We start from the raw sequence: 46,332 nt of genomic DNA, 5'->3' as shown, positions 1-46,332 counted from the left end.
GCCCAGGCGTGGATATGTGTTTTCCCTATTGGTGTGGCGGCCCCCCCCGCCCCCGGCTTAACTGGGGGGGGGGGGGCGGCCGAGGATGTCACCAGGTGACCGGGAGCGCGTGGACGCCGTAGATGTTCATGTCGGTCTTGAGTTTCACCTCGTCGGCGGGGATCGCGAGCTTCAGGCTCGGGAAACGCCGCAGCAGTCCGGCGAAACCCGCGCGCATTTCGATGCGGGCCAGTTGCTGGCCGAGGCACTGGTGGACGCCGTGGCCGAAGGACAGGTGACCGCGGGCCTTGCGATGGAGGTCGAGAGTGTCGGGGTTTTCAAAGCGCCGGGGGTCGCGGTTGGCGGCCAGCAACGAGACGACGACGGTCGATCCCTCGGGGATGGTTTCCCCGCCGAGTTCGAGGTCTTCGGTGGCGTAGCGGTAGAAGATGTCCGCAATGGACAGATAGCGCAGGAGTTCCTCGACGGCGTCGGGCATCAGGTCCGGGTCGGCGCGCAGTTCTGCTTGCTGCTCGGGGTGTTCCAGCAGCGCGAAGGTGCCCAGCGCCAGCATGTTGGCGGTGGTTTCGTGGCCGGCGAGCAGCAGCAGGAAGGCCATGCCGGTCAGTTCCTCGACGCTGAGGTCCTCGTCGCGGGCCAGATCGGAGAGGATGTCGTCGACCGGGTCGGCACGCTTGCTCGTGACCAGCTCGGCGAGGTAGGTGTTCAGCGCGACGAGCGCGGTCATCTTCTCTTCGAGGGTCTGGTCCTTGACCAGGAACTGGGCGGAGTTGGCCTGGAAGGTCTCCCGGTCGGCGTAGGGGACACCGAGCAGCTCGCAGATCACCAGCGACGGCACCGGCAGCGCGAACTCCTTGACCAGGTCGATCGGCGGAGTGAGATTCGCGACGTGGTCCAGCTGCCGTTCGGCGATCTCGACGATCTGTGCTTCGAGCTGCTTCATGCGCCGGACGGTGAAGGCGCCGGTGAGCTTGCGCCGCAGCCGCGTGTGGTCCGGCGGGTCCATGGCGACGAACACGCCCGGCATCGTCGGCGACGGTTCGGTCGGAGCGGGCATACCGGGCGTCTCGAACGGCACGCGGACGACGCCGATGTCCTGACGGGAGCTGAACCGCGTGTCGGCCATCAGCCGGCGGACCTCGTCGTAGCCGGTGACGAGCCAGCCCTCGTGGCCGTCCGGGAAGATCAGCGGGCTGACCGGGCGGGCCTCGCGCAGCCGGGTGATCTCGCGGGGCGGGTCGAACGGGCCCGCGTCGCGCTCCATCGGGAGACCGTGCGGGATGTCGACTGTCTGGCTCATCGGATTTCCTTTCGTGGCGGTGTTGTGACCACAGTCGCCGAGCGGACTGACACCTGCCTGACACGCCCCTGACACCGGTCGAGCCGGGCCAGCGGCCGGAGCCCCGGACGTCGCCCATGGCAAAATCGGCCGGGTGCAGATCGGGATACTGGGGCCATTCGAAGTACGCGCGGACGACGGCGGTGCGGCCGACGTGCCGGGCGCCCGGCTGCGCGGGCTGCTGGCCGCCCTCGCGCTCGACCCGGGCAGGGTGGTCCCGAAGGCGACGCTCGTCGACTGGATCTGGGGCGAACAGCCGCCCGCCGACGCGGCGAATGCCTTGCAGCGCTTGGTTTCCCGGCTAAGGAAAGCGCTACCGGACGGGGTCGTCGACGGGCAGCCGGACGGCTACCGGCTGCGGGTGGAGCCCGACGCCGTCGATGCCGTGCGGTTCGAACGGCTCATCGGCAGGGCCCGCAAGGACGAGGACCCCCGGCTGCTGCGCGAGGCCCTCGCCCTGTGGCGTGGTGCGGCCATGCAGGACGTCGGCCTGCAGGAGAGCGCGGCGTTCGACGCCGCGGTCACCCGGCTCGAAGGGCTGCGCCTGGCGGCCATGGAGGACCGGTTCGACGCGGAGATCGAGCTCGGCCGTGGTGCCGATCTGGTCACGGAACTGACCGATCTGGTGGCCGCGCATCCGGTGCGGGAACGGCTGGTCGCCGCGCTGATGCGGGCTCTCGTCGCGACGGGTCGCGACACCGATGCGCTGCGTGTTTACGAGCGACTGAGGGAAACCCTGGCCGACGAGCTGGGTGTCGACCCCGCACCGGAACTGTCCGCACTGCACGTCGCGCTGCTGCGGGGCGAGCTGGGGCGGCGGGAGGAGACTCCGAAGACCAACCTGCGTGCCGAGCTGACCAGCTTTGTCGGCAAGGACACCGACGTCGCCGCGGTCCGCGAACTCCTCGCCGGGCATCGGCTCGTCACCCTGATCGGGCCGGGCGGCTCGGGGAAGACCCGGCTGGCCACCGAAACCGCGCGCACGCTGCTCAGGGACCTGCCGGACGGCGCCTGGCTGGTCGAGCTCGCGCCCATCAGCGCCGAGGGAGACGTCGCATCGGCGGTACTGGCCGCGCTCAGGCTGCGGGACGCACTGCTCGGCGAGGCGCCGGACACGGAGCCGGTGGAGCGGGTCGCCGCCGCGGTGCGCGACCGGGACATGGTGCTGATCCTGGACAACTGCGAGCACGTGATCGAGTCCGCCGCGACGTTCGCCCATCGGGTGCTCGGGGAATGCCGCCGGCTGCGGATCCTCGCGACGAGCCGGGAGCCCCTCGGCATCACCGGTGAGGCATTGTGGCAGGTCGCGCCTCTGGCCCTGCCGGCGGAAGACGCCGATCCCGCCGAGATCGAGTCCGCTCCGGCCGTCCGGTTGCTGCGAGACCGGGCCGGTGCGGTACGCAAGGACGTCGCCACCGACGTCCGCATGCTGGCGCGTGTCTGCCGGGCACTGGACGGGATGCCGCTGGCGATCGAACTCGCCGCGGCCCGGCTGCGCACCATGTCCCTCGATCAGCTCGCCCACCGGCTCGACGACCGGTTCCGGCTGCTGACCGGGGGCAGCCGGACCGCGCTGCCGCGGCACCGGACGTTGCGCGCGGTGATCGACTGGAGCTGGGAGCTGCTCACCGACGCCGAACGCGTGATCCTGCGCAGGCTGTCGGTGTTCTCCGGCGGGGCGAGCCTGGAGACGGCCGAGCGGGTCTGCGGGAAGAATGCCGACGTGCTCGAACTGCTGACCACGCTGACCGAGAAATCGCTGGTGGTCACCGAAGGCGAGGAAGCGCCGCGCTACCGGATGCTCGGCACGATCAAGGAGTACGCCGAGCAGCGGCTGGCGGAGGCGGGGGAAGCGGACGCGACGCGCCATGCGCATCTCGCGTACTTCACCGAACTCGCCGAAACCGCGGAGCCGCGGCTTCGCCGTGCCGATCAGCTGGAATGGCTCGCCGTGCTCGAGGCCGAGCACGACAACATCGCCGCCGCGATGCGGGGTGCGCTCGCCGCCGGGGAGGCGGACGGGGCGATGCGGCTCGCCGCCGCCGCGGGCTGGTACTGGTGGCTCGGCGGGCACAAGGCCGAGGGCAACGAGCTGATCATGGCGGCCGTCGCGTTGCCCGGCGAGGTGGCCGACGAGATCCGGGCCGTGGTGTACGCCTTCGTCTCCATGTTCGTGGTTTCCGGGCGGAGCGACCAGAACGAGGCGGCGGAGTGGATCCACAAGGTCTACGAAATCAGCAGGCGGATTCCGGGCGGGTATCACCCGGCGCTGGGAGTTGTGCCCGCGCTGGAACGCATGGTGCGGGCGCCGGAGGACTTCCTGTCCGCGTGGGAACCCGTGCTGGACGACGAGGACCCGTGGGTGCGTGCCCTCGCCCGGCTGCACCTCGGCAAGACGCGGATCACGCTCGGCCACGAGGGACCTGAGGCGGAGGCGTACCTCGAAACGGCGTTGGCCGAGTTCCGCGCGCTCGGTGATCGGTGGGGGATTTCGTTCGCACTGAGCGAACTGGCGCCCCGGGTCGCGATGCGGGGCGATTTCGCCGGTGCGTGCGAGTACTACGAACACGCGATCACGGTCGTCACCGAGGTCGGCGCCATCGAGGACGTCGTGCCGCTGCGCTCGCGGCAGGCGCAGTTGTCCTGGTTACTGGGGGATCTGGAAGCGAGCGCGGCCGCCATGGCGGCCGCGCAGCGGTACGCGGAACGGGTCGCCTGGCCGGAGGCACTGGTCGAGCTGGCACTGGCGAAGGCCGAGCTCGCGCGGTGCGGCGGCGACGCCGAGCAGGCGAGGCGGCAACTCGACGTCGCGACGGCTTTACTGGGCGACAACGCCGAGCGGGCGCAGGTCCGCGCTGTGACCCAGGACCTGCTCGGCTACCTCGCCGAGGATCTCGGCAAGGCCAGGGAGCATCGGGTCGCGGCCTTCCAGGCGGCCGCGGAAGGCGGGCACGCACCGCTGATCGCCGGTGTCCTCGTCGGGATCGCGGACCTGGCACTGCGTCGCGAAGAGTACGAACAGGCGGCGCGGCTGCTCGCGGCGAGCACCGCGGTGCGGGGGCTGCCGGATCGTTCCCAGCCGGACGCGGCCCGGATCGAGCGGGCCGCGCGGGAACGCCTCGGGGACACGCGGTTCGCCGAGGTGACGCAGGAGGGTGCGAAAGCGGACTGGCACAAGCTGGCCGAGGCCGTGCTCGCTCGCTGAACCAGGGAGAACGCCGTGTCAGAGCCCGTGTCAGGGCAGGGACAGGGCGGTGTCAGGGCGGCTGGGCAAAGTCGCTGCCATGACAAGTTCAGCGATTACGACCTCGGGGCTCAAGAAGGCCTACAAGGACAAAGTCGTACTCGACGGCATCGATCTGGATGTGCGTGCGGGGACGATCTTCTCGTTGCTCGGCCCGAACGGAGCGGGCAAGACCACGACCGTGAACGTGCTGACCACGTTGCTCAAAATGGACAGTGGGACGGCGCGCGTCGCCGGCTACGACGTCGCGACCGAGACCAGGAAGGTCCGTTCGGCCATCGGCGTCACCGGTCAGTTCGCCTCGGTGGACGAGCTGCTGACCGGCCGCGAAAACCTGCGGTTGATGACGGATCTGCACCGCCTCAAGGGAAGTGAGGGCCAGAACGTCGTCGAGCACCTGCTGCGGCGGTTCGATCTGGAGGAGTCGGCCGACAAGCGCGCGTCGACGTATTCCGGTGGGATGCGCCGCAAGCTCGACCTGGCGATGACACTGGTCGGCAGGCCGCGGATCATCTTCCTCGACGAGCCGACCACCGGTCTGGACCCGCGCAGCCGCCGTACGATGTGGACGATCGTCCGTGAGCTGGCGGCCGACGGCATCACCATCTTCCTCACCACCCAGTACCTCGAAGAAGCCGACCAGCTCGCCGATCAGATCGCCGTGCTGGACCAGGGCAAGCTGGTCGCCGCGGGCACCCCGGGGCAGCTGAAGCGCCAGATCCCCGGCGGCCACGTGCAGCTGCGGTTCGCGAGCACCACGCACCTGGACGCCGCGGCCCGGGTGCTGACCGGCTCCACGCCCGACGCGGAGAGCCTCGTCCTGCGGGTGCCCAGCGACGGCGGCAACAAGTCGCTGCGCTCCCTGCTGGACCGGCTCGACGAGTACGCCATCGAGGTCGAGGAGTTCACCGTGCGGATGCCGGACCTCGACGACGTTTTCCTTTCCCTCACCGGTCATTCGAGCACCGAGACCCAGACGGAGGCCCTCCGATGAGCAGCGCTTCGGCGATCATGCTTCGCCGCAACTTCAAGCACACCCTGCGCAACCCGGTCGCGGTGTTCAACGCGATCCTGATGCCGATCATCATGATGCTGATGTTCGTGTACGTCCTCGGCGACGCGTTCAACGTCGGTGGCGGCGACTACATCGACTACGCCACGCCTGGCATGCTCATGATGGCCATCGCCTACGGCCTGTCCGCCACCGCGGTCGCGGTCAACTCCGACATGACCACCGGCATCATCAACCGCTTCAAGGTGATGGACGTCTCCCGCGGCGCCGTCCTGACCGGGCACGTGGTCGCCACCATGGTGCGCACCACGTTCGCGCTGGCCGCCATCCTCGGGGTGGCCTTCCTGTTCGGTTTCAGCCCGTCCGCGTCCTTCGCGCAGTGGCTCGCCGCCGTCGGCGTGCTCCTGCTGGTGGTCCTCGCGGTCAGCTGGCTCACCGTCGCCTCCGGCCTGGCAGCGAAGACGCAGGAGTCCGCGGGTTTCGCCACCGTGCCGCTGATCATGCTGCCGTTCTTCAGCAGCGCGATCGTCCCCGCCGACAAGATGGGCCCCGGCATCCGGGAATTCGCGAAGTACCAGCCCTTCACTTCGATCATCGAATCCCTGCGCGGGTTCTTCACCGGCGTCCCGAACATCGGCCAGACCCTGGCCGCGATCGCCTGGTCGCTCGGCATCGCCGTCGCCGGCTACCTCTGGGCCCGCTCGAAGTTCGGCAAGCGCGCCTGACCCGTACTGTGGGCGGTGGGAAAACGCTTGCCCGCCAACCGGTTCCCGGCACCCGGGGCGAGCACGGAGACACCGCCCGAGGCGGTCGAAAGGAGTGAAGGCGCATGCGTGCGGTAAGGATCACGGACGGCCGGTTCGCCCTCGACGAGGTGGCCGAGCCGGTCGCCGCGGGGGACCGGGTGGTCGTCCGGATCCACGCGGCCGGGCTGAACGCGGCGGATCTGCAGCAGGCGCGGGGCACCTACCCGGCCCCGGCAGGCTGGCCCGCGGACATTCCCGGGCTGGAGATCGCCGGGGTGATCGAGGAGACCGGCCCGGAGGTCTCCGGCTGGGGCCAGGGGGACCGGGTGATGGCGGTGGTGGGCGGTGGCGGGCACGCCGAGCGGCTCGCGGTTCCCGCGGGTCTGCTGCTGCCCGTCCCGGACACGGTCGACGACGTCCACGCGGCCGGGTTCCCCGAGGCGTTCAGCACCGCATGGGACGGGCTGGTCGACCAGGCCGGGGTGCGGCTCGGCGAGCGGGTGCTGGTCACCGGTGCCGCGGGCGGGGTCGGCACCGCGATGGTGCAGGTCGCCGCGCTTGCCGGGGCCGAGGTCGTCGCGAGCGTGCGTCGCGCGGAGCTGCACGACGGGGTTCGCGAGCTGGCGCCGGGGGTGACGGTCGTGACTCCGGACCAGGAGGAGGAGAACGGCCCGTACGACATCGTCGCCGAACTGGTCGGCGGCCCGGACTGTCTGCGGCGCGTGGAGTGGCTCAAGCCGTACGGCCGGATCCTCGTCATCGGTGTCGGCGCGGGGGAGGAGGCGTCGTTGCGGTTGTTCGACCTGATGCGGCGTCGCGGCCGGGTGCTCGGCTCGACCATCCGTGCCAGGAGCACGAACGAGAAGACCACGCTCGCGAACCGGGTGCGCGAAGGGCTTTTCGGTGCCCTCACGGCGAAACGGCTCACGATCCCGATCGACGGCGTCTACCCGTTGGAGCGGGCGCTCGACGCCTACGACCGGCTGGGTTCGCCGGGCAAGCTCGGCAAGGTCGTCCTGCGGATGGTGTGACGCGTTCACGGTTGCTTCGGCGTGTTCGGCGGTGTCGCGCGAAAGTCCACAGTGGACGTTTTGCTAGGCGATGATGCCCTGCACCGCGTCCGGGCAGAAGGTCATCCCGACCTCGAGTGCGGTCGTCACCAGGAAGTTCGCCTTGCTGTTGCGGATCTTCGCGGCGATCTTGGCGCTCAGCCCGGTGTGGAGTGCGTCGCAGAGCTTGCCCGAGATGGCGCTCAGGACGGCGGATCGCTGAGGGTTCGGCGGGAGACGCGGCACGGACATCGCGTTGATGGCCCGCTGGTTGGTCGTCGTGTAGTGCACGAAGACCTGGTTCGTCCAGTCCAGCGCTTGCGGTATGGCGCCGGGGCAGGTCTGTGCCAGCACCCCGAGCAGCTGGTTCAGCGCGGGCAGGGTGGCCAGGCCAGCGCCGGGTATCCGGGCGAGCAGGAAGTCGGTGGAGCCCGCGACGTCCACCCGGCACCAGGCGGTGGTGAACGTCTGCAGATCGCTCGCGGTGACGGGCCAGCGCGGGTTCACCGCACGGAGCTGGGCGACCAGGGCGGCCGGTGAAGGGGCCCATTGCCGCAGTTGTGTGAGCATCATGTCGTACTGCGGGCGCGGGATGACCGTGATGTCGGCGTCCCTGCCCTGCTGGGCATCGGCGATCAGGGCGGACACCCAGGCGTCCTGTGCGGTGGGCACCGGTGGCCGTGGTGGTACGGGATCGGGCGAGGGGATGCAACCGGCGGCGAGCAGCACGGTCAGCACCGCGCTCACGATGACGTTCCTGCGCATCGATCACCAGCTCCTCGGGAGACGGGCCGCATGCCGCGCGGTCCGCCCCTAGGTCGAAGGTTCGCGATGGCTCGTTACCTCCCGCTATCGAATCGTGATTCCGTTAATCCGTTTCGACCGCGAGATTCGTTGTGTAGCAACGGCAAATGACGTCGTGTGGATTCCACATCGGACAGTCGCGAACGAGGACGAGCTATGCGCCGGTGAGGTTGCCGATGATCAGGGCGAGCGTGAAGTCGAACCGGTCGTGTCCGGTACCGGAGGTCAGTTCGGCCGCGTGCCGTCGCGTGTGCGGGAAGTGGTCGGCGGGCAGCGCGGTGAACCGGTCGATCAGCTCGTCGCGGCTGAGGACCCAGCTGTCGTCGTGGTGTTGTCGCCGTTGCTGGAGGAGTGAGCGCTCCAAGGCGTAGGCACTGACGTAGAGGGTGAGCGCGTCGAGCGCCCATGCCGCCGTCTGCGGTTCGACACCTCCGGCGAGGAGGATCGCCAGGATTCCTTCGCCGACCCGCAGTGTTTCGAGATGGGTGGGGACCATCGCCAGCGCGGCGCGGGGGATGCCCGGGTATTTCAGGTACAGGTCGCGCAGCTGGGCGTAGACGTCGAGGAGCTGCTGCCGCCACGAATCGGGATCGGGTTCGGGTAGTTCGATCTCGGCGCAGAGCCGGGCGACGAGCAGTTCGTCGAGATCCTCCTTGTTGACGATGTGCGCGTACAACGAGGACGGCCCGGTGTCGAGCACGGCGGCGACCCGGCGGATCGTCAGCGCGTCGTAACCCTCGGTGGCGATGACCCGCAGCGCGGCGTCGGTGATCCGGTCGGCCGTGATGGGCGCCTTCCGCGGGGCTTGCGGTGTGGAACCCGCGGCGGGCTGGGCGTGGCGGGCCGCGCGCCGGGCGCGGCGCTGTCCGGGGTCGGCGGGCATGACGGTCACTCTAGCTCGACACGAACTTAGTTCGCCAGCTCATCTCGCCGAACCGATCACACCCTCGGTGTGCCGGGGGCGTGATCGGCTCGGCGGTCGCGTGTTCGAGACGGGATCAGTCCTTGCTCAGCAACAGGAACACGCTGGGGCCGAAGAAGGTCCTGGCGAGCATCTGCTGGCTGGCGACCTCGGCCGCCACATGAACCCGGTGCGACAGCACCTTTTTCAGGGCACTACTGCGCAGGTTGGACACCGAGAGCACGCGTTCGGTCCGCAGGCCCGCCCTGGTCAGCTGCTCGATGACCGTGTGTGGATTGTGGTTGACGAAGGCGATCTCGTCGGCGTGCCGGTTCTCCGGTGACCGGATGTCCACGGGCAGATGCGGGATCCGTCGCCCCTTCAGCAGATAACGCACCCGGTTGCGGGCGTGCGCCAGGTTGGCCACTTCGATCACGGCGGTGCCGCCGGGCCGCAGCACCCTGGCGATTTCGGCGAACTCGGTGCTGGGCTCGGGAAGGTGGTGCATCACCCGGATCATCGTGAGCAGGTCGAGTGAATCGTCGTCGAACGCCAGCGCGTCGGCCTGCGTCTGACGGTGCTCGATGCGGGGATGGTCTGCCAGGAAGCTCGCGGCGATGTCGAGTTGCCTGCTGCTGGGCTCGGCCAGGGTCACGCGGTCGGCGAACTCCTGCAACAGCACGCACAACCTGCCGTAGCCACCGCCGACGTCGGCGGCGTGCGCGAAACGCCTGCCGTGCAACAGCCGGCGGATCGCGGCCTGTTCGGCCGCGTTCTCGTAGTCACGGCCATCCCAGTAACGCAGATAGTCGTGCGCCGGAGCGTCGTAGAAATCGGCTCGCTTGCTCACGTTTTTCCCCCTTTTTCTCGATTTCTCTTCTCGTGGTGAGACCGTTATTTGGCGGAATGGACCGGGCCGACATAGGTCCCGGGGTGGGTCGCGCCGTCCTGCTTGGCGAGGCCCACGCTGTCGACCCAGGCCAGGGTCTGGGTGTTGGTGCTGTTGGGCGGGGTCACGGTCATGGTGGTGGCGTGCCAGCCGGAATCGGTGCTCCCTGAACCGCCGCCGGTGATGGGGGCCGCGGTGGAGTAGGTGAGGTCGGCGGTGGCGTGCTCGCCGTGGCCGAGCAGCACCGGGGTGACATCCGCGTTGGTGCGGGCCAGGTCCCAGGTGGAGCCGTCCGCGCCGTCGAGCCGGACGCCGGGGAAGCCCCGCACGACGCAGGGTGCGCTGCCCTGGTTGGTCAGCAGGAGCTGGAACCGCATCTGCGTGGTGGTGCCGGGGACCAGGTCCGGCGTCTTGTCCGTCACCTTCAGGTTCGCGCAGTTGGGGTGACTTCCGCCGCTGCCGTCGGCGGCCGGGGTGCTCTTCGCGGCCGAGCCCTGGCCGGTCCCGGCGTTCGGCGCCGCGCCGACGCCACCGCCGTTGCCGCTCTGTGGAGCCGGAGCCGGAGCGGAGTTGCCCGGCTGTCCGGTCGAGCACGCCCCCAGCGCACCCACCGCCGCCACCGTGGCGACAGTCATCGTGCCGCGCCGGAGCGCCTTCGTGGTGATCCCCATTTCAGTCCCCTTGATGAGTGCTCGGGTATTCGCGGTGTCGTTGGCGAACTCGCCAGCAAAGATGTCCGAGGAGGCCATGAGGTGCTGTCGCTGTGATCTGGATCACCTCAGGGCAACGTCGTATTGTTGTTCGCCGGTCGTGGTTGATTTTTCGCACGGTGACGGCTCGTCCGCGCAGCGACTGCCCTTTCGGGTAGATCGGCCGAGCGTGGAAAGGCAGCCCGCGATCGGCGCCGGCCGAACGGTCGAGGCGGCCCCGGACGATCGAGCAAACAGTTCTGGCCGAAAGGGCCTGTCTCCGGTCCACTGCGGACGGTCCCGCACCGGCTCCGGGTAATGGTGGAACCGGCACAGTGCCCGGACCGGCGAGAAAGAGGCATAAACCATGCGCGGCAGGGAATCGGACACCGGCCATCGTCCGTCCATTGTGGATCGGCGTCGGCTGCTCTTCGGTATCCTCCCCGCCGCCGCCCTGCTGGCCGCCGGCTGTGCCCGGTCGGAGGCAGGGGAACGGGACGACGAGCCGCCACTCGCGCTGGTCTACGGTGGACCGCAGGGCTGCCCCGCCTGCGCGCCGGCGATCGCCACCCTGCTGCGCCAGGCGCCGCGGCCGTTCCGGGTCGAGTACGTGGGACCCGGCACCGAGAACCCGCTGACCGGTGCCGCTCTGGCCGAAGCGCAGCTGTACGTCCAGCCCGGCGGCGGCGCCGACCTCGACGGAACCTGGCGGCATCTGCGCGATTCCGCCGGGCTGATCCGCGACTGGGTGCGCGACGGCGGCAACTACCTGGGTCTGTGCTTCGGTGCCTATCTGGCCGGGCGCGAGCCGGGCTTCGACCTGCTGCCCGGGGACACTCGCGGGTACACCGACACTCCTGGCGCCTCGGTCCCCGACGGTCGCGACACCGTGGTCAGGGTGGACTGGCAGGGCAAGCCGCGGCACATGTACTTCCAGGACGGTCCCGCCGTCCTGCTGGACAAGGGTGCCGACGCCACCGTCCTCGCGACCTACCCCAACGGAACGGCCGCTGTCGTCGTCGCGCCGTACGGCAAGGGCCGGGTCGGGGTCAGCGGCCCCCATCCGGAAGCCGACGCATCCTGGTACGCGGAAAAGGGGCTCGGCAATCCCGACGGCGTCCAGTTCGACCTGGCCTACGAATTGATCGAGGCGACCGCCGGACGACGGTGAGCCCCGGCGAAGGCTTTCCGGCCGGATGGCGCCTGGTTGCGGAATGTCCGCTTCCCGGCCCTGTTGGTCAGTAACCATCTCGTATTGTGCGGTATCAGGTTTTCAGCGGTCGACCCCGGTTGACAGGTTCACGATCGGCGCATCGGCCACGGGTGACAAATTTGCCGGTTCGCCCTGAGCGGGCCGGGATTTTCCTTGCACAGCAAGCTCTTCGAATGTGTTAATTCCCTGTGGCATACCGGTAACGCACACGCGCCCCGCCGAGGTGAATCGGTGGAAGGGTAGCAATTCTCGTGTGGTTTTTCCCAGGTGCGTGCGATCTGTTGGAGAGTGACCTGTGAAACACAGAAAACGTAGTCGAAGACTGGCCACTGGGGGCATTGCCGTACTGAGCACGGCGGCCATGGTGGTCCTGGGCCTCGCGGTCGGTTCGGGCACCAGTAGCGCCGCCCAGGGCGAGCTCACGCAGAACTACTCCTGTCCGTTCCCCTTGATCGGCAACCAGAACGTCTCGGTGGCCGTCAAGACCACCCAGCCTTCGACGATCGAGACGGGAAAACTGACTCCCGCCATCGAGATCACCGCGGTGTCCAACGCGGGCAAGACCGCGACCGACGGCCTTCGTCTCGTCGGTGCCGAGACCATCAAGGGCACCGCGAGGGCGACCTCGACCGTGACGATGCCCGGTACCCAGGGCGCGATGACGGTGAAGGTCGACGCCGACGTGCCCAACCAGCCGATTCCGGCGAAGGGCAACGATCTCGTCGTCAACGCCACCGGCAGCGCGCCGGCGCTCCGGTTCGACCAGCCGGGCACCGCGACGCTCGCGGTGAACGGTCTCCAGCTGGAGATGACCCCGCTCAAGGCCGACGGCACCCCGACCAACCTCGGCACCTTCACCGCGGACTGCACCCCGGCGCCGGGGCAGGACACCGTCCTGCAGACCTACACGGTGACCGGGCCCGCCGTCACTCCCGAAACCGTTGTGGGTACTGGTAACCATCCACCGCTGCACCAGGTCTACAGCTGCCCGTTCCCGTTGATCGGCAACCAGGACGTCTCGATCGACATCAACGCCAAGCTGCCGGACACGATCCCGGTGGGCCAGTTCACGCCCAAGATCGACATCACGGCCGTGTCCAACGCGGGCAAGACGGCGACCGAGGGCCTGCGGCTCGTCGGCGCCGAATCCATCAAGGGCTCGGCACTGGCCACGTCGCTGGTCTCCAGCCCGCAGGGTCATCTCGCGGTCGGCGTACCGACGGCGATCCCGCAGCAGCCCATTCCGGCCACCGGCAACGACCTCGTCGTCAACGCGAGCGGTGCCGCGCCGGCGTTGCGGTTCGACCAGCCGGGGACCGCGACGCTGTCGGTGCACGACCTGGTGCTCACCATGACTCCGTTGACCGCCTCCGGCGCGGAGACCGGCCTCGGCACGTTCGTCGCGGACTGCACGCCCGCGAACGGGCAGAACACCGTGCTGCAGACCTTCACGATCACGCCCGCGGCCGACACCACCCCGCCTTCGGCCCCTGGCGCCGTGACCGTCGGTGAAACCACCCAGAACAGCGTCGCGCTGTCCTGGGGCGCCGCCACCGACAACGTCGGCGTGACCGGCTACGACGTCTACCAGGGCGCCACTCTCGTCAAGTCCGTGACCGGAACCTCGGCCACGATCGACGGTCTCACTGCGGACACGGACTACAGCTTCACCGTCAAGGCCAAGGACGCGGCGGGGAACCTCTCGCCGGCCACCGCCCCGGTGACGGCCCACACCGCGAAAGCCCCGGACACGCAGGCGCCGACGACGCCCGCGAACGTGCACTCGACCGAGACCACCCAAACCAGCGTCGCGCTGGCCTGGGACGCCTCGAGCGACAACGTCGGTGTCACCGGGTACGACGTCTACCAAGGCGCCAATGTGGTCAAGTCGGTCACGGGAACGACCGCGACCATCGATGGGCTGACAGCGGACACGGAGTATTCGTTCACCGTGGTCGCGAAGGACGCTGCGGGGAACAAGTCCGCTGCCAGTGCCGCCGTGACCGCGCGGACCCAAGCGGCGCCCGACACGCAGGCTCCCAGCGTTCCGGGCAACCTGCACTCGACCGGGACCTCGGCGACCAGTGCCGGGCTGGCCTGGGACGCCTCGACCGACAATGTCGGGGTCACCGGGTACGACGTCTTCCAGGGCACCAACCTGGTCAAGTCGGTGACGGGAACTTCGGTCACCATCGACGGTCTGACCGCCGACACGGAGTATTCGTTCACCGTGGTGGCCAAGGACGCCGCCGGGAACAAATCGGCGTCCAGCGCGCCGGTGACCGTGCGCACGGCGACCGCGCCCGACACCGAAGCGCCCACCGTTCCGGCCGGTCTTGCCACGACGGACGTCACGCAGTCCAGCGTCACGCTGTCCTGGACCGCGTCGAGCGACAATGTCGGGGTCACCGGGTACGACGTCTTCCAGGGCACCAACCTGGTCAAGTCGGTGACGGGAACTTCGGTCACCATCGACGGTCTGGCCGCCGACACGGAGTATTCGTTCACCGTGGTGGCCAAGGACGCCGCGGGCAACAAGTCGGCCGCCAGTGCCGCCGTGACGGCGCGGACCCAGGCCGCGCCGGACACGCAGGCGCCCAGCATCCCGGGCAACCTGCACGCCACCGGAACCACGCAGACCGGCGTGAGCCTCGCGTGGACCGCGTCCACCGACAACGTGGGCGTCGCCGGATACGACGTCTATCAGGGCACCAACCTGGTCAAGTCGGTCACGGAAACCTCGGCCACCGTCGACGGTCTGGCCGCCGACACGGAGTATTCGTTCACCGTGGTGGCCAAGGACGCCGCGGGCAACAAGTCCGCTGCCAGTGCCGCCGTGACGGCGCGGACCCAGGCGGCGCCCGACTCGCAGGCGCCCAGCACCCCGGGCAATCTGCACTCCACCGACACGACCGAAACCGCTGTCGTGCTGGCCTGGGACGCCTCGACCGACAACGTCGGGGTCACCGGGTACGACGTCTACAACGGCACCACGCTGGCCAAGTCGGTCACCGGGACCACCGCGACGGTCGACGGTCTGACCGCCGACACCGAGTACACCTTCACCGTGGTCGCCAAGGACGCCGCGGGCAACAAGTCGGTGGCCAGCGCCGCGGTCACGGCGAAGACCAAGCCGAAGACGACTCCGCCGGTCGTGAAGTACAGCTACAACCTGACCGGCAAGTCGCAGCTCAAGAAGCTCACCGGCCCGATCGACCTGCGCGGGGGCATCAACGCCGCGATCACCCTGTCGAACGGGACCTTCGACGCGGACCTCACGCTGAACCCGACGAGCGCGCACTTCACGCTCTGGGGCTTCGTCCCGGTCAACGCGAGGATCGAGTTCGCGCCGGCGGGCAAGACCACCGGCACGCTCAAGGACGGGGTGCTCAAGTCGACCTCGTCGGTGACGGTCAAGCTGCCGCGCATCACGGTCTTCGGTTTCCCGGTCTCGGCGAACCCGTCCTGCCAGACGAAGACGCCCGCGCGGATCCCGCTCGAGTCGAAGCCCGGCTTCGACCCGCTGGCGGGCGGCAAGCTCACCGGGTCCTACACCCTGCCGCCGTTGCAGGGCTGCGGTTCCCTGAACGACCTCGTCTCCGGGGTCGCCTCCGGGCCAGGCAACACTGTGGAGGTGAACCTCACCCCGCGTCCGGTCGGCTGACCCGCCGGACGCCGTGAACCGGCCCCGCCGCAGCCCGCGGCGGGGCCGGTTTCCCGGTTCGTGCGCTAGAGGGGGATGTTCCCGTGCTTCCTGGCGGGCAACGTCTTCCGCTTGTTCCGCAGGGCGCGGAAGGCTTGTGCCACCTGAAGGCGGGTTTCGGCCGGGGTGATCACGGCGTCCACATATCCGCGCTCCGCCGCGGAATACACACTGGCGTGGTGTTCGCGGTACTGCTCGGCCAGGCGGCATTCCACTTGCTCGCGGCCGGCTTCGTCCAGCCCGGCGAGTTCGCGCCGGTGCAGGATCCGGATCGCGCCTTCGGCGCCCATGACGGCGATTTCCGCGGTGGGCCAGGCCAGATTGACGTCGGCGCCGAGGTGTTTGGAGCCCATCACGGCGTACCCGCCGCCATAGGCCTTCCTGGTCACGACGGTGACCTGCGGGACGGTCGCTTCCGCGTACGCGTAGGCGAGTTTCGCGCCCCGGCGGATGATCCCGGCGCGTTCCTGCGCGACGCCGGGCAGGTAGCCCGGCACGTCGGCGAGGGTGAGCAGCGGGATGCCGAAGGCGTCGCAGAACCGCACGAACCGCGCGGCCTTCTCGGAGGCGTCGATGTCGATCACACCGGCCTGGTGCCGGGGCTGGTTGGCGACGACGCCGATCGAGCGGCCCTGTATCCGGCCGAACGCGCAGATCATGTTGGGCGCGAACGCGCCGTGGATTTCGGTGAACTCGCCGTCGTCGACGATCCGGGCGATCAGCTCGGTCATGTCGTAGGCCTGCTGCGGCGAGTCGGGGATCAGGGTGTCGAGCGCGAGGTCGTCGCCGGTCGGTTCGGGGCTGCTCGGATCTTCGAATTCCGGTGCGGTGTCGAGGTTGTTCGACGGCAGGTAGCCCAGCAGCGTCTGGACCCAGTCGATCGCGTCGGCCTCGTCCGCCGCGCTGTGGTGGGCGTTGCCGGACACCGCGGTGTTGACCGTCGGCCCGCCGAGGTCCTGCGGCGTCACCCGCTCCCCGGTCGTCGCCTGCACCACCTGCGGTCCGGTCACGAACATGTGCGAGGTCTCCTCGACCATCACGGTGAAGTCGGTGATCGCCGGGGTGTACACGGCACCGCCCGCGCACGGGCCCATGATCATCGAGATCTGCGGGATGACGCCGGAGGCGTGGGCGTTGCGGCGGGCCAGCTCGGCGTAGTAGGCGAGGGAGACGACGCCTTCCTGGATGCGCGCGCCGCCGGAGTCGTTGATGCCCACGATCGGGCAGCCGATCGACATCGCCAGGTCCATCACCTTGAGGACCTTGGCCCCGAACACCTCGCCCATGCTGCCGCCGAACACACTGAAATCCTGGGAGAACAGGCAGATCTGGCGGCCGTCGACCCGCGCGTGCCCGGTGACGACGCCGTCGCCGTAGGGGCGGTCGGCGTCCAGCCCGAACTCCGCGCAGCGGTGCCGGGCGAGCTGGTCGAGCTCCACAAAGGACCCGGGGTCCACCAGCAGGTCGATGCGTTCGCGCGCGGTGAGCTTGCCTTTGGTGTGCTGCCGGTCGGCGGCGTGCTTCTCGGCGATCGCCACCGCTTCGCGCCGCCGCGCGGCCAGGTCGGCGATCCGGTCCGCGGTGCCGGGTCTGATCGGCTGGTCGTCTGCGAGCATGCCGGTCCTCCTTCCCGGCCGGGTGCACGCCGGCGGCGCGGCCGGGACTCGTCGGCTTTCCCCAAGATCGCGATTGTCGGCGTCCGTTCGCGGGAAAGTCAAGGGTCGTCCGGCTGCTCTCTCGACATTTTCCGCGCCCGCTGACAAATCCGATCCGGCGCATCCGCAGACCGGTGACAAGGTTCCCCGCCGCCCGCGTCGAGGACGGCGGTTGCCGCCTGGCCCAAGAGATTCATGGCCACGCCGAGGTCACCTGTCCGGTGGTCCAGACCGTCCTCGGGTGATTAAGTCCCGGTGTCGCGTCCGTCGGCAGGTGACAAATTCGCTATTTCCGGTGGCGTGCAGGGCGCCGCCGGGTAAATGTGCGTTGACAGTGCTATTTCGCTGCTTCATCCTGCTTTCGGGGTTCTTCCGGGAAGTGAGTGTGATCATGTTCGGACGTGGTCGTGCTGTCCGGAGCGCGGCATGGCGGTGACGCCGGGTTCCGGCCGCGCCGGGTGGCGATACGTGCGCCGGGTGCTCGGTTCCGGGGTGGTCACCGCGCTGGCCGAGCCGCACGGCGTGGACCGGTACCTCGGCCTTGTCAGTCCACTGTGGTCGGTCGGGGAGGTGCGGGCGGTGGTGGCCGGCGTCGTGCATCAAACCGCCCAGAGTGTCACACTTCGCTTGCGCCCCAACGGGAACTGGGAAGGCGCGCGGCCGGGGCAGTACGTGCGGCTGGCCGTGGAGATCGACGGTGTCCGGCGGACGAGGTGTTTCTCGGTGGCCGGTGCCGGACACGGGGACGGGACGATCGAGATCACCGCGAAGGTGAACCCGGGCGGTACGGTGTCGCGGTATCTCAAGGAGCACGCACGTCGCGGGCTCGTTGTCGTGCTGTCGCAGGCGGAAGGCGAGTTCGTGCTCCCGCCCGCGTTGCCCGGTCACGTCCTGCTGATCAGCGGCGGCAGCGGGATCACCCCGGTGATGGCGTTGCTGCGCGGCCTCCTCGCGCAGGGGTACCAGGGGCGGGTCACCTTCCTGCACTACGCCTTCACGCCGTGGGACGTGATCTACCGCGAGGAACTCGCCGCGCTGGACGAGGCGAATCCCCGGCTCACCCTGGCGTACTCGTACACCGGGCTGCCCGGCGCCGGACGGCTGGACGGGCGATTCCGCCGCGAGCACCTGGACGTCGCGCCGGGATACGCCGACGCGCTGACCTACGTCTGTGGCCCCGCCTCGCTGATGGACGCGGTCGGCGCGCTGTGGGCCACCGACGGCATCGCGGACCGGTTGCGGATCGAGCGGTTCACCCTCGCCCCGCCGACGTCCGGCTCCGGACCGGTGACCGGCGAGGTGCGGTTCGCCCGCAGCGGCCGCACGGTCCGCAACGACGGGCGGACCCTGCTGGAGCAGGCCGAGGCGGCGGGCCTGCGCCCGGACCACGGCTGCCGGATGGGGATCTGCCATTCCTGTACGGCCGTCCAGTCCGCCGGCGCGGTACGGAACGTCCTGAACGGAGTGGTCAGCGCGGAGCCCGGTCAGCGGGTGCAGTTGTGTGTCACGGCGCCGTGCGGCGACGTCGAGCTGGACCTGTAGAGCGAACCGGAAAGGAGAGGGTCAATGGCGACCCCGGCCCGAGTCCCCCGACTCACCCCGGCGCAGCTGGACGCGCTGGGCGCCGAACTCGACGCGCTGCGCCGGGAGCTGGTCGAGGACCTCGGCGAGCGGGACGCGGCCTACCTCCGCCGCGTCGTGCGGCTGCAGCAACGGTTCGAGGTCGCGGGCCGGGCGCTGCTGTGGGCCGGGTGGTTCCCGCCCGCGTGGCTCGCGGGGACGGCGGCGCTGTCGATCTCGAAGATCCTCGACAACATGGAGATCGGCCACAACGTCCTGCACGGCCAGTACGACTGGATGGGCGATCCCGCGCTGAACTCGAAGATGTTCGAGTGGGACACCGTGTGCCCGGCCGAACAGTGGCGGCACACGCACAACTACGTCCACCACACCTTCACGAACATCCTCGGCAAGGACCGGGACATCGGGTACGGGCTGCTGCGGATGGTCGACGCGCAACGCTGGCGCCCGTACTACCTCGGCAATCCGGTGTACGCGCTCATCCTGATGCTGGGCTTCGAATGGGGCGTGATGCTGCACGACCTCGAGTTCGACCGCATCCTGTCCGGGCGCCGGAGCTGGGCGGAGACCCGGGGCCTGCGCCGCCGGATGTGGGAAAAGGGCGTCAAGCAGGCCTTGAAGGACTACGTGCTGTTCCCGATGCTGAGCGGGCCCGGGGCGCTGGCCACGCTGACCGGGAACGCCACGGCGAACCTGGTGCGCAACCTGTGGGCGTTCAGCATTATCTTCTGCGGCCATTTTCCGGACGGCGTCGCGGATTTCACCGAGGAGGAGTGCGCGGACGAGAGCCGGGGTCACTGGTACTACCGGCAGATGCTCGGCTCGGCGAACATCGAGGGCGGGAAGCTGTTCCACCTGCTGACCGGGAATCTGAGTTTTCAGATCGAACACCATCTCTTCCCGGACATCCCGGCCCGGCGGTATCAGGAGATCGCCCCGCGGATCAGGGACCTGTGCGAGCGTTACGGCCTGAACTACACGACAGGGCCGCTCGGGAAGCAGGTCGGGCAGGTGTGGAAGAAGATCTTCCGTCTCGCGCTGCCTCCCCGGACCGGCACCCCGTCGCGGAACCGCGGCCAGGACAAGCCGGAGCTGCGGCTGGTGCCCGGCGCGGCCGAGGCGGCGGCGGGCTGATGAGCACCCTCCGCGTCGCCGTGGCCCGGGAATCCGGCACCACGGCCGTCCTGACGATCGTCGCGCTCGTGGCGTTCGTGGCGACACTGGACAACACGATCGTGGCCGCGGCCGCGCCGTCGATGGGCCGGGAACTGGGCCTCGGCGTGACAGCGCTCGAATGGGCGGGGATCGCCTACATGCTGCCGTACGCGGCGCTGATGCTGCCCGCGGGCGTGGTGATCGACCGGCTGGGCAGGCGCCGGGTTTTGCTGGCGGGATGCGGGTTGTTCGTCGCGGGCGCGCTGCTCGGCGGGGCGGCGTGGTCGGCGGAGGTGCTCTTCGTGGCACGCGGGGCCCAGGGCGCCGCGGCGGCGTTCGTGGTGCCGGGCACGCTCAGCCTGATCCGGACGTCCTTGCCCGCGGACCGGCGAGGGCTCGCGGTCGCGGTCTGGACGGCGGCACTGGCCGCGGCACTCGCGCTCGGGCCGTGGCTCGGCGGTGCCCTCGCCGAATACCTGCACTGGAGCTGGATCTTCCTCGGTACCGTACCGCTCCTCGTAGCGGTGACGGTGCTGGTCGCTCGCGCGGTGCGGACCGAGCCGATCCGGCGCGGCACTCGGGGACGTCGTGGCGTCGCGAAGGCGTTGCTGACCAACCGGGTCTTCGCCGGGTCGAATGTCCTGGTGGTGTTGTGGGGACTCGGAATCAGCGGGATCGCGTTCTTCACTCCGTTGCTGCATCAGGAATTCCTCGGGCTCGGCCCGGCGGCCGCCGGACTGCCCCTGGTCCTCGTGGCCGCCGCGGTGATCTGCGCGACGCCGTGCGTCGCGCCGGTTTCCCGGACGCTGGGGGCGTCGCGCGCGGTGTGCCTCGGCCTGCTCGTGGTGGCGCTCGGCCTGGTGGCGCTCGCGGTGGCCGGCGACCGGCACGCGCTCGCACCCCGGCTGGCCGGGCTGCTGCTGATCGGCGCGGGTTCGGCGTTCACCGCCCCGATCACCGCGCACGGCCTGGACGCGGTCGCCGAGGAGGACTCCGGGACCGCGTCGGGCGTGCTGATGTCGTCGCGGGAACTCGCCAGCGCACTGGGTGTCGCGGTGATCGGGTCCGTGCTTTCCACCGTCCGGGCCGATGAGCTCGCCGCCGGGGCGGAGCGCGGGCACGCGCTCGCGGCCGGATACACGGCCGGTCTTCTCCTCGCGGCCGTGCTTCAGGCGGTTGCGGCCGGCCTTGCGCTCGTGGTGCTCCGAGAGCGCCGGGAAAACGTCGCGACAACGTTGTCGCAGGAAGGTGAGGGCGCATGACCAGCGTTTCGGGGGACACCGGCAGAAGCGCGCCCGCGGACGAGCCGCAGTGGCGGAGCTGGCTCGCCGGACGGCTGGGCGGCTTGCTGGACCGGTCCGTCGCCGAGCACGAGTTCGACCGCCCGCTGCACGAGTTCGGCGTGTCCTCCCGGGACGCGACGATGCTGGCGGCGGAGGCGGGCGAACTGCTCGGCCGCGCACTGCCGAGCACCCTGGTGTGGACGGCCCCGACCATCGCGGAACTCGCTCGCGTACTCGCGGCGGGGCCCGGGGCCGTCGGTGGCGTGGAGGGAGACGTCCAGCCGGACGAGCCGGTCGCGGTCGTCGGGGTCGCCTGCCGGTTCCCCGGGGCGTCCGGCCCCGGCGAGTTCTGGTCGCTGCTGACCGAGGGCAGGGAAGCCATCGGTGACGTCCCGGCCGGACGGTGGGAGCAGTTCGCGCCCGACGTCGCCGCGCACGAACTGCCGCGGCGCGGGGGTTTCCTCGACGACGTCGCCGGCTTCGACGCCGAGTTCTTCGGCATCGGCCCGCACGAGGCCGAGGTGATGGACCCGCAGCAGCGGCTGCTGCTGGAACTCACCTGGGAAGCGCTCTCCGACGCCGGTATCCCCGCGGAATCGTTGCGGGGGACCGGATGCGGGGTGTTCGCCGGGCTGTCGGCCACGGAGTACGGCCAGCTGACGATGACCGATCTCGACCGCGTCGACGCCTGGTCCGGTACCGGGGCCGCGGCCTCGATCGCCGCCAACCGGGTGTCCTACGCGCTGGGCGTGCACGGGCCCAGCATCACCGTCGACACCGCGTGCTCGTCCTCGCTGGTCGCGGTGCACCTGGCCGTGCGCGCGCTGGCCGAGGGCGAAGCGTCCGCCGCCATCGTCGGCGGCGTCAACCTCCTGCTTTCGCCGGGGATCACGGCGAATTTCGGCCGGGCGGGCGCGCTGGCGGCGGACGGGCGGTGCAAGCCTTTCGACGCCGCCGCGGACGGGATCGTGCGCGGCGAGGGCTGCGGTGTCGTGGTGCTCAAGCGGCTCGGTGACGCGCAGCGCGCCGGCGACCGGATCCTGGCCGTGATCCGGGGCAGCGCGGTCAACTCCGACGGCCGGTCCAACGGGATCACCGCGCCGAATCCCCTTGCGCAGCAACGGCTTCTGGTCAGGGCGTACGCGAAGGCCGGGGTGTCCGCGCGCACGGTGGACTACGTCGAGGCGCACGGGACCGGCACGCTGCTTGGCGATCCGATCGAGGCCGGGGCGCTGGCGGCGGTGCTGGGCGCGGCGTCGGGGAGGCCGCCGGAACGGCCGTTGTTGCTGGGGTCGGTGAAGAGCAACTTCGGGCATCTGGAGGGCGCGGCGGGGATCGCCGGGCTCATCAAGGTCGTACTGGGCCTGCGGCATGCGCTGATCCCGGGGAGCCTGAACTTCACCACGCCCAACCCGCACATCGACTTCGCGGCCGGAGGGCTGGACGTCGTCACGGGGAACACCGAATGGCCACGCTATCCCGGTGTCGCGCGGGCGGGGGTGTCGTCGTTCGGCTTCGGCGGCACCAACGCCCACATCGTGCTGGAGGAGTGGCCGGAGACCCGGTACGGCGAACGCTCCCCGGTCACGCGCCCGGAGATCGTCACCCTGTCGGCGCGCTCGGAGACTCGCTTGCGTGCCCGCGCGCACGCGCTGGCCGAAGGACTCGACGAACGTCTCGGTGTCGCCGAGGTCGCGGCGGCGCTGGCGCATGGCCAGGATCCGGCGCCGGTGCGGGCGGCGATCACCGCCCGCGACTCCCACGAGCTGAGGGACCGGTTGCGCGGTCTCGCCTCCGGGCGGTTTTCGGTAGCCGGCGGTGATGCGGGAGCCAGGCCGGTGTTCGTGTTCTCCGGCCACGGCTCCCAGTGGCCGGAAATGGGCAAACGCCTGCTGGCCGAGGAACCCGCGTTCGCCGCTGCGGTGTCCGATTTGGACACTGTCTTCACCGAGATCGCGGGGGTCGCGTTGTCCGCGATCCTCGAAGGGACGGCGGACGCGCTGTCGACCCGGCAGCTGGCGTTGTTCGGGATGCAGGTCGCGCTCGCGGAACTGTGGCGTTCCTATGGCGTACAGCCCGCGGCGGTCGTCGGGCATTCGATGGGGGAGGTCGCGGCGGCGGTCGCCGTCGGCGCGCTGGACCCGCGAGACGGACTTCGGGTGATGATCAGCCGTGCCGTGCTGCTCGACGAACTCGACGCCTCCGGCACCGGGGCGATGGCGGTAGTGGACCTCGCGCCGGAGAACCTGCGAGACCTCGGCGGGCGGTTCCCCGACGTGACCGTCGCGGTGTACGCGTCGCCGGGGCAGTGCACGGTCAGCGGACCGCCGGACCAGGTGACGGCGCTGGCGGCGTACGTCGGGGAGCGCGGCGGCCTTGCCCGCGTCCTGCCTGTCGGCGGGGCGGGACATTCGGCCGCCGTCGACCCGTTGCTCGGCCGCTTCCGGGAGGCGCTGGGCACGCTGGACTCCGGCGCCGCCACCACCGTCTGGTACTCCAGCGTGCTGGACGATCCCCGGGAGACGCCGTCGTTCGACGCCGAGTACTGGGCCGCGAACCTGCGCCGTCCGGTGCGGTTCACGCAGGCGCTCGCTGCGGCCATGGCCGACGGGCACCGCGTGTTCGCCGAGATCTCGCCGCATCCGATCACCGGCGTCGCGGTGGAGCAGACCGCGGTGTCCGACCGCGTCACCGTGATCCCCAGCCTGCGCCGTGATCCGGAGGGCACGTCCGACGGCTTCGCCGCGGCGCTCGCCACGCTGCACGTCCACGGTCATCCCGAGGCGCTGCGGCACCGGTATCCGGACCGGGTCGTGGTCGATCTGCCGCCTCCGGTGTGGGAACACCGGCCGTACTGGGTGGCTCCTACCACTCCTACCGTCCACTCCGGACATCCGTTCCTCGGCGAGCGGTCCGAGGTTCCGGGCAGTACGCGCTGGCTGTGGCACGGCGATGTCGGTACCGCCGCGCATCCGTGGCTCGCGGACCACACCGCGCACGGTGTCCCGATCCTGTCCGCCGCCGGGTTCCTGGAACTGCTGCTCACCGCGGCCAGGGAAGTATTACCGCGCAAGGAAAACCCGGAACTGCGGGGCGTGGTTCTGCGCCGGATCCTGCCACTGGCCGAACGCACCGCGGTGTGTGTTTCGGCCGAGCGCGCGGCGGGGGACGGGGTACGGTTGTCCGTGCTGGCCCGGTGTGGTGGGGAATGGGTGGTGTACGCGGAAGCCACGGCGGTGGCCACGCGCGTCTCATCGTCCGAAGTGGACGAAGCCGCGGTGTTCGCGGACGTCACTCAGCCCAGCGGTGCCGGGCATACGCGCTTCGCCCTGCACCCGGCGCTCGGTGACGCCTGTCTGCGGCTGCTGGCTTCCGAGGCGGGTGATCCGGGCGAAGGGACGTGGCTGCCGGTGCGGTTCGGCCGGGTTCGCCTGACGGGCGTTGCCCGGCACGCCACCCGCGCGGCGGCGTCGGCGGACGGCGTGTGGCTGCTCGGTCCGGACGGCGGAGTGCTGGCCGACTTCGAGGACGTCACCGGGGAGTGCGTTGGTCCCGCGGATCTGCCGTTCACCCCGGAAAGGCTGGCGTACCAAGCGGAATGGCGTCCCGGCGAGCTGACCGCCACAGCCGGCCGCCGTCGCGCCTGGGTCCTGCTGTACGACGACAAGGCACAGGCCGCCGCGATCGCCGCCCTGCTCGCCGACCAGGGACACGAACCGGTGTCGATCCCGCTGAGCCGTCGCGGTGAGCTCGCGAAGCTCATCGCGCCTCGTGCGGACGTCGGCGGCGTCGTGATCCTCCCCGGAGAGTCTCCGGCCGAACCCCGCGAGGCCAGGGAGCTGGTGCTGGCCTCGGCCGACGTCGTGCGCGAGCTGACCGGACTCGACGGTGCGCCGCCCCGGCTGTGGCTGGCGACGCGGCAGGCCGCTGTGGTGACCGAAGGGGAGCCGGGGCGGCCCGGCGACGCCGCGGTGCGTGGGTTGGTCCGGGTGCTGGCCTACGAACATCCCGAACTGCGGGCGAGCTGGGCCGACGTCGATGCCGACGAAGCGCTCGTACGCGAACTCTCGGCGGACGCGCCCGACGACGAATGTGCGTGGCGGGACGGCCGCCGCTACGTCCGCGCGTTGACCCGCGCGGCACTCACGGCGTCCGAAGAGCCGATCCCGGTCGTCCGGGACGGCGCCTACGTGATCACCGGCGGCCTCGGCGGTCTGGGCCTTCTCTCGGCCCGTTGGCTCGCCGGACGCGGCGCCACCAGGATTGTCCTTTTAGGACGCAAGCGGCCGGCGTCCGCGACGGAGGAGGCGATCGGCGAGATTCGCGACTCCGGCGCCGAAGTCGAGGTGCTCTCGGGGGACATCGCCGATCCCGGGGTCGCGGAAAGGCTGGTGGAGCAGGCCGTCGCGGATGGCGTCCCGCTGCGGGGCGTCCTGCACGCCGCCGGTGTGCTGGCCGACGGCGCGGTGCTCGCGCTGGAACCGGCGGATCTGGCCGCCGTGTGGCGGGCGAAAACCGAGGGAGCGGTGCGACTGCACGAGGCGTGCGCGGGCCGGGAACTCGACTGGTGGCTGGCGTACTCCTCGGCCGCGGCCCTGTTCGGGTCACCCGGCCAGGTCGCCTACGCGACCGCGAACGCGTGGCTTGACGCGTTCGTCGCCTGGCGGCGCGCGCAGGGCCTGCCAGGGGCCACGATCCAGTGGGGCGCGTGGGGCGAGGTCGGCGGCGCCGCCGGACGGGACAATCCGATCCTCGCCCCGATGCCGCCCAGCGAAGGACTCGCGGCGCTGTCGGCCGTGCTCGCGTCCGGACGCGGCGAAACCGCGATCACGCGGATGGACGCGGGGACGGTCCTCGAATTGTTCCCCCGGCTTGCCGAACGGCCGATCTTCGCGGCGCTGGCCGGGCGGAATCCCACCGCCGAGTCCGGAATGGACACTGGTGCCCTGCGGGCGCTCGCCGTCGAGGACCCGGAGCGCGCGCGGACCGTCGTCCGCGAGCATCTGCTGTCGGTGGTGGCCGAGATGATGTGGCGGGACGCCGAACTACTGGACCCGCACGCCTCGCTGACGTCGCTCGGGCTCGACTCGCTGCTGGCGATGCGGGCCCGTGCCGCGGTCGAACGCGACTTCGGCACTTCGCTGCCGCTGCCGCTTCTGCTGCGGGGCGCCAGCCTGGCCGAACTGGCCGATCACCTCGTCGACCGTCTGGTGCCGAGCAGCACCGAGCCCCGTGCCGAGGTGAGGGGGCCAGGAACGCGTGACCTCGCCGAGCGGTGGGTCGCCCTGCTGTGGCGCCGGGTGCTGGGCGACCGCGCCGACGGTGTCGCCGTGGACGTACCGTTCGCGGAGATCGGGAAAGAGGAAGGGGCGGCCGATCGGCTACGTGACAACGTTTCCACGGAACTGGGCCGCGAGGTCACCGCCGAGGAGTTGTTCGCCGAGCCCACCATCGCCGGAATGGCGAACGTGGTACGGGCGGAGCTGGAGGGACACGGCGAGGGGCCGGTGCGGCTCCTCGGCGGTGACGGGAGCGGACCGGCGCTGTTCCTGTTCCATGCCGCGGGCAGCCCGACGGCGGCGTACCGGCCACTGGTCCGGCTGTTGCGCGGCGACGTGACCGTCTACGGCATGGAACGGATCGACGAGCTGGATTCCGTGGAGGCCAAGGCCGCCCGGTACGCCGAGCTGATCCGCCGGCGGCAGCCCGAGGGGCCCTACCGGCTCGGCGGATGGTCCTTCGGCGGGTTGCTCGCCTTCGAGACCGCCCGGCAGCTCACCACCGAGGGCGACGAGGTGGACCTGCTCTTCCTGATCGACACGATCATCCCGCTGCCCGCGGCGGAGCAGTCCCATGACGAGGTGCTGCGGACCCGGCTGCGCCGGTTCATCGACTACATCGAGCAGACCTACCAGGTCGGTCTCGGCCTTCCGGAGGAGGAGCTGGCCGGGATGGCCGAGGCCGAGCGCAACGACCTGGTGCTGCGGCGGCTGCGCGAGCGGGTCGCGGCCATGGGCGCGGCGGTGCTCGAACACCAGCAGACGTCCTATGTGGACGCTCGAATCGCCGAAAGCTACACCCCCGCCGAGTACCGCGGGCCGGTTCTGCTGTTCCGTGCCAAGGACCCGCATCCGCTGACCACCACGCTCGACCCGCGTTACCTGCGTGCCGACGACGCGCTCGGCTGGGACGAGTTCTGCCCCCGTCTGGAGATCGTGCGGGTGCACGGCGACCACATCACGGTCATCGACCCGCCGCACGTCGCGGTGATCGCGGACCGCGTGTCCGCGTCGCTGCCGATCCGAGGAGAAGAGAAATGAACAGCCGGTTCCGACAGCGTCGTCGCATACCGATCAGGGCACTCGTCATGGCGTTGCTGGCCGGCGCGCTGATACCGGTCGCCGGGGCGAGCGCCGCGCCCGCGGCGATGGCCGACGACGGCGCGAAAGTGGTCAAGGAGACCCAGATCGACGCGCGCACGCTGGACATCGAGATCTCCTCACCCGCGCTCGGGACCACCGGGCTGGTGCGGCTCCTCACGCCGCAGGGCTGGTCGAAGGGCGACGGCAGGGCCTGGCCGACGCTGTACCTGCTGCACGGCTGCTGTGAGACCGCGGACTACCAGTCCTGGACGAAGTTCACCGACGTCGAGCAGTTCACGGCGGACAAGCCGGCGCTGGTCGTGCTGCCGAGCGCCGGGAAGATCGGGATGTACAGCGACTGGTGGAACTACGGCCTGTTCGGTAGCCCGCGCTGGGAGAAGTTCCACATGACCGAGGTCAGGCAGATCGTGGAACGCGGTTACGGCGCCGGTGACCGGCGTGCGATCGCGGGGCTTTCGATGGGTGCCTACGGTGCCATGGAATACGCGACGCGCTATCCGGGGATGTTCGGCGCCGCGGCCGCCTACAGCGGCGCGATCGACGTTCTGGCACCGGGAATTCCCGAGGTGACGCAGCTGAACATGATCGCGCAGGGATTCCCGATCTGGGGCGTGCTGTGGGGCGATCCGTGGTCGCAGCGGGCACGGTGGGAGGACCACGACCCGGCGTTCAAAGTGGACAAACTGCGCGGGGTCAAGCTCTACATCTCGTGTGGCAACGGGCAGACCGGGCCGCTGGACGGGCCGTCGTCGCCGCCGCAGGTGGGTGCGTTGCTGGAGAGCAATGCGCTGTCGAACACGCAGGGATTCGTCGACAAGCTCAAGCAGCAGAACGTCCCCGCGACCGTCGACTTCTACGGCGCGGGCACGCATTCGTGGCCGTACTGGCAGTTCGCCTTCCACCGGTCGTGGCCGGTGCTGGCGAGTGGCATGGGTATCTAGTGTCCTGCGCCAGAAATCAGGCACATATCTCGGAGGCCCGGCTTCCCGCTGGCGGCGTTGCCGGTCCACCCGAGTACAACCCGGTACGAGGGAGGACCGGCGCCTTGCCAGCAGAAACCTGGATCCACCGATATACACACCGCATTTCCGGCGCAGGACACTAGGAGAACCTGATGACAACGACCTCCGAATCCTCGCGCGGGGCGACGGGACTGACGGATCCCGGCCATCCCACGCTTTCCGCGGCGCTCGACCACTGGGCGGAAACCCGGGGCAACGAGTGCGCGGTGACCTTTGTGGACTATCGCGACGAGCCGGACGGCGTGCCGACGTCGCTGACCTGGCGTGAGCTGAATTCCCGGGTGGACGGTGTGGCGGCGTGGTGCCAGCGGCGCGCGGGACTCGGCGACCGCGTCGCGGTGCTGATCGACCAGTCGGTCGACTACGTCGTCGCCTTTCTCGGCGCGCTGCGTGCCGGGCTGGTCGCCGTGCCGTTGTTCGAGCCGTCCCCGTTGCCGGGGCACGAGGAACGGCTCGCCGGGGTACTCGCGGACTGCGCGCCGTCGCTGGTGCTGACCACCCGGCGGCACACCGACGCGGTCGACGCCTTCCTCGTCGAACGCGGGCTTTCCGGGCCGCAGATCATCGCGGTCGACGTCCTGCCGCCGAGGGCCGCCGAGGACTACGAACACGTCCTGCTGCGCCCGGACGACCTCGCGTATCTTCAGTACACTTCCGGCTCGACCCGGGCACCGGCCGGGGTGATGATCACCCACGCGAACGTGGTCGCGAACGCCGGCCAAGGGGTGAGCTCCTACGAATGCGAGCAGGGGCGGACGACGTCGGTGTGCTGGCTGCCGCTGTTCCACGACATGGGGCTCGTCGTCGGGCTGGCCACCCCGGTCTACGGCGGCTTCCCCGCCACGCTGATGGACCCGATCGCGTTTCTCGCCCGGCCGCAGCGCTGGCTCGAACAGCTGGCGGCGACGCCGGGGCCCGCGGTCACCGCCGCGCCCAACTTCGCCTACGGCTACACCGCTTCCCGGACCACGGAGGAGGAGAAAGCGCGGCTGTGGCTGAGCCACGTCGTCTCGCTCGGCGACGGCAGCGAACCGGTCCTTCCGTCCACATTGGACGTCTTCTACACGAAGTTCGCCGAATGCGGTCTTGAACCGTCGATGCACCGGCACACCTACGGCCTGGCCGAAGCCGTCGTGATGGTCTCCGTCTCCCCGGCGGGGTCGCCGCCCCGGCGGGTGAGCTTCGAACGGGTCGCGCTCGCCGCCGGCAAGGCCGTCGTCGTGGAGCCGGGCAGTGGTTCGGCGACGACGCTGGTCTCCGCCGGGCGGCCCGTCGAGCAGGAGATCCGGATCGCCGATCCACGGACCGGAACGGCGCTGGCCGACGGGCAGGTCGGCGAGATCTGGGCGAGCGGGCCGAATGTGGGACAGGGTTACTGGGGCAGGGAGGACTCCGCGGCGGTGTTCGACGCCGAACTGCTCGACGAGGACGGCCGCGTCGTCACGCCGTGGCCGGGGCGCGCCGGCTGGCTGCGCACCGGTGATCTCGGCGTGGTGGTCGACGGGGAGCTGTACATCACCGGCAGGCTCAAGGACCTGATCATCGTGGACGGCCGGAACCACTATCCGCAGGACGTCGAGCACAGCGTCGAACAGGCTCATCCGGCGGTCCGGCGGCACGCCGTCGCGGCGTTTTCGGTGCCAGGGGACTCTGGCGAGCAGGCCGTCGTCGTCGCGGAACGGGCCAAGCAGGTGAGCGCCGAAGAACTCGACCACGACGAGGCGGCGGCCGCGATCCGGGCGGTCGTTTCGCAGCGGCACGGGCTTTCCCTGCGGGACGTGCTGATCATCGGGCCAGGGGAGCTGCCCCGCACCTCCAGCGGCAAGATCCAGCGTTCGGCCTGCCGGACCCGGTACACCGAGCAGAGTTTCTGACGTGGACGTCCCGGCGGTGTCCGAAGCCCCCGTGGCACCCGCCGCGGGGGTGCCGCCGTTCGCGCGCCTGCCCGTACTCGGCGTCGCGGCGGCCGTCGGCGCGGTTCTGCTCGCGGTGAGCGGGAAGTTCGGCTACTTCGGCGACGAGCTGTACTTCCTGGCGTCGGCTCGGCACCACCTCGCCTGGGGCTACGCCGACAATCCGTGGCTGCTGCCGGTGCTGGCCCGGCTGCCGGACACCGTCCTGCCCGGGTCGGTCGTGGGGCTGCGCGTTCTGCCGATGCTGCTCACCGCGGCCGGTGTGGTGCTCGCGGCGCTGATCGCCAGGGAGTTCGGCGGCGGCGCCCGGGCACAGGTCATGACCGCCGCGGCGTACGCGCTTTCCTTCCAGCTACTGGCTTCCGGCCACGTCCTCGCGACGTCCACAGTGGACCCGTTCTGCTGGGTGCTGGTCAGCTGGCTGGTGGCCCGCTGGGTGCGGACCCGGTCGGACCGGCTGCTGCTGTACGCCGGGCTGGTCACCGCGATCGCGATGCAGGGCAAGTTCCTGATCGTCTTCCTGTGGCTCGGGCTGGTCGCCGGGGCGCTCATCGCCGGGCCGCGGACGCTGCCCCGGCGTCCCGCGCTGTGGGCGGGCGGTGTGGTGACCGTGCTGCTCACCGTCCCCACGCTGGTCTGGCAGGCGCGGCACGGCTGGCCCTACCTGCTGATGAACGCCGTGGTCGCCGAGCAGAACGACCGGCTGCTCGGTGGTACGGTCTCGATGGTCCCGCTGGCCGTGCTGATGGCAGGCCTGCTCGTCGGCGCGTTCCTGTGCTGCCACGGATTCGCACAGTTGCTGCGGGCGCCGGAACTGCGAGACTTCCGGTTGTTCGGCTGGGCCGCCGCGCTGGTCACGGTGCTCTTCCTGGCCACGGCGAGCCGCTACTACTACGTCGCCGGGCTGTACGCGGTCCTGTTCGCCGCCTCCGCCGTCCGGCTCGAACGACGTCGTGCCGCGCGCTGGTGGCGCTGGGTGCCGACCTGGCCGGTATACGTGCTTTCCGTGCCGCTGGCGGTCTATCTCGCCCTGCCGGTGCGCCCGGCCACCGGGTTCACCGGCGTCCAGCTGGTCGATTTCGTCGGCAGCGGCAGCTACGGCTGGCCGCGGCTGGCGGACACCGCGGCCGAGTCCTTCCGGCGGCTGCCCCCGGACGATCGTGCTCACACGGTGGTGATGGGGGACAGCTACTGGCAGGCGAGCGCGCTGGCCGTCTACGGGCCCGACCGCGGACTGCCCGCGGCGTACGGACCGGAACGCGGGTACTGGTACGCGGGCGCGCCACCGGACGACACCCGTCAGGTGCTGTACGTCGGCGGTGACCGCGAATCGCTGGGCCACTTCTTCGGGCAGGTGCGGCAGGTGAACACCGTGCGGCTCGACATCGACGCGCACGTCGCCAACCAGGGCGTCGCGGTGTGGTTGTGCGGCGCCCCCAGGGATCCGTGGCCGCGGCTGTGGGGCCGCATGCACCGGCCGTGACCACCAGCTCCGACAACGAAAGGCACACCGTGTACGAATACCGCCCCGGCGGCAAGGGTTTCCGCGCCGCGGTCATCCGCTTCCTCTGCCGTGTCTTCGTGCGGACCACCTTGGCGTGGTGGCCGCTGCGCGGACCGCTGGCCCGGCTGATGCCGCTGGTGAATCTCGCGCTCCTCCCGGTGCCCCGGCTCCGTTCGACGGAGTGCGAACGGGTGGACGGTGGAACCTGGCGTGGCGAGTTCGTCAAACCCCGTGGCAGCGCGGAAACCACCGGGGCGCTGCTCTACCTGCACGGCGGGGCGTTCGTCTTCTGCGGCCTGGCAACCCATCGGCGCATCGTCGAGCGGCTGGCCCTGCGCACCGGGCTGCCCGTGCTTTCGGTGCGATACCGGCAACTTCCGCACGGCCGCCTCGACGCCTCGATCGCCGACGCCGTCGACGCGTTCGGCTGGCTCGTGCGCCGGGGCTTCGCGGGGGAGACGATCGTGTGCGCCGGTGACTCCGCCGGCGGGCACCTCGCGTTCGCCGTGGCACTGCACACCATCGGCACCGGCCTCGCGAAGCCCGCGGCCGTCGTCGGGCTTTCGCCGTGGCTCGACTTCGACAGCGAGGCCAAACGAACACACGGCAACGCGCGCAAGGACGTGTTCATCCCGGCGAACCGGCTCGCCAGGGTGGCGCTGCTGTGCGCGGGCGGCGACGGCGTCGTGGATCCGCTCCGGTCACCGGTCAACGGCGACCTCGCGGCCCTGCCACCGGTGCTGATCCAGTGCGCGGAGGACGAGGTCCTGCGTTGTGACGCGGAACTGATGGCCCAGCGGCTCGCCGAGGCCGGTGTCCGGCACAAGCTCCAGGTGTGGCAGGGGCAGGTCCACGCGTTCCCGGTCCTCGGCGACGCCCTGCCGGAAAGCCGCGCCGCCCTCGACGAGATCGCGGACTTCGTCGCCGACGCGCTCGCCCGTACTCCTCGCACGCCGTGAAGGGGTCGCTTCACGGCGTTGAGCGCCGGTAAGGACCCCTTCACGGCATGACAATCCACAAAGGACGGACGGTGACGACGTCCGCGCGGCGGTGTCAGGATTTGCGGTGCTTCTTCGTGCTGTCGTCCTGGATGTCGAACTGTTCCTTGCGCACCTCGCCGGTGACGGTCTGGTCCTCGGTGACCGTCTCGGTGTTCGCGCGGAGCCGTTCGACGGGGCGAGTTTCCTTGCGCACCACCGGTTTCTCGGCGTGCAGCGCGATGTCCTCCTCCTGCTCGCCGAGCTGGGCGCCGGGACGGGCGGAGGCGTCGGTGATCGGTTCGCGTTCGATGCGGACCTCTTCGTGGCTCACCGGGACCGTGACCTGCTGTTCTTCGGTGACGACATACTTGCGCAGGCGGACGTGCCCGGTCTCGACCTGCTCGGTGCCGACCTTGAGCTGCTCTTCCGAGCGGATCATCTCGCTGTCGCGGTCGCTGTCGCCTCGGCCGGCGCGGCCCCGCGTGCCGCGTGGGCGCCCGGTACCCGGAGCCGGGCCGGAGGTGCGGCCGGTGTCCGCGTCGGGGGCCATCCGGGGTGTCGGCAAGCCGTAGTGCCGGTAGAGTTCGGCGCTTTCGGCGGTCGAAAGCCTGCCGTCGGCTTCGATGCGCGGGGCCTCGGACACCTGGTCCTTCGCGACGTTCACGTGGACGCCGTCGCGGTCCACGTTGGCGCCCGAGAGCGGCACGAAGCTTTCCTTGGTGCCGAACAGGCCGGTCCGCACCGTGATCCACTCGGGTTGCCGTGTCGTGTCGGCGAGGTAGACGTTCCCGACCTTGCCGATCTTGTTGCCTTCGGGATCGACCACGGTACTGTCCAACAGTTGCTGGGGTGACAAGGTGCCGGCCATCTCGTGTCCTTTCTCCAGTAGTGCCAACATCGTTCGGTACCACCACCCTCGGACGGGCCGGTGCGCGCGGCAACCGTCCGGTGTGCCGGAGGGTGACACCGGAAAGTGGATGTTTGGGTGTGCCCGTCCGGGTAACGCGCGCGTCGTTTCACCGCGCAGGTCGGGGAACCGGCGGAGGGCTCCGAGCCGGATCGGAACGTGACCTGATCGGGTGAGGGTGAGGACCGCGGTCGACTTCGGTGAGCTGGATTCGGCTGGTCCTCAGTGGACGGGCGGGTGGTAGGCGAGGGTGGGGGCGAGCAGGGTGAGCAGGCCGAGCACGAGCGGCAGCAGGATGACCAGGTAGGTGAAGGTGAATCCGACGATGTCGCGGGCTTTGAGCGAGAGCACGCCCAGGAGCGGAAGCATCCAGAAGGGATTGATCAGGTTCGGCAGCGCTTCGGCGGCGTTGTAGATCTGCACGGTCCAGCCGAGGCTGACGTGGGCGTCGTTGGCGGCCTGCATGACATACGGCGCTTCGATGACCCATTTCCCGCCGCCCGAGGGGATCAGGAAGCCCAGCACGATGGAGTAGCCGCCGATGAGCAGCGGGAACAGCCCGGCGGAGGTGGCTCCGGTGAACACGGCCCCGAGATGGTGGGAGACGCTGTGCCCGGTGCTGTCGGTGGCTTTGGTCAGGATCGCCGCGATACCGGCGTAGAAGGGGAACTGGATGAGCACGCCGCCGGTGGCGGGGACGGCTTTGGCGACCGCGGCGAGGAACCGCCGCGGGCGCCAGTGCAGCAGCAGGCCGAGGGCGAGGAACAGCAGGTTGTAGGTGTTGAGCCCGGAAATCGCGACGATCGGGTCCTTGGCACCGAATTCCCGCACCGCCCAGCCCCCGACGAGCGCGACCACGACGATGGTGAGCAGCGGGCTGTACTCCAGCCATTCCCCGGGCCGGGTGCGGGGCGGGTCCTGCTCGACCGGATCACGCGGGTCTACGCCGAGATCGTCCGCGGTGCGGATGAGAGCACCGCGCGGGGCGGAGAAGAACGCCACCGCGACGCAGACGGCCACGACGACGGCGGCCAGCAGCAGCGACTGCCAGGTGAAGATGGTCTCGCGGAACGGGAGCACCCCGGTGACCGGCAGCAGCGACGAGGGGATGCTGGCGCGGTTGGCCTGCAACTGCGCGGCCGAGGAGCTGAGCCCGAGTGCCCAGCTGCCGCCGAGGCCGAGGTAGGCGGCGGCCCCGGCGGCCCGGTAGTCCATCCGCAGTCCCGGGCGTTCGGCGAGGCGACGGACCAGCAGCGCGCTGAAGATGAGGCTGAAACCCCAGTTGAACAGCGCGGAGACGAGGCTGAGCGCGGCGACCATCGCGATCGCGCCGCGTCCGGTGCGGGGCAGCCGGGCGAGCCGGTCGATCACCCGCCGGATCGGCCCGGCGGTCGCGACGACGTAGCCACCGATGGCCACCATGGCCATCTGCATGGTGAACGGGATGAGGTCCCAGAACCCGCCGCCGAAGGCCGAGGCGACGCTCATCGGGGACGCGCCGATCGCGACCGCGGCCACGGCGACCAGCGCCACGACGAGCAGGGCGAACACCAGTGTGTTCGGGAACCAGCGTTCGGACCAGTTCGCGGCGCGGATCGCCGTTCTGGCAAGGAAACCGGCCTTCGGCGCGGAGGTGGCGGGCTGGGACATGGCAGCTCCTTTGCTGCTCGGTGCGTTACGCGGCGGGGCGGGTACGCAGGACGTGTTCGGCGGCGGCGAGGTCGGCCAGGCCGCTGCCGACGGCCTTGAAGACGGTGATCTGGTCCGGATCGCGGCGTCCGGCGACCTCTTCGCGGCAGAGCTGGCTCAGCGTGCCCGCGATCGTCGCGGGGTCGAACGCCCCGGCGGAGACGGGCTGGACGAGGTCGCCGGATTCGGCCAGCGCGGTCGGGGTGTCGATGTACACAGTGGACAGTCGGAGGCAGTCGTCGTCGGCTTCGCGCATATGCGGCCGGAAGCTGCCGATGAGGTCGAGGTGGGTGCCGGGGCGCAGCCATTCGCCGCGGATGATCGGCGTGGTCGCCAGGGTGGCGCAGCTGACGATGTCGGCGCGTCCGGTCGCGGCGGCGAGGTCCGTGACGACCTCGGCGTCGAGGCCGTCGGCGCGCAGGGCGTCCGCCAGCCGGTGCGCGGCGGCGGGGGCGGCGTCGTGCACCAGGACGGTGCGCAGGTCGAACTGGCTGCGGTAGGCGGCGGGGAGCATACCGCCGATGTGCCCGGCGCCGACGACGAGCAGGACGCGGCTGTCGGGGCGGGCGAGGTAGGAGGCGGCCAGCGCCGAGGTGGCCGTGGTGCGGCGGCGGGTCAGCTCGTCGCCGTCGATCACGGCGAGGTGTTCGCCGGTGGTGGCACTGCTGAGGATGTAGGCCGAGGAGAGGGCAGGCCGGCCGAGCGCGTTGTTGCCGGGGAAGATGGTGACGAGCTTGACCCCGAGGTATGCGTCGTCGCTCCAGGACGGCATGAGCAGCAGGGAGGCCCCGGAGTTTTCGTCGAGGCTGTGGGTGTGCCGGTCGGGTGTGTGGGCGCCCCGGCGGAAACCCTCGCGCAGCGCGGGGACCAGCGCCTCGAAGGTGAGTGCGTGCGCCGCGTCGTCGGCGGTGATGGTGAGCATGGTTCTCCTCAGGCGTCGAGGGTCAGGTCGGTGAGTGGTACGGCCTGGCAGGTCAGGCAGGTGTTGTCGGGCAGGTCCTCGGCCGGGGCGACCAGGTGCGCGACCTGTCCGGCCAGCAGCGGCACGGCGCAGCTTTCGCACTGGCCTACCCGGCAGCCGCTGGGCAGGGTGATCCCGGCGCGTCCGGCCAGGTCCAGCAGCGTGCCGTCGGCGCGGCGCCAGCGCAGCGTCCGCCCCGATCGTCCGAAGTGGACATCGGCTTCGGCGTCGGCGGGAAGGTCCACGGGCTGGGGCGCGGCATGGAACTTCTCGGCGAAGATGTCGAAGCGGGGGACGCCGCGCGCGACGAGCCCCGCGGTGAGGTCGGCGAGCATGGTCTCGGGGCCGCACAGGTAGAACCGGGCCCGGTCGCGGATCAGCTCGTCGTCGACGTGCTCGGCGCGGATCCGGCCGGGTACGACGTGTTCCCGGTCGGCGGCGGACGGCCTGCTGTAGTGGTCGACGACGGTCAGCCGGTCGATCCGCTTCGCCAGTTCCCGGATCCGGTCGGCGAACGCGTGCGTTGTCGCGTCGCGGTTGCCATGGTGCAGAACGACTTTCGGCACGGAACCGCCGCGGGCGGCCAGTTTCTCCAGGTAGCCGAGGAAGGGGGTGATCCCGATCCCGGCGGCCAGCAGCACCACCGGGAACTCGATGTCGGCGGGGATCACGAAGGGGCCGTCCGGGGCGGTGACCGTGACCCGGTCGCCCACGCGTAGTCCATTGTGGACAAAAGTGGAGAACTGGCCGTCGTCGACGCGGCGTACCGCGACGCGGTACTCGGCGTCGTCGCCGGGCTCGGCGGGCCCGGTCAGCGAGTAGCTGCGGGTGATCCCGCGGTCGTCGGTGAGCGTGATGTGCTGTCCCGGCAGGAATTCCGGTAGCGGCCCGTCGCCGGCAGGGGACAGGCGCAGCGCGCGGACGTCGGCGGTTTCCGCGGTGCTCTCGGTGAGGACGAACTCACGGCGTCCGCTCCAGCGCGCGTCCGGCACGGGCCGCACGTCGCACGCGGTGGAACGCAGCGGCACGGCACCGCTGAGCGGATCGTGGTCGGTGTCGTCGACGAGCAGGTTGTAGTTGGCGCCATCGGTCCGCCGCGGGTCGGAGCCGGGGAGCCCGAGATCGGGGGCGGCCTGCCACCAGCCGTACTCGGCGACGACGACTCGCGAGTCCAGCGCGGGGTCGATCCTCGCGCGCATCCGCGCCGAGCCGGCGTGCGTGGAGATCGTCACCCATTGCCCGTCTTCGATACCGCGATCGGTCGCGAGGTCCTCGGCGATCTCCACGGCCGGTTCCGGAAAGCGCTTCCTGAGCGAGGTGATCCCGTGGTGCTGGCTGTGGCAGAAGTAGCCGTTCTTCGCACACGTCAGCAGGAGCGGGAAACGCGGGTCCTCGGGTCGGGGGGTGTGTTCCGGGACCGGTGGGTAGCCGTGCTCGGCCAGCCGCTGCGAATACAGTTCGACGCGGCGGGTCGGCGTGGCGAACCCGCTCACCGTCCCGTCCTCCGCGATCTCGGCGTACTTGCGATGTCTGGTTTCGAGGGGGATACGGATCCCGCCGGGTTTCGCGCGCAGGTCCGCCGTGGTCAGTCCGAGCGGGGCGAGCACGTGGTCACGGGCTGCCGTGAGGTCTCCGCCGAAGAAGTCGCCGGCCATGCCGAGGCGGCGGGCGAGGTCGAACACGATCTCGGTGTCCGAACGGGACAGGCCGGCCGGGGCGACCATGCGTGGCCGGAACTGGACGTGTTCCTGCGCGCGTCCGGTGATCTCGAAGCCCGCCTTGACCGCGTCGTGCTCCCAGGGACTGGTGACGGGCAGGACGATGTCGGCGAAGTCCGCGGTGGGATTGGCGAACAGGTCGAGGTGCACGAAGAACTCGAGTTCGCGCAGCGCGGCCGCGGTCCGCCGCGGATCCGGCTGGGACAGCAGCATGTTGCCGCCGAAGCCGACCATGGCCCTGGTCCGGTACGGCTCGCCGGACAGGATGGACCGGCACAGCGCCCGGGCGCTGACCCAGCCGTTGGCGGGTGGCCCCAGCGGATGCTCGTCGAGCCCGAGTGCCTTCGCGCGCTGGGCGGGCGCGAGCTGGTCGGGTGTGCTGACGGCGTTGACCGGCAGTCGGGGGAGGACGACGTTGCCGCCGGGCGCGTCGAAACTTCCGGTCAGCGCGTACAGGGTGGCGATGGCCCGTTCGGTCTGGGTGGCGTTGGCGTGCTGGCCGATGCCGGTCCAGCCGTGGTAGGAAACCGCCTTCGCCGACGTCAGCGCCTCGGCGAAGGCCGCCAGCGCCGCCGGGCCGACTCCGGTGACGGCGCTGGTTCGTTCCAGCGGCCACGCGGCACAGGCGTCGGCGTACCGCTCGAACGCGGGAACGCACTCGACGGCTCCGGACACCGTGCGGACGCGACGTTTCCCGCGCAGCGCGAACCGGGCCGGATCCGCCGCCGGGTAGTCCGCGTCGTAGGGCTGCGGAGCGCCTGTTCGCTCGTCCCACACCACGAAGCCGCGCAGTCCCGGTTCGAGTTCGTCCGCGCGCAGGAACCGGCCGGTGTCGGCGCGGACCAGCAGCGGACCGTTCGACCAGGCCCGCGCGAACTCCGCGTCATACCGTCCACTGTGGAGTATCAGATCAGCGGTTCCCAGTGCCAGCGCGGCATCGGTGCCGGGCAGCACACGCAGCCAGTGCTCGGCCTCGCGTGCCGCGGCCGAACGCCGGGGATCGACGACCGCCAGCGCCGCGCCGTTCGCCCTGGCCTCGGCGAGTGCCGCGGACTGCGCGAGCCACGACTTCGCCGGGTTGTGCCCCCACAGCACGGCCAGGTCCGTACCCGCGAAGTCCGGTACCGGCATCCCGCAGCCGAACGTGAACGCGTGGGCGAAGTCCTTGTGCCAGTTGCAGTTCTCGGTCGAATAGCAGATGTTGGGGCTGCCGAAGTGGCGGACGAACCGCTCGATCCAGGCGATCGAGTCCGACAGCGGCGTCCCGCTCGGCGAAGTCACCGCGAAGGCGACGGCTTCCGGTCCGCTCTCGGCGGCGATACGGCTGAGCCGCGCGGCGATCTCGTCCATGGCCTCGTCCCAGCCGATGACCTCCCATTTCGGGTCCGGATCGGACTTCGGCGTGGTGCGCCGCAGCGGGCTGGTCAACCGGCGAGGGCTGTGCACGATTTCCGGCGCCGCCCGGCCCTTCGGGCACATCGCCGCCCCGGTCGGATGGCCGGGATCCGGCCGGACGCCGGTCATGACGCCGTTCTCGACGGTGTAGATCGCGCCGCATCGTGAGCGGCAGAGCGTGCAGTAGCCGCGTACCTCGGTCTCCATTGTTACTCCCGGGTAATCGGTCACCGGTAACCGCATACCGGTGATGTGTAAGATGCATCGCGAAAGGCGGGAAGTCAAGAACGAATGAAGGGGGACCGGGTGGCTGAGCCCACTGCCGGCCTGCTGCGGCACACCAGCCTGCGGGATCAGGTACTGGAACTCGTCCGGCACGCGCTGGTGTCCGGCGAGATCCGGCCCGGCGAGATCTACTCCGCCTCGGCACTGGCCGCGCGGCTGCAGGTGTCCAGCAGTCCCGTGCGGGAAGCGATGCTCACCCTGGTCAACCAGGGCCTGCTCGAACCGGTGCGCAACCGCGGGTTCCGCGCGGTCCCGATGAGCGAGCAGGACCTCGACGAGGTCTACGAAATGCGAGTGCTGCTGGAGTTGCCCGGCACGCTCAAGGCCGCGGCCCGGATCACCGATGCCGACCTCGACCGCCTGCGCGCGCTCGCCGCGGACATCGAGGACGCCGCGGAGGCGGGTGACGTCGTCCGTTTTCTCGACGCCGACCGGCACTTCCACCTCGACCTGCTCGGCTGCGGCGGCAACAGGCGCCTGGTCGACGCCGTCGCCACCCTGCGCGACCAGACCCGCCTCTACGGCCTGGAAAACCTCGCCGAGCGCGGGGCACTGGCCGATTCCGCGCGGGAGCACCGCGAAATCCTCGTCGCGATCGCCGAGCGCGACACCGCGCGCCTGGAGGAACTGGTCCACGCCCATCTGCGGCACATCCGGGCCGACTGGGCGAGGACAGGGGACTGAGCCGAGGTTTGCCCTGACCTCCCGGGTCGGCCGCGGAGTAATTGATTTGCCGCCTGCCGGAACCGGCGGCGAGGATCACGCCATGACTGCGATCGTCCCGGTGACCCCGCTGCCCGTCCGCGCCGCCCTTCCGGTGGCGGGCGAGCAGCAGACGGCGTGGCCTGGGAGGCCCGGCACGTCGCAGCCGTGACGGCCGCGGTCGTCGCGGGGCTGCTGGCCGGGTACGGCATCGCGATCCCGGTCGGTGCGGTCGGCGCGTATCTCGTGGCGTTGACCGCCCGGACGTCGCTGCGGGTCGGTATGGCCGCGGCACTGGGCGTCGCGACCGTGGACGGCGGGTACGCGCTGGTGGCCGTGCTCGGCGGTGGCGCGCTGGCCCGGGTGATCGTGCCGGTCGCGGATGTGCTGCGGTGGAGCGCCGCGGCGGTGTTGATCGCGGTGGCCGCGTGGACCGCCGTCACCGCGATCCGGCGACACCGGAGACAGCCCGCCGAGACGCCTCAGCCGCTTGGGCCCGTACTGGGTTCGTTCCGCGCGTATGCGGCGTTCGTGGCGATGACGCTGCTCAATCCCGCCACCGTCGTCTACTTCGTCGCGGTGGTGCTGGGCGGTCAGGCCGGTGTCGCGAGTGCCTGGGCGGAGCGGGTGGTGTTCGTGGCCGCCGCGTTCGCCGCGTCGGCGAGCTGGCAGCTGCTGCTCGCCGGGTGCGGCGCCGTGCTGGGCCGGGCACTGGCCGGGCCGCGGGGCAGGCTGGCCACCGCGCTCGTCTCGGGTGCGGTGATCGTCGTCCTCGCCGTGCGGACGGTGTGGACGTGAGCACGCGAGCGCGGGCCGGGCGGCCTAACGCCAGTACCATCGCAGGCCGTCGTCACCGGTCATCGGCTCGCTGGGGGTGGCCGGTGGCTCGAAGGCGGCCCAGGTGAAGGCGGGGATCCAGGGGGCGGGGTCGGAACTCCACTCCAGGGCCCGGATCTGGCCGGCGCTGCGGCGGCCGGTGAACGAGCGCAGGATGTCGTAGTCGGCGCCGGTCACCACCGCCGCGGGCGCGCCGTCGCCCAGCGACCACCGCTGCCCCGCGGCTCGCACCTCGAACGCGGGAGCGTCGTGGTTGGCGAGATGCTCGCCCATCCCGCGGACGACGACGTCGAGCGAGCTCAGGAACGCCGGATGCCCGCGTTCGGGTGTGGTGCCGAGGACCCGGTGCAGGTCGAGTTCGTGACTCAGCGCGTCCATGATCATCAGCTGGCCGCCGCCTCCGGCGATGAGGGAGGCCACGTGCTCACCGAGGACCGCCCACGCGTCGAGCACGACGCGGACCGGGCCGTCCTTGGCGGCCGCTTCCGCGTCGGCGTCCGGTTCCTCTCCCAGCCGGCGGGTGACGAGCGCGGCGATCTCCACCAGGTGGGCGAGGAGGTCGCGGACGGTCCATTCCGGGCAGGCCGGGACCACGCGGTCACCGATGTCCTCGGCCGACGACGTGACCAACGTGCTTATCGTCGTGCGCAGGGAGCGGTACACAGCGTCGGCGGGCGCGTTCTCGGGCAGTGCGGTCATCGGCGCTTCCGTTCCTGCTCGGACCCGTGGGGGCGAGCGGCGCGAGGCGTCGTCCTCATGCCGCTCGCCGGGCGACCCGGGGGTCGGTTCCGGGTTCTCCGGGTGTCGTGTCGCGAATCCTGCCCGGACTGCCGGGAGGATGCTTCTCCTTCGGTGCGGGGCCTGTCGTTCGAGGACCCGGCCGGCTGCGCGATCCCACATCCACGGCACGCTGGAAATTGGCTACGCTCGACTCCGTCGGGAACAGCAGCGCGATTCCGGAACCTGAATCAATTCGTTCGTCGAGTGCCGCGTTTCCGACGTCGCCGGGGCCGATCGGTTCGAATAGGAAAAAGGTCTCGATCGAAGATCTATCCGGCGGCTAAACATCGATGTCCACAGGAAGTCATCGCCAAGCTACGTTATACGCCCGCGACGGTGGCCGCCGGATACATTTCGCTCACGATTCCCGTCGCCGCCGAACGGCCGAAGCCGCTGCCCCGAACGTGTGTGGTTCTTGCGTGCTTCTGCATTCCCCTGCTGACGCCTGGTATCAAGGTCTCGGGAGGGCAAGGGGGGCGACAAGGAATGATCGAAATCGGTGTGCTCGGAGATTTTCATGTTCTCGTGAACGGGGCCGAGGTGGACGTCGGGCCCGCGCGGCAACGGGGCGTGCTGGCCGCACTGGTCGTGGACCTCAACCGGGTCGTACCGGTCGAGCAGCTGGCCGACCGGGTTTGGGGAGACCGGACACCACCACGCGCACGCGCCGCGCTGCACAGCTACGTTTCGCGGCTGCGGAAGGCGCTTTCCCCCGCGCCCGAGGTGAAAATCGTGCGACGGTCGGCCGGGTACTCGCTGATGGCCGACGAGTCCGTCGCCGACATCCATCGCTTCCGGGACCTGTGTGACCGCGCACTCGGCTCGGGCGGAGGCGACGGCCTGCAGCTGCTCGGTACAGCGCTGCGGCTCTGGCGTGGCGCGGCGCTCGCGGATCTGAACACCGGCTGGGCCGACAGTGAGCGCAGGCGTCTCGACCACGAGCGGCACGCGGCCGAGACGGCGTACACCGAACTCCGGCTGCGCGGAGGACATCACGCCGAGCTTGTCGCCGAGCTGTCGGTGCGCTGGGAGGAACACCCGACCGACGAGCGCGTCGCCGGCCAGCTCATGACAGCGCTGTACCGCTGTGGCCGCCAGGCGGACGCCCTCGACGTGTATGAGCGGGTGCGTACCCAGTTGCGCGAGGAACTCGGCGCCGACACCAGTCCCGTGCTCGGCAGGCTCCACCAGCAGATCCTCGACGGCAAGCTGGACCAGCCCGGCGAACGGCTCCCCGTGCACGACCGATTCCCGGTGCCCCACCAGCTCGCCGCGCAGCCACGCGGCTTCGTGGGCAGGGCGGAGGAGCTCGCTCACCTCACGGACATGTCGGCCGACACCGGCGATTCGGGTGAGCCGATGGTGATTTCGGTGATCACCGGCCCCGGCGGGATCGGGAAGACCTGGCTCGCACTGCGCTGGGCGCACGAACGCATCGATCGTTTCCCCGACGGTCAGGTGCAGGCTTGCCTGCGCGGTTTCGACGCGGTGCAGCAGCCGCTGCGGCCTGCCACGGCACTGCGCGGCATTCTCACCGCTCTCGGCGTCGCCCCCGAGGCGATCCCCGACGATGTCGACACCCGATCGGCGTTGTACCGGAGTCTGTTGGCGGGCAAGCGAATGCTCGTCTTCCTCGACGACGCTCGCGACGTCTCCCAGGTGCGCCCGCTGCTGCCGGGGTCGGGGTCCTGCACCGTCCTGATCACCAGCAGGCACCGCCTCACGGACCTGGTGAGTTCGGACGGCGCGCGGGTGCTGAGCCTCGACGTGTTCTCGGAACAGGAAGGGCGGGAACTGCTCGCCCGCCGTCTCGGGGCGAACCGGCTGACCTCCGAGCCGCGCGCGGTGTCCGAACTGCTCGGTCACTGCCACGGCGTCCCCCTGACTCTCGGCATCGTCGCGGCCAGGGCGACCGCTCAGGCGCAGCTGCCTCTCGACGTCCTGGTGTCCGAACTGCGGGACGCCGCGACATTCCGTCCCGAGTCACGCACCGACGTCCTCACGGCGAGCCTGCGTTCGGTCGTCTCCTCATCCTGTGTCACGCTGACTCCTTGCGCCGCAACACTTTTCGCCTTGCTGGGCCTCGCACCAGGGCCGAGCGTCAGCACACACGCCGCGGCTTCGCTGGCCGCACTGCCCTTGGCCGAGGCACGGGCGTGCCTGCGCGAGCTGCAGGAGGCCAACCTCGCTCTGCAGCCGGTCCCGGACCGCTACCGGATGCACGATCTGATCAACGCCGTCGCCGCGGAACGGGCGAGCCGGGAAATACCCGAAACGCTGCGCACCGCCGCGGAACGCCGGGTCGCGGATTTCTACCTGCACACGGCCGCGGCGGGTCAGCGGCTCCTCAACCCCCATCGCCCCGGCGTGACCTTCGGCGCCCCTGCCGACGGATGCCTGCCCAGACCCGCCCTCGACCCGGCCGGGGCGGTGGCATGGTTCGAAGCGGAGTCCGACTGCCTGCTCGCGACGCAGGAACTCGCGGTGCGCCGGCGCTGGCACACGACCGTCTGGCAGCTCGCGTGGACGCTGACCCCGTTTCAGCGCTGGTGTGGCAACCACTACGACAACGTCGCCGTCTGGCGCCACGGCCTCGCCGCCACCGAGGAACTCGGCGACCTCGCCCTCCGGGCAAGGGCCCATCGGTGGCTGGGGCACGCGTATGCCCGGGCGGGGGAAAGCGCACGAGGTCTGTCCCATCTCCGGCGGGCCTGTGCCCTCGCGGAACGGACCGCCGACCCGGTCGACCGGGCCTATGGACAGCACACGCTGTCCCTCGTCTGGGGTTGGCAGGGGGAGGACGACCGGGCGGTGGAGTGCGCTCGCCGCGCGGAGAGACTCTTCGCGGTGCTCGGGAACCCGATCTGGCAGGCCGAGGCGCTCAACACCCTCGGCTGGTACGAAGGACGGCTCGGCCGGTACGACGACGCCCGCGCACACTGCGCGCGAGCCCTCGCCCTGAACGAGCAGCACGGTTACGCCGACGGCCAGGCACACGCCCTCGACAGCCTGGGCTACATCGCCTACCGCGGCGGCCGGTTCACCGAAGCACTCGACTACTACCACCGTGCGCTGACCGTGCGGCGCGATCTCGGGGACCGCTACGGCGAAGCCACCACACTGGCCAGCCTCGGGGACGTCTACGCCGCGCTCGGACAGCGCCCGGAGGCATACGCGGCCTGGCACAAGGCGCTCGACCTGCATCTGTCGAGACAGTGTCTCGCCGAGGCCAGGGAAATCCAGCGGTCATTGAGCCTCGGTGATCCGGTGCACGCGGGCCCGTGAGGCTCGCGACGTGCGCGGCAACCGAAACGCAAGTTTTGTGCACGGCGCCGGTGCCACAGTTCCCCTGCTGGTGATCACCCGATCACGAGAAAGGGGATGAACAAGTGCGAAAACTGTTTACCGGGCTTCTCCTGCTGCTCACCGCGGCCGGGGGTAGCGTGGTGGCCGCCGGAACGGCGAGTGCCACGGACGGCGCCGGGTGCCCGAGCGCCGAAACCACGTGTTACGGCTGGAGCAAGAACTGGAACCGGCCGGACAAGGGCCAGTACGGCGCCATCAGCTACTTCGCGGACGGGAACAACGAGGCCTGCGACCTCAAGCTCGACCCGTACCTCGGTGGTGGTGCCGGAAGCGGAACCCCGATCGGCAACAACGACGGTTCCCTGATGGTCAACAAACTGGACCATTCCGTGACCTTCTACTATCGGCCCTCCGCCAGCGGGTGCCGCAGGCCGGGAAGCTACTCCACGACCTACGGTTTCGGTGTGCGGACGTGTTTGTCGAATCCCGACACCGACTGGGGCGTACTGCCCTGGTACCTCTGCAACAACACGCGATCGCATTTCGTGAACTGATCCACTGGGAAATCCGGGGGAAACGGGGGGGGGGGGGGCGCGCGCGGGGCGCCCCCCCCGCCCCCCCGCGACCCACCCACACGCGCGGGGGCGGGGGGGCTAACGCGGCACCCCAACCCACACCCGCCACCGC

The 46,332-nt window shown here is 70.5% G+C and carries 29 protein-coding genes; 18 read left to right on the top strand and 11 right to left on the bottom strand.

The annotated features are described in order from the left end of the window. Positions 1–88: 88 nt before the first annotated feature. Positions 89–1,300 carry a cytochrome P450 gene (locus tag ACFWY9_RS35575; RefSeq protein ID WP_378340931.1) on the bottom strand — a complete coding sequence of 404 codons (1,212 nt, stop codon included), beginning with the start codon at positions 1,298–1,300 and terminating at the stop codon, positions 89–91. 133 nt (positions 1,301–1,433) lie between these two features. On the opposite strand from ACFWY9_RS35575, the gene ACFWY9_RS35570 reads away from it, so the two are divergent. From ACFWY9_RS35570 to ACFWY9_RS35555, 4 genes are all read left to right on the top strand, one after another. Continuing rightward, on the top strand, positions 1,434–4,544 hold the full coding sequence (locus ACFWY9_RS35570) for a BTAD domain-containing putative transcriptional regulator (protein WP_378340930.1): 3,111 nt from the start codon (positions 1,434–1,436) through the stop codon (positions 4,542–4,544). 79 nt (positions 4,545–4,623) lie between these two features. Then, entirely contained in the window at positions 4,624–5,577 is a 954-nt protein-coding gene (locus ACFWY9_RS35565) for an ATP-binding cassette domain-containing protein (protein WP_378326858.1), read from the top strand. Beyond that, complete coding sequence (locus tag ACFWY9_RS35560; protein ID WP_378340929.1) at positions 5,574–6,320, top strand: ABC transporter permease; 747 nt, start codon at positions 5,574–5,576, stop codon at positions 6,318–6,320. Before ACFWY9_RS35565 ends, ACFWY9_RS35560 begins: the two co-directional genes overlap by 4 nt. A gap of 104 nt (positions 6,321–6,424) precedes the next feature. Beyond that, positions 6,425–7,372, top strand: a complete 948-nt coding sequence (locus tag ACFWY9_RS35555) for an alcohol dehydrogenase catalytic domain-containing protein (protein ID WP_378340928.1) — start codon at positions 6,425–6,427, stop codon at positions 7,370–7,372. A 63-nt stretch (positions 7,373–7,435) separates the two neighbouring features. Here ACFWY9_RS35555 and ACFWY9_RS35550 read toward each other — a convergent pair whose 3' ends face one another. The 4 genes from ACFWY9_RS35550 to ACFWY9_RS35535 form a co-directional block, all read right to left on the bottom strand. Next, positions 7,436–8,155, bottom strand: a complete 720-nt coding sequence (locus ACFWY9_RS35550) for a hypothetical protein (protein ID WP_378326855.1) — start codon at positions 8,153–8,155, stop codon at positions 7,436–7,438. A gap of 193 nt (positions 8,156–8,348) precedes the next feature. Next, entirely contained in the window at positions 8,349–9,077 is a 729-nt protein-coding gene (locus tag ACFWY9_RS35545) for a TetR/AcrR family transcriptional regulator (protein WP_378340927.1), read from the bottom strand. Between the two features lie 115 nt (positions 9,078–9,192). Then, on the bottom strand, positions 9,193–9,945 hold the full coding sequence (locus ACFWY9_RS35540) for a class I SAM-dependent methyltransferase (protein WP_378340926.1): 753 nt from the start codon (positions 9,943–9,945) through the stop codon (positions 9,193–9,195). A gap of 44 nt (positions 9,946–9,989) precedes the next feature. Continuing rightward, positions 9,990–10,655, bottom strand: coding sequence for a DUF4232 domain-containing protein (locus ACFWY9_RS35535; RefSeq protein WP_378340925.1), 666 nt, complete (start codon positions 10,653–10,655; stop codon positions 9,990–9,992). A 385-nt stretch (positions 10,656–11,040) separates the two neighbouring features. On the opposite strand from ACFWY9_RS35535, the gene ACFWY9_RS35530 reads away from it, so the two are divergent. Both ACFWY9_RS35530 and ACFWY9_RS35525 read left to right on the top strand, forming a co-directional pair. Further along, positions 11,041–11,844: a BPL-N domain-containing protein gene (locus ACFWY9_RS35530; protein ID WP_378340924.1), complete on the top strand. Its 804-nt coding sequence runs from the start codon at positions 11,041–11,043 to the stop codon at positions 11,842–11,844. A gap of 403 nt (positions 11,845–12,247) precedes the next feature. After that, positions 12,248–15,550 carry a fibronectin type III domain-containing protein gene (locus ACFWY9_RS35525; RefSeq protein WP_378340923.1) on the top strand — a complete coding sequence of 1,101 codons (3,303 nt, stop codon included), beginning with the start codon at positions 12,248–12,250 and terminating at the stop codon, positions 15,548–15,550. A 65-nt stretch (positions 15,551–15,615) separates the two neighbouring features. On the opposite strand, the gene ACFWY9_RS35520 is transcribed toward ACFWY9_RS35525, so the two are convergent. After that, entirely contained in the window at positions 15,616–17,205 is a 1,590-nt protein-coding gene (locus tag ACFWY9_RS35520) for an acyl-CoA carboxylase subunit beta (protein ID WP_378340922.1), read from the bottom strand. Between the two features lie 465 nt (positions 17,206–17,670). Here ACFWY9_RS35520 and ACFWY9_RS35515 point away from each other — a divergent pair, with 465 nt between their 5' ends. From ACFWY9_RS35515 to ACFWY9_RS35480, 8 genes are all read left to right on the top strand, one after another. Continuing rightward, on the top strand, positions 17,671–18,786 hold the full coding sequence (locus ACFWY9_RS35515) for a ferredoxin reductase (protein ID WP_378340921.1): 1,116 nt from the start codon (positions 17,671–17,673) through the stop codon (positions 18,784–18,786). Positions 18,787–18,810: 24 nt separating this feature from the next. After that, positions 18,811–19,959, top strand: a complete 1,149-nt coding sequence (locus ACFWY9_RS35510) for a fatty acid desaturase family protein (protein WP_378340920.1) — start codon at positions 18,811–18,813, stop codon at positions 19,957–19,959. After that, the gene (locus ACFWY9_RS35505) at positions 19,959–21,242 is read left to right on the top strand and encodes an MFS transporter (protein WP_378340919.1); all 1,284 of its coding nucleotides are present in this window, start codon (positions 19,959–19,961) and stop codon (positions 21,240–21,242) included. Before ACFWY9_RS35510 ends, ACFWY9_RS35505 begins: the two co-directional genes overlap by 1 nt. Beyond that, positions 21,239–27,583, top strand: coding sequence for an SDR family NAD(P)-dependent oxidoreductase (locus tag ACFWY9_RS35500; protein WP_378340918.1), 6,345 nt, complete (start codon positions 21,239–21,241; stop codon positions 27,581–27,583). The genes ACFWY9_RS35505 and ACFWY9_RS35500 overlap by 4 nt, the downstream gene beginning before the upstream one ends. After that, on the top strand, positions 27,580–28,587 hold the full coding sequence (locus tag ACFWY9_RS35495; RefSeq protein ID WP_378340917.1) for an alpha/beta hydrolase: 1,008 nt from the start codon (positions 27,580–27,582) through the stop codon (positions 28,585–28,587). The genes ACFWY9_RS35500 and ACFWY9_RS35495 overlap by 4 nt, the downstream gene beginning before the upstream one ends. Before the next feature lie 173 nt (positions 28,588–28,760). Next, positions 28,761–30,542, top strand: coding sequence for a fatty acyl-AMP ligase (locus ACFWY9_RS35490; RefSeq protein WP_378340916.1), 1,782 nt, complete (start codon positions 28,761–28,763; stop codon positions 30,540–30,542). Between the two features lies 1 nt (position 30,543). After that, a complete protein-coding gene (locus ACFWY9_RS35485) occupies positions 30,544–32,064 on the top strand; it encodes an ArnT family glycosyltransferase (RefSeq protein ID WP_378340915.1) in 1,521 nt (506 codons plus the stop codon). Further along, a complete protein-coding gene (locus ACFWY9_RS35480; RefSeq protein ID WP_378340914.1) occupies positions 32,061–33,044 on the top strand; it encodes an alpha/beta hydrolase in 984 nt (327 codons plus the stop codon). Before ACFWY9_RS35485 ends, ACFWY9_RS35480 begins: the two co-directional genes overlap by 4 nt. A gap of 94 nt (positions 33,045–33,138) precedes the next feature. Here ACFWY9_RS35480 and ACFWY9_RS35475 read toward each other — a convergent pair whose 3' ends face one another. The 4 genes from ACFWY9_RS35475 to ACFWY9_RS35460 form a co-directional block, all read right to left on the bottom strand. Continuing rightward, positions 33,139–33,933: a DUF2382 domain-containing protein gene (locus ACFWY9_RS35475; protein WP_378326840.1), complete on the bottom strand. Its 795-nt coding sequence runs from the start codon at positions 33,931–33,933 to the stop codon at positions 33,139–33,141. A 261-nt stretch (positions 33,934–34,194) separates the two neighbouring features. Next, entirely contained in the window at positions 34,195–35,622 is a 1,428-nt protein-coding gene (locus ACFWY9_RS35470; protein WP_378340913.1) for a TIGR00366 family protein, read from the bottom strand. A gap of 25 nt (positions 35,623–35,647) precedes the next feature. Next, complete coding sequence (locus tag ACFWY9_RS35465; protein WP_378326838.1) at positions 35,648–36,583, bottom strand: ornithine cyclodeaminase family protein; 936 nt, start codon at positions 36,581–36,583, stop codon at positions 35,648–35,650. An 8-nt stretch (positions 36,584–36,591) separates the two neighbouring features. Then, positions 36,592–39,966 (bottom strand): molybdopterin-dependent oxidoreductase, encoded by a 3,375-nt coding sequence (locus tag ACFWY9_RS35460; protein ID WP_378340912.1) that lies wholly within the window; start codon positions 39,964–39,966, stop codon positions 36,592–36,594. Between the two features lie 75 nt (positions 39,967–40,041). Between ACFWY9_RS35460 and ACFWY9_RS35455 the strand changes: the two genes are divergently transcribed. Continuing rightward, the gene (locus ACFWY9_RS35455; RefSeq protein WP_378340911.1) at positions 40,042–40,704 is read left to right on the top strand and encodes a GntR family transcriptional regulator; all 663 of its coding nucleotides are present in this window, start codon (positions 40,042–40,044) and stop codon (positions 40,702–40,704) included. A 186-nt stretch (positions 40,705–40,890) separates the two neighbouring features. Then, positions 40,891–41,520: a LysE family transporter gene (locus tag ACFWY9_RS35450; RefSeq protein WP_378340935.1), complete on the top strand. Its 630-nt coding sequence runs from the start codon at positions 40,891–40,893 to the stop codon at positions 41,518–41,520. Positions 41,521–41,544: 24 nt separating this feature from the next. Here the strand turns inward: ACFWY9_RS35450 and ACFWY9_RS35445 are convergent, their stop codons facing one another. After that, positions 41,545–42,258, bottom strand: coding sequence for a maleylpyruvate isomerase N-terminal domain-containing protein (locus ACFWY9_RS35445; RefSeq protein ID WP_378340910.1), 714 nt, complete (start codon positions 42,256–42,258; stop codon positions 41,545–41,547). Positions 42,259–42,864: 606 nt separating this feature from the next. Between ACFWY9_RS35445 and ACFWY9_RS35440 the strand changes: the two genes are divergently transcribed. Both ACFWY9_RS35440 and ACFWY9_RS35435 read left to right on the top strand, forming a co-directional pair. Further along, on the top strand, positions 42,865–45,624 hold the full coding sequence (locus tag ACFWY9_RS35440; RefSeq protein ID WP_378340909.1) for a BTAD domain-containing putative transcriptional regulator: 2,760 nt from the start codon (positions 42,865–42,867) through the stop codon (positions 45,622–45,624). 104 nt (positions 45,625–45,728) lie between these two features. Beyond that, a complete protein-coding gene (locus tag ACFWY9_RS35435; RefSeq protein WP_378326832.1) occupies positions 45,729–46,199 on the top strand; it encodes a hypothetical protein in 471 nt (156 codons plus the stop codon). Positions 46,200–46,332 lie beyond the last annotated feature (133 nt).

Origin of the sequence: Amycolatopsis sp. NPDC059027 (assembly GCF_042739735.1) — a bacterium.
GTDB lineage: Bacteria > Actinomycetota > Actinomycetes > Mycobacteriales > Pseudonocardiaceae > Amycolatopsis.
The sequence above is the reverse complement of the archived record's forward strand: the minus strand, read 5'-3'. Positions and strand labels throughout refer to the sequence as shown.

Coding starts and splice junctions, on each gene's coding strand:
- ACFWY9_RS35565 (WP_378326858.1), top strand. CDS start 4,624: ATGACAAGTTCAGCGATTACGACCTCGGGGCTCAAGAAGGCCTACAAG.
- ACFWY9_RS35510 (WP_378340920.1), top strand. CDS start 18,811: ATGGCGACCCCGGCCCGAGTCCCCCGACTCACCCCGGCGCAGCTGGAC.
- ACFWY9_RS35545 (WP_378340927.1), bottom strand. CDS start 9,077: ATGCCCGCCGACCCCGGACAGCGCCGCGCCCGGCGCGCGGCCCGCCAC.
- ACFWY9_RS35495 (WP_378340917.1), top strand. CDS start 27,580: ATGAACAGCCGGTTCCGACAGCGTCGTCGCATACCGATCAGGGCACTC.
- ACFWY9_RS35560 (WP_378340929.1), top strand. CDS start 5,574: ATGAGCAGCGCTTCGGCGATCATGCTTCGCCGCAACTTCAAGCACACC.
- ACFWY9_RS35500 (WP_378340918.1), top strand. CDS start 21,239: ATGACCAGCGTTTCGGGGGACACCGGCAGAAGCGCGCCCGCGGACGAG.
- ACFWY9_RS35530 (WP_378340924.1), top strand. CDS start 11,041: ATGCGCGGCAGGGAATCGGACACCGGCCATCGTCCGTCCATTGTGGAT.
- ACFWY9_RS35575 (WP_378340931.1), bottom strand. CDS start 1,300: ATGAGCCAGACAGTCGACATCCCGCACGGTCTCCCGATGGAGCGCGAC.
- ACFWY9_RS35490 (WP_378340916.1), top strand. CDS start 28,761: ATGACAACGACCTCCGAATCCTCGCGCGGGGCGACGGGACTGACGGAT.
- ACFWY9_RS35550 (WP_378326855.1), bottom strand. CDS start 8,155: ATGCGCAGGAACGTCATCGTGAGCGCGGTGCTGACCGTGCTGCTCGCC.
- ACFWY9_RS35475 (WP_378326840.1), bottom strand. CDS start 33,933: ATGGCCGGCACCTTGTCACCCCAGCAACTGTTGGACAGTACCGTGGTC.
- ACFWY9_RS35515 (WP_378340921.1), top strand. CDS start 17,671: ATGGCGGTGACGCCGGGTTCCGGCCGCGCCGGGTGGCGATACGTGCGC.
- ACFWY9_RS35525 (WP_378340923.1), top strand. CDS start 12,248: ATGGTGGTCCTGGGCCTCGCGGTCGGTTCGGGCACCAGTAGCGCCGCC.
- ACFWY9_RS35520 (WP_378340922.1), bottom strand. CDS start 17,205: ATGCTCGCAGACGACCAGCCGATCAGACCCGGCACCGCGGACCGGATC.
- ACFWY9_RS35465 (WP_378326838.1), bottom strand. CDS start 36,583: ATGCTCACCATCACCGCCGACGACGCGGCGCACGCACTCACCTTCGAG.
- ACFWY9_RS35470 (WP_378340913.1), bottom strand. CDS start 35,622: ATGTCCCAGCCCGCCACCTCCGCGCCGAAGGCCGGTTTCCTTGCCAGA.
- ACFWY9_RS35535 (WP_378340925.1), bottom strand. CDS start 10,655: ATGGGGATCACCACGAAGGCGCTCCGGCGCGGCACGATGACTGTCGCC.
- ACFWY9_RS35555 (WP_378340928.1), top strand. CDS start 6,425: ATGCGTGCGGTAAGGATCACGGACGGCCGGTTCGCCCTCGACGAGGTG.
- ACFWY9_RS35445 (WP_378340910.1), bottom strand. CDS start 42,258: ATGACCGCACTGCCCGAGAACGCGCCCGCCGACGCTGTGTACCGCTCC.
- ACFWY9_RS35505 (WP_378340919.1), top strand. CDS start 19,959: ATGAGCACCCTCCGCGTCGCCGTGGCCCGGGAATCCGGCACCACGGCC.